The sequence below is a fragment of the Streptomyces sp. NPDC048604 genome (genome assembly GCF_043199435.1).
Lineage (GTDB): Bacteria > Actinomycetota > Actinomycetes > Streptomycetales > Streptomycetaceae > Streptomyces.
Map to the genome: position 1 here is coordinate 272846 of NZ_JBICVX010000006.1, position 55061 is coordinate 327906.

At 69.5% G+C, this 55061-nt stretch carries 52 protein-coding genes and 4 pseudogenes (1 of these 56 cut by a window edge); 25 read left to right on the top strand and 31 right to left on the bottom strand.

Annotated elements, in window-relative coordinates:
- Together ACGFMM_RS15185 and ACGFMM_RS15190 are read right to left on the bottom strand one after the other, a co-directional pair.
- A protein-coding gene (locus ACGFMM_RS15185; protein WP_393646703.1) for a molybdopterin-dependent oxidoreductase crosses the window boundary here: on the bottom strand, positions 1 to 2023 show its 5' portion. 773 nt of this gene lie to the left of the window's left edge; 2023 of the gene's 2796 nt are visible here — the first part of the coding sequence; its start codon is at positions 2021 to 2023; its stop codon lies off the left edge, out of view.
- Positions 2020 to 2844 (bottom strand): FAD binding domain-containing protein, encoded by an 825-nt coding sequence (locus ACGFMM_RS15190; protein WP_393646705.1) that lies wholly within the window; start codon positions 2842 to 2844, stop codon positions 2020 to 2022. The genes ACGFMM_RS15185 and ACGFMM_RS15190 overlap by 4 nt, the downstream gene beginning before the upstream one ends.
- A 241-nt stretch (positions 2845 to 3085) precedes the next feature.
- Here ACGFMM_RS15190 and ACGFMM_RS15195 point away from each other — a divergent pair, with 241 nt between their 5' ends.
- From ACGFMM_RS15195 to ACGFMM_RS15205, 3 genes are all read left to right on the top strand, one after another.
- Positions 3086 to 3271, top strand: a complete 186-nt coding sequence (locus tag ACGFMM_RS15195) for a KOW motif-containing protein (protein ID WP_393646707.1) — start codon at positions 3086 to 3088, stop codon at positions 3269 to 3271.
- A 324-nt stretch (positions 3272 to 3595) separates the two neighbouring features.
- Entirely contained in the window at positions 3596 to 4282 is a 687-nt protein-coding gene (locus ACGFMM_RS15200; RefSeq protein ID WP_393646708.1) for a hypothetical protein, read from the top strand.
- Positions 4283 to 4388: 106 nt separating this feature from the next.
- The gene (locus ACGFMM_RS15205; protein ID WP_393646710.1) at positions 4389 to 4724 is read left to right on the top strand and encodes a hypothetical protein; all 336 of its coding nucleotides are present in this window, start codon (positions 4389 to 4391) and stop codon (positions 4722 to 4724) included.
- Between the two features lie 89 nt (positions 4725 to 4813).
- Here ACGFMM_RS15205 and ACGFMM_RS15210 read toward each other — a convergent pair whose 3' ends face one another.
- Both ACGFMM_RS15210 and ACGFMM_RS15215 read right to left on the bottom strand, forming a co-directional pair.
- Complete coding sequence (locus ACGFMM_RS15210; RefSeq protein ID WP_393646712.1) at positions 4814 to 5698, bottom strand: pyridoxamine 5'-phosphate oxidase family protein; 885 nt, start codon at positions 5696 to 5698, stop codon at positions 4814 to 4816.
- On the bottom strand, positions 5695 to 7110 hold the full coding sequence (locus ACGFMM_RS15215; RefSeq protein WP_393646713.1) for a globin domain-containing protein: 1416 nt from the start codon (positions 7108 to 7110) through the stop codon (positions 5695 to 5697). Before ACGFMM_RS15215 ends, ACGFMM_RS15210 begins: the two co-directional genes overlap by 4 nt.
- 620 nt (positions 7111 to 7730) lie before the next feature.
- On the opposite strand from ACGFMM_RS15215, the gene ACGFMM_RS15220 reads away from it, so the two are divergent.
- On the top strand, positions 7731 to 8951 hold the full coding sequence (locus ACGFMM_RS15220; protein ID WP_393646715.1) for an alpha/beta hydrolase family protein: 1221 nt from the start codon (positions 7731 to 7733) through the stop codon (positions 8949 to 8951).
- A gap of 88 nt (positions 8952 to 9039) precedes the next feature.
- Here the strand turns inward: ACGFMM_RS15220 and ACGFMM_RS15225 are convergent, their stop codons facing one another.
- Complete coding sequence (locus ACGFMM_RS15225; RefSeq protein WP_393646717.1) at positions 9040 to 10506, bottom strand: PepSY-associated TM helix domain-containing protein; 1467 nt, start codon at positions 10504 to 10506, stop codon at positions 9040 to 9042.
- 111 nt (positions 10507 to 10617) lie between these two features.
- Positions 10618 to 11247 (bottom strand): hypothetical protein, encoded by a 630-nt coding sequence (locus ACGFMM_RS15230; protein ID WP_393646719.1) that lies wholly within the window; start codon positions 11245 to 11247, stop codon positions 10618 to 10620.
- A gap of 331 nt (positions 11248 to 11578) precedes the next feature.
- Between ACGFMM_RS15230 and ACGFMM_RS15235 the strand changes: the two genes are divergently transcribed.
- Entirely contained in the window at positions 11579 to 11806 is a 228-nt protein-coding gene (locus ACGFMM_RS15235) for a hypothetical protein (RefSeq protein ID WP_393646721.1), read from the top strand.
- Positions 11807 to 11879: 73 nt separating this feature from the next.
- On the opposite strand, the gene ACGFMM_RS15240 is transcribed toward ACGFMM_RS15235, so the two are convergent.
- The gene (locus ACGFMM_RS15240) at positions 11880 to 12482 is read right to left on the bottom strand and encodes a sigma-70 family RNA polymerase sigma factor (RefSeq protein WP_393646949.1); all 603 of its coding nucleotides are present in this window, start codon (positions 12480 to 12482) and stop codon (positions 11880 to 11882) included.
- Between ACGFMM_RS15240 and ACGFMM_RS15245 the strand changes: the two genes are divergently transcribed.
- Positions 12429 to 12809 (top strand): DUF3592 domain-containing protein, encoded by a 381-nt coding sequence (locus ACGFMM_RS15245; RefSeq protein ID WP_393646950.1) that lies wholly within the window; start codon positions 12429 to 12431, stop codon positions 12807 to 12809. The genes ACGFMM_RS15240 and ACGFMM_RS15245 overlap by 54 nt on opposite strands.
- 39 nt (positions 12810 to 12848) lie before the next feature.
- On the opposite strand, the gene ACGFMM_RS15250 is transcribed toward ACGFMM_RS15245, so the two are convergent.
- Positions 12849 to 13241: a winged helix-turn-helix transcriptional regulator gene (locus ACGFMM_RS15250; protein WP_393646723.1), complete on the bottom strand. Its 393-nt coding sequence runs from the start codon at positions 13239 to 13241 to the stop codon at positions 12849 to 12851.
- Between the two features lie 97 nt (positions 13242 to 13338).
- Here ACGFMM_RS15250 and ACGFMM_RS15255 point away from each other — a divergent pair, with 97 nt between their 5' ends.
- Both ACGFMM_RS15255 and ACGFMM_RS15260 read left to right on the top strand, forming a co-directional pair.
- The gene (locus tag ACGFMM_RS15255; RefSeq protein WP_393646725.1) at positions 13339 to 13746 is read left to right on the top strand and encodes a RidA family protein; all 408 of its coding nucleotides are present in this window, start codon (positions 13339 to 13341) and stop codon (positions 13744 to 13746) included.
- Between the two features lie 92 nt (positions 13747 to 13838).
- On the top strand, positions 13839 to 14261 hold the full coding sequence (locus ACGFMM_RS15260) for a DUF6924 domain-containing protein (RefSeq protein ID WP_393646727.1): 423 nt from the start codon (positions 13839 to 13841) through the stop codon (positions 14259 to 14261).
- Positions 14262 to 14396: 135 nt separating this feature from the next.
- Here the strand turns inward: ACGFMM_RS15260 and ACGFMM_RS15265 are convergent, their stop codons facing one another.
- From ACGFMM_RS15265 to ACGFMM_RS15280, 4 genes are all read right to left on the bottom strand, one after another.
- Complete coding sequence (locus ACGFMM_RS15265; protein ID WP_393646729.1) at positions 14397 to 15215, bottom strand: SDR family NAD(P)-dependent oxidoreductase; 819 nt, start codon at positions 15213 to 15215, stop codon at positions 14397 to 14399.
- A 170-nt stretch (positions 15216 to 15385) separates the two neighbouring features.
- On the bottom strand, positions 15386 to 16990 hold the full coding sequence (locus tag ACGFMM_RS15270) for a GMC oxidoreductase (RefSeq protein WP_393646731.1): 1605 nt from the start codon (positions 16988 to 16990) through the stop codon (positions 15386 to 15388).
- Positions 16991 to 17144: 154 nt separating this feature from the next.
- Complete coding sequence (locus tag ACGFMM_RS15275; protein WP_393646733.1) at positions 17145 to 18062, bottom strand: cyclase family protein; 918 nt, start codon at positions 18060 to 18062, stop codon at positions 17145 to 17147.
- A 32-nt stretch (positions 18063 to 18094) separates the two neighbouring features.
- Positions 18095 to 19624 carry a gluconokinase, GntK/IdnK-type gene (locus tag ACGFMM_RS15280; protein WP_393646735.1) on the bottom strand — a complete coding sequence of 510 codons (1530 nt, stop codon included), beginning with the start codon at positions 19622 to 19624 and terminating at the stop codon, positions 18095 to 18097.
- A gap of 441 nt (positions 19625 to 20065) precedes the next feature.
- On the opposite strand from ACGFMM_RS15280, the gene ACGFMM_RS15285 reads away from it, so the two are divergent.
- Together ACGFMM_RS15285 and ACGFMM_RS15290 are read left to right on the top strand one after the other, a co-directional pair.
- On the top strand, positions 20066 to 20917 hold the full coding sequence (locus ACGFMM_RS15285) for a universal stress protein (protein WP_393646737.1): 852 nt from the start codon (positions 20066 to 20068) through the stop codon (positions 20915 to 20917).
- A 77-nt stretch (positions 20918 to 20994) separates the two neighbouring features.
- On the top strand, positions 20995 to 21837 hold the full coding sequence (locus ACGFMM_RS15290) for a hypothetical protein (RefSeq protein WP_393646739.1): 843 nt from the start codon (positions 20995 to 20997) through the stop codon (positions 21835 to 21837).
- A 63-nt stretch (positions 21838 to 21900) separates the two neighbouring features.
- On the opposite strand, the gene ACGFMM_RS15295 is transcribed toward ACGFMM_RS15290, so the two are convergent.
- A complete protein-coding gene (locus ACGFMM_RS15295; protein ID WP_393646741.1) occupies positions 21901 to 24246 on the bottom strand; it encodes a SpoIIE family protein phosphatase in 2346 nt (781 codons plus the stop codon).
- Between the two features lie 361 nt (positions 24247 to 24607).
- Between ACGFMM_RS15295 and ACGFMM_RS15300 the strand changes: the two genes are divergently transcribed.
- The 3 genes from ACGFMM_RS15300 to ACGFMM_RS15310 all read left to right on the top strand — a co-directional run bounded on the left by ACGFMM_RS15300 (position 24608) and on the right by ACGFMM_RS15310 (position 25827).
- Positions 24608 to 24940 carry a hypothetical protein gene (locus tag ACGFMM_RS15300; protein WP_393646743.1) on the top strand — a complete coding sequence of 111 codons (333 nt, stop codon included), beginning with the start codon at positions 24608 to 24610 and terminating at the stop codon, positions 24938 to 24940.
- 332 nt (positions 24941 to 25272) lie between these two features.
- Positions 25273 to 25629, top strand: coding sequence for a PRC-barrel domain-containing protein (locus ACGFMM_RS15305; RefSeq protein WP_393646745.1), 357 nt, complete (start codon positions 25273 to 25275; stop codon positions 25627 to 25629).
- 27 nt (positions 25630 to 25656) lie between these two features.
- Positions 25657 to 25827: a hypothetical protein gene (locus ACGFMM_RS15310; protein ID WP_393646746.1), complete on the top strand. Its 171-nt coding sequence runs from the start codon at positions 25657 to 25659 to the stop codon at positions 25825 to 25827.
- Between the two features lie 264 nt (positions 25828 to 26091).
- On the opposite strand, the gene ACGFMM_RS15315 is transcribed toward ACGFMM_RS15310, so the two are convergent.
- On the bottom strand, positions 26092 to 27225 hold the full coding sequence (locus tag ACGFMM_RS15315; RefSeq protein ID WP_393646748.1) for a hypothetical protein: 1134 nt from the start codon (positions 27223 to 27225) through the stop codon (positions 26092 to 26094).
- Positions 27226 to 27738: 513 nt separating this feature from the next.
- Here ACGFMM_RS15315 and ACGFMM_RS15320 point away from each other — a divergent pair.
- Entirely contained in the window at positions 27739 to 29070 is a 1332-nt protein-coding gene (locus ACGFMM_RS15320) for a tetratricopeptide repeat protein (protein WP_393646750.1), read from the top strand.
- Positions 29071 to 29111: 41 nt separating this feature from the next.
- A pseudogene (locus ACGFMM_RS15325) lies at positions 29112 to 29942 on the top strand (IS5 family transposase).
- 16 nt (positions 29943 to 29958) lie between these two features.
- On the opposite strand, the gene ACGFMM_RS15330 reads toward ACGFMM_RS15325, so the two are convergent.
- From ACGFMM_RS15330 to ACGFMM_RS15340, 3 genes are all read right to left on the bottom strand, one after another.
- On the bottom strand, positions 29959 to 30417 hold the full coding sequence (locus tag ACGFMM_RS15330; protein ID WP_393646752.1) for an SUKH-3 domain-containing protein: 459 nt from the start codon (positions 30415 to 30417) through the stop codon (positions 29959 to 29961).
- Positions 30418 to 31088: 671 nt separating this feature from the next.
- Entirely contained in the window at positions 31089 to 32708 is a 1620-nt protein-coding gene (locus tag ACGFMM_RS15335) for a cation acetate symporter (RefSeq protein WP_393646754.1), read from the bottom strand.
- The gene (locus ACGFMM_RS15340) at positions 32705 to 33307 is read right to left on the bottom strand and encodes a DUF485 domain-containing protein (RefSeq protein ID WP_393646756.1); all 603 of its coding nucleotides are present in this window, start codon (positions 33305 to 33307) and stop codon (positions 32705 to 32707) included. Before ACGFMM_RS15340 ends, ACGFMM_RS15335 begins: the two co-directional genes overlap by 4 nt.
- Before the next feature lie 999 nt (positions 33308 to 34306).
- Between ACGFMM_RS15340 and ACGFMM_RS15345 the strand changes: the two genes are divergently transcribed.
- Positions 34307 to 35002, top strand: coding sequence for a hypothetical protein (locus ACGFMM_RS15345; RefSeq protein WP_393646758.1), 696 nt, complete (start codon positions 34307 to 34309; stop codon positions 35000 to 35002).
- Between the two features lie 34 nt (positions 35003 to 35036).
- On the opposite strand, the pseudogene ACGFMM_RS15350 reads toward ACGFMM_RS15345, so the two are convergent.
- Both ACGFMM_RS15350 and ACGFMM_RS15355 read right to left on the bottom strand, forming a co-directional pair.
- A pseudogene (locus ACGFMM_RS15350) lies at positions 35037 to 35129 on the bottom strand (IS630 family transposase); the annotation flags it as partial.
- Between the two features lie 359 nt (positions 35130 to 35488).
- Positions 35489 to 36397 carry an oxidoreductase gene (locus tag ACGFMM_RS15355; protein ID WP_393646760.1) on the bottom strand — a complete coding sequence of 303 codons (909 nt, stop codon included), beginning with the start codon at positions 36395 to 36397 and terminating at the stop codon, positions 35489 to 35491.
- 67 nt (positions 36398 to 36464) lie between these two features.
- Here ACGFMM_RS15355 and ACGFMM_RS15360 point away from each other — a divergent pair, with 67 nt between their 5' ends.
- Entirely contained in the window at positions 36465 to 37463 is a 999-nt protein-coding gene (locus ACGFMM_RS15360; RefSeq protein WP_393646762.1) for an ArsR/SmtB family transcription factor, read from the top strand.
- 145 nt (positions 37464 to 37608) lie between these two features.
- On the opposite strand, the gene ACGFMM_RS15365 is transcribed toward ACGFMM_RS15360, so the two are convergent.
- From ACGFMM_RS15365 to ACGFMM_RS15380, 4 genes and pseudogenes are all read right to left on the bottom strand, one after another.
- On the bottom strand, positions 37609 to 38100 hold the full coding sequence (locus ACGFMM_RS15365) for an SRPBCC domain-containing protein (RefSeq protein WP_393646764.1): 492 nt from the start codon (positions 38098 to 38100) through the stop codon (positions 37609 to 37611).
- A 62-nt stretch (positions 38101 to 38162) separates the two neighbouring features.
- Positions 38163 to 38760, bottom strand: a pseudogene (locus ACGFMM_RS15370) (IS701 family transposase); the annotation flags it as partial.
- Positions 38754 to 39632: pseudogene (locus ACGFMM_RS15375) on the bottom strand (IS630 family transposase); the annotation flags it as partial. The pseudogenes ACGFMM_RS15375 and ACGFMM_RS15370, both read right to left, overlap by 7 nt.
- Positions 39633 to 39763: 131 nt before the next feature.
- On the bottom strand, positions 39764 to 42034 hold the full coding sequence (locus tag ACGFMM_RS15380) for an MMPL family transporter (RefSeq protein WP_393646766.1): 2271 nt from the start codon (positions 42032 to 42034) through the stop codon (positions 39764 to 39766).
- Positions 42035 to 42209: 175 nt separating this feature from the next.
- Here ACGFMM_RS15380 and ACGFMM_RS15385 point away from each other — a divergent pair, with 175 nt between their 5' ends.
- The 3 genes from ACGFMM_RS15385 (at position 42210) to ACGFMM_RS15395 (ending at position 44660) form a co-directional block, all read left to right on the top strand.
- A complete protein-coding gene (locus ACGFMM_RS15385) occupies positions 42210 to 43382 on the top strand; it encodes a sensor histidine kinase (RefSeq protein ID WP_393646767.1) in 1173 nt (390 codons plus the stop codon).
- Entirely contained in the window at positions 43357 to 44019 is a 663-nt protein-coding gene (locus ACGFMM_RS15390) for a response regulator (protein WP_393646769.1), read from the top strand. Before ACGFMM_RS15385 ends, ACGFMM_RS15390 begins: the two co-directional genes overlap by 26 nt.
- A gap of 308 nt (positions 44020 to 44327) precedes the next feature.
- Positions 44328 to 44660, top strand: a complete 333-nt coding sequence (locus tag ACGFMM_RS15395; RefSeq protein WP_393646951.1) for a transposase family protein — start codon at positions 44328 to 44330, stop codon at positions 44658 to 44660.
- Here the strand turns inward: ACGFMM_RS15395 and ACGFMM_RS15400 are convergent.
- The 3 genes from ACGFMM_RS15400 to ACGFMM_RS15410 all read right to left on the bottom strand — a co-directional run bounded on the left by ACGFMM_RS15400 (position 44578) and on the right by ACGFMM_RS15410 (position 46749).
- Positions 44578 to 45114 carry a hypothetical protein gene (locus ACGFMM_RS15400; RefSeq protein ID WP_393646770.1) on the bottom strand — a complete coding sequence of 179 codons (537 nt, stop codon included), beginning with the start codon at positions 45112 to 45114 and terminating at the stop codon, positions 44578 to 44580. The two genes, ACGFMM_RS15395 and ACGFMM_RS15400, sit on opposite strands and share 83 nt — an antisense overlap.
- 138 nt (positions 45115 to 45252) lie before the next feature.
- Entirely contained in the window at positions 45253 to 45756 is a 504-nt protein-coding gene (locus ACGFMM_RS15405) for an N-acetyltransferase (protein WP_393646772.1), read from the bottom strand.
- A gap of 153 nt (positions 45757 to 45909) precedes the next feature.
- The gene (locus ACGFMM_RS15410; protein ID WP_393646774.1) at positions 45910 to 46749 is read right to left on the bottom strand and encodes an NAD(P)H-binding protein; all 840 of its coding nucleotides are present in this window, start codon (positions 46747 to 46749) and stop codon (positions 45910 to 45912) included.
- Between the two features lie 80 nt (positions 46750 to 46829).
- Here ACGFMM_RS15410 and ACGFMM_RS15415 point away from each other — a divergent pair, with 80 nt between their 5' ends.
- Positions 46830 to 47762, top strand: a complete 933-nt coding sequence (locus tag ACGFMM_RS15415; RefSeq protein ID WP_393646776.1) for an AraC family transcriptional regulator — start codon at positions 46830 to 46832, stop codon at positions 47760 to 47762.
- A gap of 65 nt (positions 47763 to 47827) precedes the next feature.
- On the opposite strand, the gene ACGFMM_RS15420 is transcribed toward ACGFMM_RS15415, so the two are convergent.
- From ACGFMM_RS15420 to ACGFMM_RS15435, 4 genes are all read right to left on the bottom strand, one after another.
- Complete coding sequence (locus ACGFMM_RS15420) at positions 47828 to 48109, bottom strand: hypothetical protein (protein ID WP_393646778.1); 282 nt, start codon at positions 48107 to 48109, stop codon at positions 47828 to 47830.
- Between the two features lie 268 nt (positions 48110 to 48377).
- A complete protein-coding gene (locus ACGFMM_RS15425) occupies positions 48378 to 48635 on the bottom strand; it encodes a hypothetical protein (RefSeq protein ID WP_393646780.1) in 258 nt (85 codons plus the stop codon).
- Between the two features lie 153 nt (positions 48636 to 48788).
- Positions 48789 to 49184: an ArsR/SmtB family transcription factor gene (locus tag ACGFMM_RS15430; RefSeq protein ID WP_393646782.1), complete on the bottom strand. Its 396-nt coding sequence runs from the start codon at positions 49182 to 49184 to the stop codon at positions 48789 to 48791.
- A 190-nt stretch (positions 49185 to 49374) separates the two neighbouring features.
- Positions 49375 to 49749: a hypothetical protein gene (locus ACGFMM_RS15435; protein WP_393646784.1), complete on the bottom strand. Its 375-nt coding sequence runs from the start codon at positions 49747 to 49749 to the stop codon at positions 49375 to 49377.
- Positions 49750 to 50283: 534 nt separating this feature from the next.
- On the opposite strand from ACGFMM_RS15435, the gene ACGFMM_RS15440 reads away from it, so the two are divergent.
- Positions 50284 to 50742, top strand: coding sequence for a hypothetical protein (locus tag ACGFMM_RS15440; protein WP_393646786.1), 459 nt, complete (start codon positions 50284 to 50286; stop codon positions 50740 to 50742).
- Between the two features lie 703 nt (positions 50743 to 51445).
- Here ACGFMM_RS15440 and ACGFMM_RS15445 read toward each other — a convergent pair.
- Positions 51446 to 52036 carry a hypothetical protein gene (locus tag ACGFMM_RS15445; RefSeq protein ID WP_393646788.1) on the bottom strand — a complete coding sequence of 197 codons (591 nt, stop codon included), beginning with the start codon at positions 52034 to 52036 and terminating at the stop codon, positions 51446 to 51448.
- Positions 52037 to 52728: 692 nt separating this feature from the next.
- Here ACGFMM_RS15445 and ACGFMM_RS15450 point away from each other — a divergent pair.
- From ACGFMM_RS15450 to ACGFMM_RS15460, 3 genes are read left to right on the top strand one after another with little or no spacing between them, the layout of a single operon-like run.
- Entirely contained in the window at positions 52729 to 53268 is a 540-nt protein-coding gene (locus ACGFMM_RS15450; RefSeq protein ID WP_393646790.1) for an ArsR/SmtB family transcription factor, read from the top strand.
- The gene (locus ACGFMM_RS15455) at positions 53265 to 54668 is read left to right on the top strand and encodes an MFS transporter (RefSeq protein WP_393646792.1); all 1404 of its coding nucleotides are present in this window, start codon (positions 53265 to 53267) and stop codon (positions 54666 to 54668) included. Before ACGFMM_RS15450 ends, ACGFMM_RS15455 begins: the two co-directional genes overlap by 4 nt.
- Positions 54669 to 54694: 26 nt before the next feature.
- Positions 54695 to 54982 (top strand): transposase, encoded by a 288-nt coding sequence (locus tag ACGFMM_RS15460; RefSeq protein ID WP_393646952.1) that lies wholly within the window; start codon positions 54695 to 54697, stop codon positions 54980 to 54982.
- Positions 54983 to 55061 lie beyond the last annotated feature (79 nt).

Genomic DNA, 55061 nt, shown 5'->3' on the forward strand with positions numbered 1-55061 from the left:
GGTCCACGGTGGTGTGGAGGGCGCCCGCGGTGATCTGCTTGTGGACGGTGGTGGTGCCGTTGCCGAACTCGGCCGTGCCGACGGCGATGTCGTACGTGCCGTCGGCGAGGAGGCTGACGGTGGCGTCCGCGTAGTGGCCGTTCGGCGGGGCGGTGGCGATCATCGCCATGGCGCTGCCCTGACCGGTGAGCCAGCCCTCGGGGACGTCTTCGGTGCTGCGGTCCTCCGCGATGGCGCTGCGGACGACGCTCAGGCACTGGTCGAGGCCGTACGAGGCGATGTAGAGGTCGTCGTCGTGGCCGATCGGGGTGACCATGTGGTCGCCCGGGCCGATGACGTTCTTCTCCCGGAAGGCCAGCGGGTCCATGCCGAGGCGCCGGGCGACCTCGTCCATGGCGGACTCGACGGCGAAGGTGGTCTGGCCGAGTCCGTAGCCCCGGAAGGCTCCTGAGGGGACGGTGTTGGTGTAGACGGCGTAGGCGTCGACCTTCTTGTGAGGGGCCCGGTAGATGGCGAACGACTCGCCGACGCTGTGGAACATGACGCCGGGTCCGTGGTTGCCGTAGGCGCCGGTGTTGCTGACCACGCGCATCTGGATCGCGGTCAGGGTGCCGTCCGCACGGGCGCCCAGCTTGATGCGGATCGTGAACGGGTGGCGGGTGGTGGCGCCGTAGAACTGCTCGGCGCGGGTGAACTCGAGCTTCACCGGCCGGCGCAGCTTGAGCGCGGCGAGGGTGACGATGTCCTCGGCCAGCATCTCCTGCTTGCCCCCGAAGCCGCCGCCCACCCGGCCTGCGACGACGCGGACCTCGTCCTCCGGAAGGCCGTACAGAGCGCACAGCGCACGGCGGGTCAGGAACGGGGTCTGTGTGCTGGAACGCACGGTCAGCCGCTCCCCGCCGCCGTCCTCCTTCGGCTCGAAGTAGGCGACGCAGCCGTGGGTCTCGAGGCTGGCGTGCTGGACGCGCTGGGTCCGGAAGGTCTCCTCGTGGACGACCGCCGCCTCGGCGAATCCGTCGTCCACGGAGCCGGTCTCGCCGTGCACCTCGCCGGCCACGTTGTTCTCGACGCGGGCGATCCGCTCCCGCGGGCCCTTGCCGGCGTGGACGACGGGTGCGCCGGAGCGCATGGCCTCCTCTGGATCGGTGACGTACGGGAGTTGCTCGTACGTCACCTCGATCCGCCGGCACCCTTCCTCGGCCGCCTGCTCGCTGTCGGCGACGACCGCGGCCACGCGCTGGCCGACGTACCGGACGACGTCGTCCAGGACACGGGTGTCGTCGGGGTCCTCGGTCGGGTGCTCGTGCCTTGCGCTGGAATAGAGCGTGGCGGGGGCGTCCTCGTGCGTGAGGACAGCCTGCACGCCGGGCACCCGCAGGGCGGCGGAGGTGTCGATGGCGACGACGCGGGCGTGCGGGTGGGGGGAGCGCAGCAGCTTCATGTGGAGGAGCCCGGGGACGTCGACGTCGAAGGTGTAGCGGGCCGTGCCCGTCACGACCTGAGGACCGGCCGGGGCGCCGAGGTTCTTGCCCACCGCCTTCCCGGCGCAGGGCCGCTCGGTGTGCCGGACGCCGCGGACGGCGTCCTCGATGGCGCGATATCCGGTGCAGCGGCAGATGTTGCCCTTGAAGGCGCGCGGCAGATCGTCCAGCTTGCCGTCGTCGTGAACGGAGCCCTTCTCCTCCTCGAGGGCGGCCGTCGTCATCAGGAACCCGGCGGTGCAGAACCCGCACTGGAAGCCCTGGGCGTCCAGGAACCTCTGCTGTACGGGGTGGAGTTCGCCGTCCTTGGCGGCCAGACCCTCCACGGTGGTGACCGACCGCCCCTGCGCGCGAACGGCGGGATAGAGACAGCTGTGCACCGGCTCGCCGTCCACGTGGACCGTGCAGGCCCCGCAGTCCCCGGCGTCGCACCCCTTCTTCACCCCGAACCAGCCGCGCTCGCGCAGATACGTGCGCAGGCACTGCCCGGCGCGGGGCTCGGCGTCGAAGGGCCGGTCGTTGACCCGGATGATGAAGCTCATCGCACACCGTCCAAGGTGAGTTCCCGACGTATCTGCTCGGCCAAGTGGAAGGCCATGTGCCTGCGCCATTCGGGCAGTCCGTGGATGTCGTCGAACCAGTCCGAGTCGCCCACGGCCGACTCGATGGCCCTGCGCAGCCGGAGCCGGTCCGGCGGCAGGGCGAACCAGAGGCGGAACGGCCGTGTGGTCGCGGCCGTGATGGTCACGGCCAGGGAACCGTCCAGCGGATCCAGCGTCCCGATGACGAGCGCCCCGGAGCGCCCGAGTCCGTAGAGCGAGACCTGCATGAAGGCGGTACGGCACGCCAGCGAGCGGGCGGGAATCGTCACCGAGCGCAGGAGCTCGCCCTCGGCGAGGTCCTTCCTGCCCGCTCCGGTGACGAAGTCGGCGGCCTTCACGCGGCGAAGCGAGCCGTCCTGGGCCTGGAGCAGGCACACGCCGTCGAGAGCGGCGGTGAGGGAGATCATCGGTCCGGCGGGCAGGGCGTTGCAGAGGTTCCCCCCGACGGTCGCCATGTTCCAGATCTTGAACGAGGCCAGGAAGGCCCGGCAGCACTGCTCGATCAGGGGCGCCGCCCCGGCGTCGAGCGTCCGCCCGAACCGGGACAGCTGAGCGATCGTGCACGTCGCCGCGATCTCCACCGAGCCGTCGGGCAGCGTCTGGAGCGGCTCCCAGCCCATCCGGCTCAGATCGACCAGCCGGCGCAGATGCGGCTGGGGCTCGGAGAAGAGGTACGTGCCCCCACCGAGCCAGGCGTCGCCCGGACGCCAGGCCTCGTGACGGCGCGCGTCACGCACGTCCAGAACCGTGTTCAGATCCATGTCCCCACCACCGTCGGCCAGTGCTTCCTGGCCCAGTGAAGCCGCGCCACCGGCCGAAAACGACTGGTCCGCCACACGGAAAGTCCCCGGCCGGACAGCTCCTGTCCTGGTGGATCAACCAGGAGGCAACTCCTCCCGATCGGATTGCCGGCTTTACGCTTGGCGTTTGACCGACGGACGCTGATTCGGCCTGTGAGGCCGCGTTTTGTGCCTTGTGGAAGCAACGGTGGGAGGGAGGGAAATGTCGCATCAGCCGGACGTTCAGGTGGGTGCTGTCGTGCGGGTTACCGGGGGTCCGTTCACGGACTTCACCGGTCCTGTGCTGGCTGTCGACCATACGCGGGGACGCGTGCAGTTGCCGGTGGACATCCTCGGCGAGGTGACACGCATCGACGTTCCGTTGTCGGAGGTTGCGCGAAGCGCCTGAGCTTCCGCCTGCGTCGCCCTGGACGGCTGGGCACGGCGCACGCGTGTGATCATGGACGCGCCGCATCCCTTCGCCCGCGAGGTGATCTTTTTGACGAAGGTGGCACTGCGTTCCTACGCACTGTTGCCTCGGCAGTACGACGAGCGGAAAGTGCTGGCCACCACGATCGATCCGTGGGGCCGGGCTCTCTGGCTGATCTGCCCTGATGCCTGTTTTCCCTCCAGGTGGGCCGGCCGGGACGTCCCGGCACCCTTGAATCTTCCTTTCGACGCCGTCGTCGTGATCAGTGACGGGGCCAGGGTCCTGGAACGAACCCTGCACGAAGTGGCCGTGGCCCCGGCCGCCCTCGACGCCCTTCCAGGCGGCGGGTTCGTCCTCTCCGGCAAGGAGGGACCGAACGCATTGTCCGGCCAGGTCTTCGGCCGGGACGGCCGCTCTCGGCGCCGGTTCCCGCTCGGCACCCGCCTCACGCACCTGGTCGCGGACCGCCGGACCGGCTTTTGGACCGGGTACGCCGACGAAGGGGTGTACAGCGGTGACCACGTCAGTGCGGGCGGACTGGTCCGCTGGGACAGCAGGGCCAACCGCGTACGATCCCTGCGCCCCCCGGAGCCCTACCACCATGTGGCGGACGTCAGCACCATCAACGTCTCCCACTCCACCGCGCACGCCGTGTACTGGCCAGGCGCCCCGCTCGTCGAAACGGAGCCCAGCGGGGTGCTCCGTATCCGCGCCCTGCCGGTCTCGGACCCGGCCGGCCTCGCGATCCGCGACAACCGGCTGTTGCTGCTCGGAGGCACCGAGCGGGGCATCGACACCGGTGCACAGGGGAGTGTCGTCCGCCACCTCCGGCTCACGGACGACGGAGCCGTCGTCGTCGGCCGCGGAGGCATCGTCTTCCCGAACGGTGACCCCGTCAGACGCTACGCCCGTCCCGTCTGCCGGGGCCGGAACGTCTTCCTGCACACCCTCCGGACGTTGCGACAGTGGTGGGTACTGACCTTGTCATAGCTGTCGGGCCCACGGCACCGACCTCGGCCAGCCGTCTGAACAACCGTGGGGGCAGGTAGCAAGCGCCGCTTGCCCCCACCACCGACCCTTCGAGGCAGGACCACCCATGGAGATATTCCTCGGACCAGCCTTCTTCGTCGCCCTCGGACTGCTCTACATGACCAATCCCCTGGGACTCGGCGACGCGGCATTCCGGCAGATGAACAAATACCCGAAGATCGACTGGTCGCCCCAAGGCGCGCGGCGTCAGGCTTTCGTGCTGGGCAGGACGACCTTCGCGATCGGCGCCGGCGCGCTGATCTGGGTCCTTCTCGTGAAATTCGAGGCAAGCCACCCGTTCAAGGTGGCCTTCCTGGCGATCTCCGTTCCGTCCGCACTCGCTCTCGTCCTGTTCACGATCATCGACACCAACAGACGTGCGGCGGCGGAACGCCGACCGTAGCCCGCCGCACCGCACTGACTGCCGGGGGAGGCCCGAACCGGGCCTGCGCGACCGCCCCGAACCGACCCGTTACGTCGTCCGCGTCGGCCTCATCGAACCCTGACCCGACGTGAGGGGACCTCTGCCGGAGCCGACGCCGGTCGGTCGGATTCCGAGCTGTGTCGCTGCGGCGAGGTGTTCGTCTCGAACCAGCCGCGGAACGCCGCCTCGTCCGCCTTGTCGGCCGAGCGTTTCTCGGCTCGCTCCAGAGCCTTCTCCGCCTCCGCGCGCCACGTCGCCGCGTCCGCGCGGGGCGGGGGCAGGAACGTGCCGCGCTCCGGGGCTTCCGCGGCGGCTCCGAAGAAGTCGCCGCCCTTGCGCCTGAAGTCGTCCGTTCCCCACGAGCGGCCGGAGCCGTTCCGGGGCGTCTTCTGCAGATGCGGAATGTGCTTGGCGCAGTGGATGTAGGCCTCCTCGACCAGGACCTCCACCCACACCTGGGAGCGGCGGCCGGGTACGGGGTCGACGGCGAGCCCGGGGTGGGCGCGGCGCATCGCGTCGTCGGCCACGATCCGCGCGCTGCCGTTGACATGGAGCCCGATGCGGTCCTGGAGGAAGTCCATCATCAGCAGGCCGACATGCGGGTTCTCCTCGATGTTGCCGAGGCTGGCCTGCACTCCGTTGCCCCGGTACTCGGGGTAGGCGAGCGTCCGGTCGTCGAGGACGTGGAGAAAGCCGGGCGGGCCGGCGCGGAACGTGTTGTCGCACTCGCCGTGCCGGTCGGCGGTCGCGAGAAAGAACATCTCCTGTCGCGCCGCGAACTCCCGCATCCGGGTGTTGAGTCGATCCAGGACCTGCTCGGCGTAGAACTTGTCGGCGCGCTCGGTGGTGCCCATGCGCTGCTGGACCAGGTGTTCGCCGTCGCTTCCCGGGCGAGTGGTGCGCAGCGGCGGTGCCGCCTGCCGGTGCCGCCCGGTCTGTCCGAATGTGCTCAATTCCTCGCCCCGACCAGTTCCTCGATGGAGTCGTGCCGTATGCGGTGGGAGGGGATGCCCATGCCCACCAGGGTGTCGACGCCGCGGCGGATCATGCCGGCCGGCCCGGACAGGTACGCGTCGTAGGTGTGCCACGGGCCGTACTCGCACACGGCATCGGGGAGCCGGCCGCTCAGTGTGCCGCCGGGCCCGTCGTCGACGACCGGACGGACCATGAGCCACGGGTGCGACTGCTGCATGCGGAGCATGGTCTCGATGTCGTACAGGTCGTGGTCGCGGCGAGCCCCGTAGAACACCTGGACGGAGCGACGGCGGCCGTGCTGGGCCACGTCCTCGACCAGGGCCTTGATGGGCGCGATGCCGGTGCCGCCGCCGAGGCAGAGAAGTCCGTTGTCGGTGCTGTGGTCCACGGTCATGGATCCGGTGGGGGCGCCGAGGCGGATCACGGCCCCCGGGCGGGCGCGGTGCACGAGGGCGTTGGAGACCCAGCCGGCCGGCACGGCCTTGACGTGGAAGGAGAGCAGCCCGTCGGAGCGGGGCGCGCTGGCGAAGGAGTAGTGCCGCCAGACACGCGGCCACCAGGGGGTCTCCAGGGCGGCGTACTGACCGGCGAGGAAGGGATACGGCTGGTCGGGGCGGACCGTCACGACCGCGACGTCCGGCGTACGCATCTCATGAGCCACAACTTCCGCCTGCCACCAGGCGGGTGCGCGCAGCTCGTCCTGCGCCGCCGCGTCGATCATGATCTGGGAGATCGCGGTGTAGGCGCCCACCCAGGCGGCCTCGGTCCGCGGATCCCAACTCTGCGGCGCGTAACGGGACAGGGCGCCGATCAGGCACTCGCCGACGGCCGGGTAGTGCTCGGGAAGCGTGCCGTACTTCCGGTGCCCGCGACCGAGGTGGGACAGGTACGTGGTCAGGGTGGGGGCGTCGTCCGCATGGGTCGCGGCGGTGAGCAGCGCCTTGAAGAGGCGGTCACGCTGGGTGTCCATCGCCGCGGGGAAGAGTGTCCGCAGATCGGGGTGCTTGAGGAAGAGCAGGGCGTAGAAGTGCGACGTGACCTTGTCGGCGATCGGCTCGATCTCGGCCATGGTGCGACGCAGGAGGGCGGCGTCCGACGTGTCCTCGGGGGCTGGTGCTGGTGCCGGTGCCGGCGCTGGTGCGGGGGCTGGTCTAGGGGCCGGTGCCGGCGTCGGGGCTGGAGGCTCGGGGGCCGTACGACTCCTGTCCGCACCGCTGCCCACCGGCCGTATCGGCGCGACGGGGCGGCTCGGCGCGGGGCGGCTCGGTATGCGGCCTTCCGCGTCCCTGTCCCCGCCACCGGGCCCGGGGCCCTGGCCGTGCTGGTGACGCTGCGGGCTTCGACCGAACCAGCCCGCGTTGCGACTCGTGCCGCCGGTGCTGTCATTCATCGGTCTGCCTCGCCTCGAACGTCTTTCGGTCGGTCTTTGTGTGCGTGATCCGGTGTGTCCCGATATCCCGCTCCCTATCGGAATCCCCGGCGATTTACCCCCGTCGCCTCAAATCTGGTTGCATGCACCGCACGTGGCATGTCAGAGACGTGCCCGGGTGTTCGAACGGGCTCGACCATACCTCGCCCGCGTGAATCCATGAACGGGATCTCCGGCCCGCACACTTACCGCGAGTTCTGGCAGGTCAGCGCCGTGCACGGGCCGCGAACTCGGACTTTGACACGAGTTACCGACGAGTTCGAGCGATACGACAAGCGGAACGCTGCTCGATGATGAGGAATTCGCTGACGGAAAACATGCGAGGAGACCGGAACTCCCCACAGTGCGCACGCGGATTCTTCACATTCCCTGCATGTGAGGTCCCCATACGAGGAGAGCCTCGTCACCGGACGACACCGCCGACCGCATCAACCCCAGGGTGTCAACCCGTGGTCCTATGCCGCCCGCGAGTGATCAAACGGTGGTCCGATGTGCGTGGGATGGGCGCATGAAAGCGTTTCCCTGTGCCCACGGACTGGCCGTCGCGGCACGGTTGACGATCCGTCACCAGGGGAGGGCCCATGACCACCACGCCGTTGCCGAGCCGGAAGGGCATGACGCGCCGCAGCATGCTGGGAGCCGCACTGGCCGTCGGGGCCACCGTGCCGCTCGGCGCCGCTGCCGGCCCCGCGTGGGCCGACCAGGCCGCGGCCGCGCCCACCGCGCCGCGGCTCATGCTGCCCGGGCCGACCGGGCCGCACCCGGTGGGAACGGTCCAGCTGCGCCTTGTCGACCGGTCGCGTCCGGACAACATTGCGGGCCCCGGGCACTTCCGCGAGCTGATGGCCACCGTCTGGTACCCCGCCCGGGACGTCCAGCGGTACCCGGTGGCGCCCTGGATGCCGGCCGGCGCACTTCAGGCGTTCCTCGCCGACGCCGGGTTCAGCGACCTGGTCCCCCTGGCGCCGCTCACCGCCGGCTACGTGGGCGCTCCGGTGCGGCGATCGGACCGACGGCTGCCCGTCGTCGTGTTCTCGCACGGCGCGCACAGCCACCAGGGCGACCACACGGTCATGGTCCAAGAGCTCGCCAGCCATGGATACGCGGCTGTGACCGTGGCCCACCAGTACGACACGTACACCGAGTACCCCGACGGCCGGATCGGCGTCCCGCTGCGCGACAGTCGGGCGCCGACGCTGCCCGGGGACTTCGCCGCCGACCTGCGCTTCGTCCTCGACTGCGTCGAGCAGCTTGCCGCCGGATGCAATCCCGACGTCGACCACAGGGAGCTGCCGGCCGGGCTGCTCGGCTCCCTCGACCCGCGGCGCATGGGCGCGTTCGGCTGGTCGAAGGGCGGGACGGCCGCCGCGTGCGCCATGCTCGCGGACGAGCGCATCCGGGCCGGGCTGAGCCTCGACGGGCCGATGGAGATGAACCCGCCGCTGGCCGGCGACCTGCACCGGCCGTTCATGATGATGTCCGCCGAGTTCACCCGGGCCACGAATCCCGCGCCCGCCGCATTCTGGTCGCACCTGCGGGGCTGGCGGCTGGATATCCAGGCCCAGGGCGCCGCCCACGTCTCGTACGGCGACAACGAGGCGCTGTTCCCGCAGGTGGCGAAGCTGCTCGGATGGAGCCGAGAGCAGCTCCAGGACGTGATCGGCACCCTCGATCCCGACCAGGCGGTGAAGATCCAGCAGGCCTACCCGCTCGCGTTCTTCGACGAGCACCTGCGCCACCGCCGGCGGCACCTGCTCGACGGGCCGTCCCCGGCGTTCCCGGCCGTGACGTTCCTCCCCTGAGCGAGCTGTCGGCGCTGGTCGGCGCACGCAGAGGGCTTCGACGGGGGAAGGGAGGGCGCGCGGACGGCGCGCCCTCCCTATATGTGCGTCAGACCGCCCGGCCACGGTGGACGAGGCCGACGGTCACGTCCACCACCAGGAAGGCGAGCAGCGTGCACCCGAAGACGGGCAGGGCCCAGCCCAGCGCGGCGACCGCCGGGATGCCGAGGATCAGCAGCGGCAGGGGCAGACCACGCCAGGTGCCGCGGGCGGGGGCCTTCCCCATCAGGGCCGAGCGGTCCTCGCGGGTCGGGCGGCGCATCCACCACATGCGGTAGCCCCAGAGGGTCACCAGGATCAGGCCGATCGCGATGGCGGCCAGCACGAGCTGGTTGACGATGCCGAAGAGCACGCCCATGTGGCCCTGGATGCCGAGCTTCGTCAGCTTGGCGAGGAGCGGGTAGTCCGCCCACCGGGTGTGCGCGGTGACCTCGCCCTTGGCGGCGTCCACGGCGACCTGGTCGTAGTGCACGGGCCAGACGTTGTCCTTCTGCGCAACGACCCAGGCACTGGAGGCGTCGGCGGGAGGCGTGAGCGCGACGGTGCCGCCCAGGCCCGCCTCGCGGGCGGCGGCGAGCGCCGCGTCGAAGGCGGTCGGATCGGGATCGGCGGAGTCCGCGGTACCGCCGTGCCCGCCGTGGCCCGCGTGCTCGCCGCCCTCCTCCTCGGCCGGCGGCTGCGCGCCCGGCAGCAGGGTGTCCAGCTCGGGCGCGTTCCCCTTGGCGGTGTCGAGCAGCCGCTCGAAGCGCTCGCCGGAGTACTGGGACCAGGTCAGACCGGTGGCGCTCAGGAAGAACAGGCCGAGGGCGAGCCAGACGCCGGTCGCGGCGTGGAAGCTGCGGGTCCGCCGTACGCCACGGGCAGCGCGGTCGGGCAGCAGGACGCCGCGCGCGGACTTCGCGCGCTGCCCCCGGCTGCGTCCGAGCCACAGGATCAGGCCGCCCGCGACGATTACCCACAGCCAGCTCGCGGCGACCTCGGAGTAGAGGCGGCCGGTCTCGCCCAGCTGCAGGTTCTTGTGGAGGTCGCCGAGCCAGGTGGTCAGCGGCGTCGAACCCCACGACGTGGTGAGTTCGCCCTGCACCTTCGCGGTGTACGGGTCGACGAACACGGTGCGCTGCTTGTCGCCCAGCTCGGGAACGGACAGCACCACGCGCGTGGTGTCCTCCGGCTCGGCCGGGGTGACGACGGAGGACAGGGCGCCCTCCGGGTGCGCGGCCCGCGCCGCGGCGATCTGCTCGGCCAGCGGACGGGGCTGGTCACCCACCTGCTCGACACGCAGCTGGTCGCCGTGGACGAGCTGGTCGAGCTGCGGGGCGAAGGCGTAGACGAGGCCGGTGAGCGCGGCGACGAGCAGGAACGGGGCGACGAACACCCCGGCGTAGAAGTGGAGCCGTACCAGCAGGGCGCGTATGCCCTGCCAGGAGCGTCCGGCAGGCGCCGGTTCCGCGCCGGAGGTTGCCGACTCCTCGGCGGAGTCCGTTCTCTGTGGGTCCTGATCGATGGTCGAAGACATGCGTGTTCCCCAAGGGTGTACGCGCCGCGTTCGAGCGCGCGCGTACGACGAAGCCGATGGATGGTGATGGGAGCCGCCGCGAGGGCGGGTGTCGTGATCGCGTACGAGCGATCAGGCGGACGTCACCAGGGGTGGGCCTCGTCGGGGGCGACAGCGGGCGAGGAGGACGCCGAGACGGACGTGGCCGGCCGTGAACGGCACCGGCGGCCTGCGCCAGGGTGTGACCGGGCAGGGCCCGAGGGCGGAGAAGGGGAGGCGGGGCAGGACCAGGGCGGCGAGCCGTCGCAGGACCCGTTCCCCGTAGACGACGCAGAGGGCGGTGCCGAGCGTCGCCAGTGCGTGCGCCGACGTCATCGACGCGGTCATGGCGTGCCCGGAGCCCGGCTGGGCCATCGCCGCCGCGTGCGTGCTCGCGTGAGCGTTGGCAGCGTGGCCGGCGTGGCCGGCCATGGAGGGATGGCCACCGCCGCCCGTCGGCGTCATCGACAGTCGGTGGAGGGCCAGGTGCAGGGCGAACTGGGTCGCACCCAGGACGAGCGCGGTCACGTCGAAGCGTCGTTGCCGGCTGCCGAAGAGGGCGGTGCCCAGTACGGTCAGACCGGCGAAGACGAGTGCGAGCCCGTCTGCCCCCGGCAGCGACCCGCCGGCGGCGACATGGCTGACCGACCCCAGAAACAGGCAGGCGGAAGCGCAGATCAGACCCTTCGAAGTCCGCCTCGTCCAGCCGTCCCGTCCGTGCACCGGCACAAGGTATCCAGCCACCGACAAGCCGTCGGCGACTCACATGAGGGCCTGACCTCACGTGGAGAGGGGCGTGGTCTTCTGTCGGACAGTCATCTTGCCTACGGCAAGAGGGTGTTGGGCTGTGGAAGCAGCGGGCGCCGGCGTTCCCGGCAGAAGGGTCGCCGCGCCGGAGTGGTCTGAATCACAGCACGGATCAATGGAGTGCATGGGTCGATTCGGGGCGGTTCCGGACAGTGCCCGGAAGGGGGCGGAGTCGATGCATCGACGGATGGGCAGCATCGAGGTGCCGGTACGACCACACAACCCGAAGCGGCGAGGTGGCACAAAGATGCCCGACAGGAATCCGGAACCAATCGCGACGTTCTGCGGAAAGTGTGACTGCGGGTGCCCGCAGCTCTTCGTGGACGGGGACGCGCCCGCGGACAAGCGCGTGCGCATCACCGACGACTTCGGTCAGCACGTGCAGATGAGCGAGGAGCAGTTCGCCGACCTCGTGGCCCAGGCCAAGGCCGGCGCACTGGACCGCCTGGCCCCCGCGGCCGCCGCCTCGGCCTGACGGGCAGAGCGGCGGAGGCAGGCCCGGGGAACACCGCGAACCACCTCCGCCACCCCCCCCGTGAGGCGGGAGCTCAGGCGAGCACGCGCGCCCGGGTGAACCTCGTGCGGGCCGTCGCGCCCTCGCCCGGGTCAGGTGCCGGCTGGGCGTCCTCCTCGTCGCGCAGCAGGGCGATCAGCGAGGTTCGGGCTCGTGCGACGCGGGAGCGGACCGTACCGACGGGACAGCCGATGGTCTCGGCGGCCTCGGCGTAGGGCAGGCCGAGGAGTTGGGTGAGGACGAAGGCCTCCTTCCGCTCGGCCGGGATGGTGGCCAGGAGCTCGGCCAGGGCGATGCCGTCCTCGAAGCCGGGGAGCCCCTGCGGCTGGTTGAGTTCGGCCTCCGTCTGCCAGTCGTCGCGGTCGGACAGGCGGGGCCGGGCAGCCGCGTGCCTCAGGCTGTCGACCACGGTCCGCCGGGCTATCGACAGCAGCCAGGTACGGGCCGAGGAACGCCCCTCGAACCGGGGCAGCGCGGCGAGCGCACGGAGGAAGACCTCCTGGGTGAGGTCGTCCGCCGCCTGGCGGTCCCCGATCTGGGAGGTGGAGTGGACACGGGGGCTGTGGTCGTGCTCGCGGGGATCATGGTGTTCGGCGGCCTGGTAGCCGCCCTCGCAGGCGCCCACGGCCTGCGCCAGGCGCGCCGCGTGAGCGCAACGGGCGTCCGTGTTCCGGCACTGGTCAAGCGACGCCCGGGACGGCCCGGCGATGAGCCGGCCACGCTGCTCCAGTTCGTGACGGAGGACGACCGGGTGATGGAAGTCGTCAGCCCCGTCCGCCCGAGCCGACGGCGACCGATCCACGACGGCGACAACATCCTGGTCACCTACGATCCCGCCGACCCACGCGACGTCGTCGTCCAGGGCCACGAAGGCTTCGGCCGCGAACGGGCCTTCGTCATCGGGGGCGTGGTGATCGCACTGCTCGCGATCACCCTCCTCGTCGTCGCGATCGCGGGTGGGTGACAGTTCCCGCACGTCGCCACTGGGCGAGGTCGGGCCGCCTCAGGTGCTGTCGAAACGGTGGCGGGCGGTTTCGATGTCGGTGATGTAGCGGTGGGTCCAGTCGCACATGCCGTCGACGGTCGCGCGCAGCGCCCGGCCCGGCTCCGTGAGGGCGTACTCGACGCGCGGCGGCACGGTGGGATGCACGGTCCGGTCGACCAGGCCGTTGCGCTCCAGCAGGCGCAGGTTCTGCGTGAGCATCTTGTGGCTGATGCCCTCGACCTCGCCCCGCAACTCGGTGAACCGCAGGGTCCGGTCGCCCAGCGCTTCGATGATCAGAAGGGCCCACTTGTTGGCGATGTCGGAGAAGATCTCGCGCGCCAGCGAATCCGCCCGCGTCACGTCGGCCTCGTCCTTGGCCGGGCCCGAGCCCTTGAGCTGCTTGGTCACCATGAGGTTCCCCAGTCACCGAAAAGTGCGTTCTTCCAGGTAGACGGCCACTCTCCTACGGTTTCCGAGTAACCACAAGAGAGCACGAGGAGCAGGAATCATGGCCATTACCCTGTTGAACCCCGACGGGCTGCCCGCCGTCGACGCCTACCGTCAGGTCGCGATCGCATCCGGTTCGAGGATGGTCTTCATCGCCGGACAGGTCGCGGTGGACGCCGACGGGAATCCGGTCGGCGAGGGCGACCTCGCCGCTCAGGTGGAGCAGTGCTACCTCAACATCGCCACCGCCCTTGCCGCGGCCGGCGGGACCTTCCGCGATGTGGCGAAGCTGACCGTCTACGTCGTCGACTGGAAGCCCGACATGATGCCCCTGCTCATGGACGGGGTCTCCCGGGCGATCGGGAAACTGGGGCTGGCACCGGTGCCGCCGGCCACGCTGATCGGAGTGGCGGCGCTGGACGTTCCCGAGCACTTGGTCGAGATCGAGGCCACCGCGGTCCTCGATTGACGGGTTCCGTAACGTCAACCACGGAGTGCCGCGGGTGCGGTGGGTGCCTGGTCCGGGCAGTCGATGTCAGCGTCAGGTGAGAGGATCACGAGATGCCTCTGCCCCAGCCCGATGATCTGACCTCGCTGGTCCTGCGCACCGACTTCGGTGACGAAGGGGCCTGGGACGCGGTTCGAGCCGCACTCGACGCGGCTGACGAGTACGTCCATGCCACGTATGTCAGCGAGCTTCGCTTCGCCGGTGTGGAGGTCCAGGCCTTGATGGCCGAAGAGGCCGCTGCGGACGAAGACGACCGGATCATCTACATGTTCGTGGCGGACGCGGCCACAATGAAGGACCCGGGGCACCCACTCCTGGCCGTGGACCTCGCGGACGAGCCCGGGCGAACGTTCAGGGTCCCGGCTCGGTGGTTTCCTGACATCTCGGCCAACCTCAGCATCGCCAACATGGACTTCGCGGAGTACGCCGACGCCGCTGACGGATCAGGTACCTTCCGCGGCTTTGACCAGGGCTGACGCCTTCTCACCGAATCCCCGCTCGACGATCCGGTGTCGCCGGGTGGCTGGGAGCGGACAGGGGCGCTGTGCGGGGGCCGAGGCGGGGTGGCCGGTCGGTGGAGCGTGACAGGTCATTTCGGCCGTGACTGTCGGTCAGACCCGCGGGGCGCGTGGCTCCATCCGGAACTCGAAGCCGAGGGTGCCCGGGTCGAGTGCGGTCGCGCCGCCGTCGACCGTGAGCACCGCACCGTTCACGTACGAGGCGGCGGGCGACAGCAGCCAGGCGATGGCCTCCGCGACCTCCTGCGGCTCACCGGGCCGCCCGGCCGGCAGGACCCGGGTCACCTCCTCGTACGCCGCTTCCAGACCGTTCCCTTCCAGGCCCGCCTCGTCGGCGAACCGGTTCATTCGGCGGTCAGCCATATCGGTGCGCACCCAGCTCGGGCACACGGTGTTGGCGCGCAACCCCGCGCCCCCGTAGTCGACCGCGAGCGAGCGGCACAGCTGGAGCAGCGCCGCTTTGGAGGTGGCGTAGGCGGCGTTGCCGACGCCATTGCGCAGGGCGGACACCGAGGCCACCGCGACCACCGCGCCGCGGGCCTCGAGCAGGTGCGGGAGCGCGGCGCGCAGCAGCAGGAACGGACCGGTGAGGTTGGTCCGCATGACCTCGTCCCAGTCCTCCAGAGTCACCTCTCCCACCCCGCCGCCCCGCCCGATGCCGGCGTTGAGCACCAGACCGTCGAGCCGCCCGTACGTGCCGACCACCGTCTCGACGAGCGAGGTCACCGCGGCGGGGTCTCCGATGTCCGACGGTACGGGCAGGGCGCCGGTCTTCTCGGCGACCAGCCGCAGCGGCTCGGGGCGGCGCCCGGACACCGCCACCTTGTGTCCCGCCCGGGTCAGTGAATGCGCGGTCGCCGCCCCGATCCCCGTTCCGCCCCCGGTCACCAGGTACACGCGCTCGTCCGCCATCTCCGCCGCCTCTTCCGTGTCTCGCCCGCCGCCCCCGTCCCGGTGATCTTAGGCGTGTGACGCTCCGGGGCCGGGCAGGCGAACCATCGCCAGCGGCTTGGCCCTTGGTGCGTCCTGGATCGCTTTGGCTTGGCCTCGGGGTCCGAGACGTGGTTGACGACCAGCCGGGCTCAGCCCAGCCGCTCCAGAAGATGGTCGCCGACCCGCAGCGCATTGGCGATCGCCGTCAAGGACGGATTGACCGCGCCGATGCTCGGGAAGAAGCTCGTGTCGACGACGTAGAGGTTGTCGAGGTCGTGGGCCTTGCAGTTGACGTCCAGCGCAGAGGTGGCCGGGTCGGTGCCGAATCGTACGGTGCCTGCCTGGTGCGCCGTCGCTCCGATCGGCATGCCCTTGTGCAGGTAGATGCTGTGGGACAGCAGGTGGTGCTCGTGCATACCCAGGTGGCCGAGCATGCCCTGCAGCTTGTGCCGGAGCCGCTTCAGGCCTTCGACGTTGTTCTTCTCGTCGAGAGCGAGGCGGATGCGGGCGGCACCGTCGAGGGTGACCCGGTTGTCTGCAAGTGGCAGGTCCTCGCCGCACAGCCAGAAGTCGACGGCGTGGTGCGCCAGTACCTCGAACGGCATGTCGGGCGTCACCGCACCGGCCCACCGCGGGGCCTCGCCGTGGATCTGCTCGGCGTCCGACTTGCCCAGCATCTGGATGCCGCCGAGCGGGTAGTCCCAGTCGTCCGCCCCGAGGTACCAGTCGTGCAGGGCCAGGGTCTTCTGGAACTGAGTGTCGTTGGGCTCCTTCGACACCGCCATCAGGGCCAGGTTGTTGTGGCGCATGTAGAAGCGGCCGACCACGTCGGAGCTGTTCGCCAATCCGCTGGGATGGTGTTCGTTCGCCGAGGCCAGCAGTAGCGCCGCCGAGTTGACGGCCCCGCAGGAGACGACCACCACATCCGCCGTGAACCGGACCTCCGAACCGTCGGGCAGCCGGCCGACGACCGCACTGACGCTTCGTCCCCTCGCATCGGTCTCCAGGCGGACCACCTGCGTGTTCGTGACCATCTCGATGTTGGGGTGTCGCAGGGCCGGCTCGACGCAGATCACCTCGGCGTCGGACTTGCCACGCACCAGACACGGAAAGCCGTCCACCCGGTTGCAGCGGATGCAGACACTGGAGTGGGTGGCCCGCCCCCCGTCCTCCTGGCTGAGATTGACACCGATCGGCAGGTGGAAGGGGTGCAGACCACGCTTCTCGAGGTCGTCGCTCAACTGCTGGATGCGCGGCTCGTGTTCCACGGGCGGATGGGCGTACGGGGCACTCGCCGCGCCCTCGGTCGGATCCTCGCCGTGCCGTCCGTGCACGAGGTAAAGGTGTTCGGCCTGCGTGTAGTACGGCTCCAGCTCCTCGTACCGGATCGGCCAGGCGGGGGAGAGGCCGCCGTGATGACGGAGCTCGCCGAAGTCCTCGGGCCGCAGCCGGAAGAGGGCGGCACCGTAGAACTTGGTGTTTCCGCCGACGTAGTAGTTGACCTCGGGTGGGAACTCACTGCCGTCCTTGTCCAGCCAGAACTCCGGCGCCCGGTACTTGCCCTTGACGAACACGGCCGTCGAGTCCCAGTTGTCCCGCTCGCGCGGCAGGTAGTCGCCACGTTCGACGAGGAGTACGCGCTTGCCGGACGGGGCGAGCCGATGGGCGAGGGTACCGCCGCCGGCGCCGGTGCCGATGATGACGACGTCGTAGTGAGGGGCGTCGCCCACGGTGACCACCGTCCTTGTGATCATGGCCTTGAACTGGCCGCGGACCCCTTCAACCCGCTGTGCGGGCCCCCGCTGCGCTGGCTCCCGCTGTGCGGGGCCGAGCGTCCCACCCGTTCGAACGTAGCCGCCCTCCCCCTGAACGGCGACCGGAGCGGCGGTCGCCGGCCGGCCCCGTCGGTCACAGCACCGCGATCGGGTTCACGGGCGACCCAGTGGCTCCGGGCAGCCGTAGCGGGGCGACCGCACACAGGAAACTCCATCGCCCGGTCTGCGCGCAGACCGGGACCAGGTCCTCGAACTGCAGGTAGTCCATCAGATGGATGCCCATGGCATGGATGGCCAGGACGTGCACCGGGAAGGAGACGCCCCGCACCGTGCTGGGCGCGGTGTCGTTGTTGCCGTCGCCGCCCAGGACAGCGACCTTCCGTTCGGCCAGGAACCCCAGGGCGGTCGGGTGGAGGCCGGCCCGAGCCGTCGCCGCGTTCCACGGGCCGAGTTCCGTACGACGGAGGCGGTGTCCCACCCGGACGAACAGCAGGTCTCCCGGTCCGACGCGGACTCCTTGCGCGGCCTCGGCGGCCGTCAGATCGTTCGACGTCACGTGGTCGCCCGGTTCCAGCCAGGGCACGCCACGCAGCCGCGGGATGTCCAGCAGCACGCCCCGACCGACGATGCCGTCCGCGGCCAGGTCCACGGAGAGCGCACGGGCACCCTCGGGCGTCACGCTGCTCGCGGGCACCCCGCCGTACAGCTCCCCGTCGAGCACCACGTGGCAGAGCGCGTCGAGATGGCTGTCCGCGTCCCCGTGCACGTTCATGGCGAAGCGGTCGGTGGCGAAGTGCAGCCCCTCCGCGCGGAGGTCGTCCGGAGCAGGCCCGGTCATCCGGTGCACCGCGGGCTCGGGGTCGTCGGGGCCCGGCACGGTCTCGATCGGAGCGGCCAGCGACACCGTACGTCCGAGGCGGACTTCCGCGACAGCCGCCACCACCCGCTCGGGCGTCACAAGGCCGAGGGCGCCACGCCGACCGTCACCCGTCGACTGCGCGGACTCGCGCCGCAGTCGCTCGTAGAGCGCCCGGAAGTCGTGCGAGCTCATACCGGGCACGGCCGACAGCGGTGTCGGCGGGGTCACGGCGGCCCCCACGGGGTGAGGCCCCACCGGAGCACGTGCGAGGCGCCTCCCTCCAGGACGGTGAGATCCGTGCCGCTCCGAAATGCGTCCGGCGGACAGGACATGGCCTCCACGGCGACACCGCGGCGCCGCCGTTCGGGTTCGGCCAGCGTGTCACCCGTGTACACCTGTACGTACCGCGTGCCTTCGCCGAGCCACAGATCGACACCCCGCAGCCCCGAGGGATGTGCCAGCCGCACCACGGCCCGGCCGTCGGAGGCGCGGTCGAGTCCGGTGAAGGCGGTGTCCAGGCGCAGACCGCCGACGGGGCGGGCCGCGCGGAAGTCGTACGGGGTGCCCTCGACGGGCCTCCGGCCGATCGGCAGACCTCGTTCGTCGGTACGCAACAGATACCGGGCGGGAACGGTCAGCACGGCACTGTCGACGAGGTCGGTGCCTACCGTGAGATAGGGGTGCTGCCCCACCCCGTAAGGAGCGGGCTCCGTACCGGTGTTGGTCGCGTGGACGGTGGTCCTGAGCCCTTCCGGGCCCAGGCGGTACTCGACGCGGACCTCCACGAGGAACGGATACCCGGGCTGTGGACAGAGCGTCGTGCCGAGCATCACCGCGTCATCGGTGTGGGCGACCGGTTTCCACAGGGTCCAGCGGAGCAGCCCGTGGATCGCGTTGTTCTTCTCGACCTCCGTCAGGGGGAGTTGCAGGCTCCTGCCCCCGAAGTCGTAGCGCCCGCCGCCTACGCGGTTCGGCCAGGGGATGAGCAGTTGTCCTCGCCCGCCCGTGATGGCGGACCCTGCGGAGAAGCCGTCGAGCAGAGGCCGGCCGTGCACGACGTAGTCGCGCAGGGCGCCGCCCAGCTGGACGACAACCGCGCTCTGTGCTCCGTGAACCAACCGCCATGACTCGCCCGTGGGGCCGGGGGGCTCGGAAGGCCCGTTGCGCGCCACGGCGCGGACGGGTTGCTCCGTGTCCGATCCGGCCGGCTGTCTCCCGGAAGCGGACTCCCGGCGCATCAGCGAGAGAACCGCCGTGACGACGGCCTCGGGAGGCTGGTCGACCTCCACCACCAACGGGTGCTCGTCGGGTGCCGGCTCCTGGAGTTCCGCGAGCTGGCTCTCCAACAGGCCCGCCGGGAAGAAGTGACCGTGCCGAGAGGTCAACCGCGAGCCCAGCAGCTCGCGTGAGGCGTGCAGGTACACCAGCAGAACCTCCGGGCGGCCGGCCAGCAGAGTGTCCCGGTACGCACGCTTGAGCGCGGAGCAGGTCACGACGGCCTGGCGACGGCCGGCGATCGCCTCGTCCATCCACTCCCGGATCGCTTCGAGCCACGGTCCCCGGTCGCTGTCCGTGAGGGGATGACCGGCGGCCATCCTGGCGCGGTCGGCCTCTGAGTGGAACTCGTCCCCGTCCCGGAACGCCCAGCCGAGACGGTCGGCGAGGAGGCGCCCCACCGTCGTCTTGCCCGACCCGGCGACGCCGACCACGAGCACGAGTCGCGGCAGCTCCTCTGTCTCTGTTCCGTCTGCCACGGGTACGTGGGTCCCGGACGTCAGGCCCGCACCGGCCGGGGCGCGACGCGCAAGCTGAAGATCATGACGGCGGCGGCGCACACCATCCATCCGCCGCTGTGCGTGTCCGCTCGCCGACCGGGCGCAGTCGCGTGGGTCGTCATGGACAGGTTCCTCCGCTCGTCCGGTCCGGCCGCCGAGGCGTCGCTGCCCGGTGGGTCGTACACCTCCAATCTGACCCCCGGCGCCATCCGGCGCATGTCGGCCGAGCCGCACCGGCGCCGGCACCACCTCATGGGGCGTCATCCGCCGGATGGGGTACTTCGTCAGCGTCGCCGAACGCTGCGCACACCATGGGGTTCAGCGACTCGGTAGCTTCCTGACCAGGTGTCCTCGTTCAAGGATGCCCATCGGCGCCCCTGCGAGGGCATGCCGACGATGGCCCTAGGCGAGGAGAGCGGCATGTCCCGACCCGTCACTGTGGGAGTGGACGGCTCCGAAGGAAGCGTGGCGGCGCTGGACTGGGCCGCCGACGAGGCCGCCCTGCGCGGCGACGGCCTGCGACTGGTGTACGCCACCCGGTGGGCGGAGCATCAGTTGGGAGCGATGAAGGTGTCGCACGAAGACCGTGCCGGCGAGGCGGAAGGCGTGCTGGCGGAGACCGAGCGGCGTGTCGGATCCCGGCAGCCGGGCCTTGCCATGAGCGCTGACGAGGTCGAAGACGCGCCCGTCAGCGTGCTGCTCGCCGCCGCCGCCGAGGCGGAGCTGCTCGTCGTCGGCTCTCATGGGTTGGGGAGCGTCCGCGGGTTCATCGTCGGTTCGGTAGGGCAGGAGGTCATCGCCGAAGCAGAGCGTCCGGTGGTTCTCGTACGCCCCGGATACGAGAAGGACAGCTCTGGTACGTCCGAGGGGAACAGCCGACGGAAGGTGGTCCTCGGTCTGGATGTGAACGAAGCCGAGGACGAGCTCCTGGACTTCGCGTTCGACTTCGCCACGCGGCACCGCGTCCCGCTGGAAATCGTGCACACGTGGCACGAGTCCTTCGTCCACCACACCAGCGCAGCCGCGAAGGACGAGAAGGCGGCAGCACTCGCCGGCGCGGTGCGACCGTTCCGGGACAGGTTTCCGTCGACGGAGGTGGCGGAGGTGTCCGCTCCGGGACGGGCGGCCGAGCATCTCATCGAGGCCGCGTCGGATGCGCGTCTCGTGGTCGTCGGTCGACGCAGGGCAGCGAGGGGCGCTCACATCGGATCGATCACCCACGCCGTCATCCACCACGCCTCCTGTCCTGTCGCAGTCGTACCGCACGCCTGACAGATGGGGACACCGGACATTCAGGGAGTCCACGTTTCACTGTCCGCGGGGCACCGGAGCTGGAACAGGTGCGTGTCGTGAAACCGCCTGAGCACCGCGCCGAAGGCGCAGGACCGTTCACCACCCGGCGCACCTGGCACCGCGCGGAAGGGCAGACGGTGGTATGGGAGTCACGGCTCGCGCGCAAGCGCGGGGCCCTGTCCGTCCGCGGCCCCGGAGGCACGGTCGCGATGTCCCCGACTGCCGACGTCGAGGCCCTCGATCGCCTCCGGAGGCTCAATTCCGTCGCATCGGGTGCGTTCTTCCTCGGCGGAATGCTCTTCGCTCTCGGCGCCGGGGTCGCCCAGTTCGGCTCGGGCGACCCGATCGAGAGCGCCTCGATCTACTTCGCGGGCGGGCTGTTCTTCAACATCGGCGGCTACACCGCGCTCTTGCAGGTGCTGAACGCGCCTCGCCACTCCCAAGGGGGCGGCCCACTGGCAACGCCCGGCTGGCGGTGGTGGGGGTACGAGCCGATGCGTCTGGACTGGCTCAGCACGTTCGTGCTGTTCGCCGGGACGCTGGTGTTCGGAGTCAACCTGCTGGATTCCTTCCTGCAGGGGCTCACCGTCCAGCAGGTCAACCGGCTGATCTGGACTCCCGACGTGGTCGGGTGCGTGCTGTTCCTGGTTTCGGGTCATCTCGCGTTCGCCGAGATCTGCCATCGCTCCCGGCCCTGCATCCGCTCGCGCAGCCTCGGCTGGTGGGTGGTCGCGGTGAATCAGTTCGGGTCGGTGCTCTTCATGGTCTCCGCGTTGGCCGCCTTCACCCGGCCCAGCACCCAGAGCCTGGTCAACACCGACATCGCCAACTGGGGGACGCTGTTCGGCGCGCTGTGCTTCTCGCTCGGTGGGGTACTGCAGGCCTTCGAACGTCCCTAGAACGCGTCATCCCGGCGTCGTGACGTCTGTCAGGTCGATGCCTGTGCGCAACGCAAGAGCTCGTCAGGACGGGTGGGGAAGTTCCTGTTCCGTCCAGATGGTCTTGCCGTTGTCGCTGAAACGGACCCCCCAGTTCTGCGCGAGTTCGGCGCAGATGAACAGGCCGCGGCCGCCCTCGTCGCCGGTTTTGGCGTGGCGAAGGTGCGGTGAGACGGGGCTGGAGTCGCTGACCTCGAAGGTGAGCGTGCGGACGCTCTTGATCAGGCGGAGCGTGAAGGGAGGGGTGCCATAGCGCACGGCGTTGGTGGCCAGTTCGCTGACGATGAGTTCGGTGGTGAACGAGAGCGCGTCGAGGTTCCATTCGGCCAGCTGACGCCGTGTGCGGGCGCGGGCGCCGGCGACGGCTGCGGGGTCTGCGGGAAGGTCCCAGGTGGCAACGAGGCTGGGATCGAGTGTGTGGGTCCGTACGAGGAGGAGCACCGCGTCGGTGCCGGGGGAGGAGGCCGGGACGGTGCGTACGGCCTCGTCGCGCAGGGCGTCCAGCGGGCGTCCGCTGTCGGCGAGGACCTGCCGCAGACGGTCCTGGCCTGCTTTCCTGTCGGCATCGGCATCGGCATCGGCCTCGGCTTCAGCCACGGACAGGAACGCGTCGGTGTGGAGGGCGATGATGCTTCCCTCGGGCAGGCCGAGACGAGTACTGGCGAAAGGTGCCCCGTCGCCGCCCAGTGGGGGAGCGGCGGGAATATCGGCTGCCTCGGTGGTCCCGTCGGGATACGCGAGTACCGGTTGCGGGCCACCGGCGAGGGCGAGGGTACAGCTCCGGGTCAGCGGGTCGTAGACCCCGTAGAGACAGTCGGCGGTCAGCGTCTGGCTCCGCAGGGGATCACCGGGCGGCAGGTCGGCGCGTTCGGCGGCGAGTCGGGCCACCGTGTCGTCGAGGCGGGCGAGCAGCTCGTCCGGTTCCAGGTCGAGTGAGGCCAGGGTGTGGATGGCGGTGCGCAGCTGGCCCATCGCCATGGCGGCGTGGATACCGGTACCGGAGACGCTGCCGACGGTGAGGGCGATCCGCGCGCCGGAGAGCGGGAAGACGTCGAACCAGCCGCCGCCGGCAACAGCCGCCTGGTGGTAGTAGGCGCTCTCCGCGGTGGTGTGCGACGCCGGGCGCTGGGGCAGCAGACGCCGCTGCAGGGTCAGCGCGATGGTGTGTTCTCGCGTGTAGCGGCGTGCGTTGTCGATGTGCAGTGTGGTTCGCGCGGCGACCTCCAGGGCGAGGTCGAGGTCCTCGTCCACGAACAGGTCGCGATCGGGGGAACGGTAGAGGCTCAGCGTTCCGTAGACACCGTTCCGCAGGGTCAAGGGGGTGACGACGGCGGAATGCGCGCCCGATGGGTGCATGGGCACCGAGCTCCGCGGATCGGGGTCAGGGGTGTCATCCGGGCGGTAGGTGACCAGATGGGGGCGCAGGTCGGTCAGGGACTGGAGCCACGCTGCCGGAAAGCGGAACGGGCCCGTTCCGGCGGCTTGCGAGTCCCGTCGGTCCGTCGAGGCGAAGGCCATGCGCCGCAGGGGTACGTGGGGCCCGACCGGCGCTGACGGAGGCTCGTCGCCCTGGACGACCGGGTCCAGCAGGTCGACCAGCGCGGCGTCGGCGAAGGCGGGTACGAGGATGTCGACGAGTTCCGCGCAAGTGGCGTCCAGCTCCAGCGTGTGCCCCAGGCGTTCGCGCACGGTGTCGAGGATCCGAGCGCGGGCGAGGGCGTGCTCGCGGACGGTGACGTCCACCGCCGCTGTGGAGAGACCCAGTACCTGGCCCTCGGCATCATGGAGCCGGAACACGGAGGCGGAGTACACATGCTCGTGATCCGGGTCGTTGGGCGGACGCGCGCGCACGAGCCTGTCCAGCGCGGGTTCGCCGGTGGCGAGCACGTCGCGCGTGATTGCCATGAACTCGTCGGGGTCGGACAGCCGGAAGACATCACTGAGCCGGCGACCGAGCATGTCCGTGTGGTCGAACCCGTTCATCCCCGACCCTGCGGTGTTCACCCGCAGGACGCGCAGCTCGGGATCCAGCACCTGCATCCCGATGGGCGACTGGGTGAACATCGCCGCCAGCAGCGCCTGCTCCCGCGCTTCCGCGTCCTCCCCAGTGCGGAGCAGGTCCACACTCCAGCCCGAGCAGCCGTCGCGCAACGTCACGGGCCGCATCACGAGTTTCGGGGCCGCCGCCGTGCTGCCGGAACGACCACCCGCGTCGGCACGGGCCGGGGTCCACGCTCGGAGCAACAGCTCCATGGCGGGACGGTCGAGTGCCTCGGACGCTCGGAGGCCGAACAATGACCTGGCCTCCTGGCTCCACTCCACCACGACACCAGCTGCGTCGATCACGAGCAGCGCGTCGTCCGGAGCCATGGGCAGATCGCCTCCATGCGTCACTCTCCGACGGCGGGCAGATCAGCCGGGCATGCCGGGACGCCTGCGTCCGGTCAGGTCACCTCCAGAGTGCCTCCCGCTGAAGGACGCCGCACCTCGGCGCGGCACAAGGTGGCAGGCGACCCTGCTGGAGCGGGCCGGCCGGATCTGCAGTGAACCGGAAGTCCAGCTCGTCGTGGTTCTGCTGTCGCCAGTCCGTTGTCGGCGGCGTCCGTCGGGTCATCTCTCTTGTGACGAGATGGCATAGGGGGCATCCGGGTGGATCCGCCCTATGTCTGCAACTGGCCTCAGTCCCCGTGCCGTCGTCCTCTGCAGTTGCACGACGACCCGGGAGGCACTCATGAATCGGTTCCAGACGCTGGCAACGGCTCCGGCCGCGCAGGTGGACCTCGACCCGTACCGCTTTCCTGGCGCGTTGATCGACGACCGTCACGAGGAGGCGTCGACGGCCCGCGGCACCCTTGCGTTCGGCGACTACCCGTTGCCGGCGCCTGGACCCTCGAGTCGCCCGTCCATTCGTCTGGAGCCGGCCGACCGCCGCCGGCTGGAGCTGCACACTGCTCTCACCAAGGCGGGTATCGCGCCCCTGCCCGGTGACCTCGACGCCATCGAGGCCCTGTGCACGTTGGACGACACCACCCACGTCGCGCTCCGGCGGTGGCTCGCCTGCTGACCGGTGTGGTCTTCGGGTTGAGCTGCAGGCGCGCCGGAAGTCCCGGGGTGAGGGCGCAGTGGGATTCTTCTGGTGCGTGCGGAGGCGCGTGCAGTGACGGGCGGGCCTACGGGAGCCGGGGTTACCGTGAAATGACGGCGCAGTCGCCCCGCCGGCGGCCTGGTACTCACACAGAAGCGGCCGCGACGGGCTACGGCAGCGCACCCGTAGACGGGCGGATCCACATGGCCGCACGGCCATGGCTCGCGCTACCAAGCCGACAACATCACGCAGGCCACGGAGATCCTCGTCGCGGCGCTGCCCCCACCGACGACCGAAACGGAGGAGCCGGCATGATCCAGGCGGCGGACATCCGCGAGTGGCGCTCTCAGGGCGTGGTGGACCCGCGTGGCCGCAGGATCGGGGAGCTGGAGGCCGTCTACGTCGACACCCGCACCGACGAACCGGCCATGGCCACGGTCCGTGTCGGACTGCCCACGCGCCGCCGCCTGGTGTTCGTCCCCCTGGACGGGGCGATCGTGGGGCCGGGGTACGTGAAGGTCGCCCATGACAAGGCGCTGGTGAAACGGTGTCCCTCGATCGGCACCGACGACGTCCTGCCCGCCGAGGACGAGGAAGCGGTCTTCCGTCACTACGGCCTCGCCTACGAGCCCGGGGCCAACGGCGAACGACGACTGGCCCGACGCTGAGCCCACGACCGCCGAGGAGGCGGCCCCATGACACTCTTCCTCGCCCTGATCATCGTCGCGATCGTTCTGGGCCTCATCGGCGCCGTCGCCGACGGACTCCTCTTCCTGCTCTTCATCGGCATCGCGGTGTTCGTGGCAGACCTCGTCTACATGGCACTCCGCACCCGCCACTCCGTCCGCCACCGCCCGGCCCGGTGACCCCGGGGAGAGGCGGCGCGGTGACCCTGCGGGCTGCTTGATGAGCGAGCTGTGTTGGCCCTACGGACGATATCGCGACGCTGGAGTGACGCTCGTTCAGATGAGAGGTCAGGCGCGCCGCCGGGCTGGGCAGGCCACTTGACGAGCGGCGCGGGTGGGCGAATAGATCGCCGCGCGAGCGTACGGACTGGTTCCGATCCTGGCCGCTCCCGTTCGCCACCCTTGATGCGATGCGATGCGATGCGATGCGCCGTGCGGGCCTGCTTACCAGGTGACACGCACGGAAGCGTCGGGGCCGGACGCGAAGGTGAGGCGGCTGACCGCCATGGTTCCATCGCTCCAGTGGAGGGGCGGTGTGTGCGACCCTGCTTCCCACACGCCGCTGGATCCGGCGTCCAGGTTCGGCGCGCCTCGGTTCATGGGCGTGCGTGCGGGGTCTATGTGCCAGATGAGCAGACCGTCGCCGGGGAAGGAACGGTCGTACTTCCGAGGCCCGTCGGCTCTGCGGCGTTCGAGGAGGAAGTACTCCGACGCGCCGTGACTCTGATGCCAGAGGATGACGGCCCCGTCCGGACGCTCTGCGGAGATCTCGGCGACGTCCACGCTTCCGTGAGCCTGCAGTTCGACCTGCCGGGGCTCGCACCAGCCGAGTTGGAGCTTGTGCCAGGCGTCCAAGTGAACGGTCGCCTGGTCGTTCGAGTAGAAGGGGTACGCGCCCATCAGCGTGAGTAGGTAGTTCATGCTGCCTGGGTTGTACATGTCGATGGTGCCGAGTGAATGAGCGACCTCGTGCGCTATTTGGTAGAAGGGCGTGAAGGGGCCGGCGAAGGCAATCTGCACTGCGAGGGTCACGGTCACCTCGGAGAGAGGGTCGCCTCCGAAGAGCTCGGTCGTCGCGTACACGGGCTCGTTGGGCCGGCTCGCCGGGAAGCGCTGGCGGATGTTCTCGATGACGAGCACCACGAGCTCGTCACTGCTGACCAGCAGGTCGAATGCGTCTCCGTCGATTCCGATGAACGCCCACGGCGAGTAGTCGATGATCTTCTGAGCCACCCTCTGTATGTGCGTCGAATCGTCGGGGTTCCCGAACGGCCCCATGGGGAACGGGCCGTCTATCGCCACTCTGAAGAGGGAGAACCGACCGATCGAGCATTCCTCGACATAGCCTGCGAGCCCGGCGGGATTGACCGGGGAGTCCGTCGAGAACGGAGGATCGGGGTGTCCGAAGGACAACTGGTCGTAGTAGGAGGGCGGATGCACCGAGGCCAGTCGTGGAAAGTCGCCCTGCGCATTGTCGTCGTACTCCAGGAGGAGAACGAGGAGCGGACGCGATCCGAGGGCTTTCCTGCCCAGCACCCGCATGGATGCGTGGCCGAAGTCAGTGAGTGTGGGTGCCATGAGAACCAGCCCGGGTCCGTGAATCATTCGACGGGCACAAGAGGCTCGGTGGCCGTCCCGGGGACGTGCCCACCCGGCTCTACCAGCCAATATCGCACACGGGTGTATCCCTCGCACTCCAGCGGGCGTTGCGTGAGGCGAGTGTTGCGCGAGGCGGGCGGTGCCGGCCATGCGGTGCCCGGATCCGTCAGAAACTCGACCCGCACCGCCGACTCGGACTGACGCCGCGGTCTTCGAGCAGACGTCCTGATAGCTGATGCCGGGAGCGCGGGCACCGAGTTCGAGCGCGTGGGTGGGGTTCGACACGGCGGTCTCTGCCGCTGGGCGCCGGCGACGTCCGCCTCGAGGCCGGTGCTGGGGGCGTCGTTCCAGCAGTAGATTCCGTCAGTCGTAGCGCTGGGGTGCAGGGTCGTTGAGGGTCACAATTCGCGCAGGGCGCTCGGTGGTGCAGGGGGTGGCGTCGAGCGAGCGCCCCTCGGCGGCATGTCAGTGTCTACTTCTACGCTTCCAGCCGTGAAGATAGATGATCTTGCATGGCAGGTGAGCAACTACGGCGGTCTTTCCTCGCGGAAAGTGGATCTCCTGCTGGAGCACGGTCACCTGGACCTGGTGATCCGGGCAGCAGAGGAGCGCGGCGAGTGGTTCTGCGCAGAGGGCGCGGCGGAGGAACTGTGCCGGTCGGGCGAGTTCGCGCGGGCGCTGGAGGTGATGGAGCCGTTCGTCGCGACCGGGTGGCGTACAGCCCTGTGGGCGAAGGCGGACATCCTGCTGCGGGCGGGCCGTTCGGATGAGGCCCTGGATCTGGTCCGCCCGGACGAGGAGGGCCGAGCCTCACAGATCGTGTGCCGTGACTTCGCCGAACTGCTCGCCAAGGCAGGGCGCGTCGACGAGGCCATCGACCTGCTCGTGCCGCACATCGGCGAGTCGTGGCTCTGGTCGGTCCTGGTGGAGATCACCGAAGGTCGGGACCGAGACGAGCGGGTGCTGGAGTTGATCGCCCCGCACGCGGAACCCGTGCGGGGAGCCCGCGACGTGGGCTGGTGGGATTGCTCCCGCTCGGGCGCGCAGGAGCTCCAGGCCAAGGTGCTGGAACGCGGGGGCCGCGTCGACGAGGCGATCCGAATCCTTGGCGAAGACATGGCCGAGGATCGCTACCTCACCCAGAACATCCTCACCGCCTACGCCGAACTGCTGGCGCGCCACGGTCGGCTGGACGAGCTGCGCGAGCTGGCCACCGGGCAGGACGCACACACCGTCCTCCACCTCTACGCCGACGCCCTCCGGGACCGCGGCCGGGCTGAGGAAGCCGAGGTTGTGATGCGTGATGCCATCGCCGCCGACGACTGGGTCGGGTACCGGGCCTGGCTTTCCTCGGCCTTGTTGCGAGACGGCCGGCTGGACAGCGCGATCACCGTGGCCGAACCCGGATTCAGCTGGTACGACTGCTCCAACCTCCTGGCCCCGCTCGTCTACCCGCTTCTCGACCGGCCCGTGGAACTGCTCCACCTCCTGGAGCACCCCCTTACCGTGCCCCACCACGGCCACGAAGAGTTCCAGCACTGGTGGCGGGCCTTCGCTCTCGCCGGTCTCGGCCGTGCCGAGGATGCGATTGCCGTGGTCGAAGCCCACCCAGATCCGTGGACCGACCCTGGCATCGTCAGGGCCGGCCTCCTCATCACCGCCGGCAAACTGTTCGACGTCCTGGTCCAGCAAGGGCTGGCGGCCGAGGCCATAGCCGACCACCCCACAATGGCCGAGCAGCGAGCCAAACAGCGCGCTGCCGAGGCAAAGACCGAATCCGTCCCTCCCCGGGGGGACGGCTACTCCCTGGAGCCACCCTTCTAGGCAGTGTCTTCAAACGATCTTGCCTGGTAGATCATGGTGTCGTGATTCGTCGCCATGAACTGTCCGATGCCGAGTGGGAGTTCGTACGGCCGTTGCTGCCTGAGTCATTGCGGAGGGCGGAAGCGGCTGGACGACCGCAGGTGCTGGACGGGATCGTGTGGAAGTTCCGGACCGGGACGGCCTGGCGGGACGTGCCCGAGCGTTACGGGCCATGGGCCACGCTCCACACCCGTTTCCGCAGGTGGGCGGCGGACGGGACGATCGACCGGATGCTGCGGGCCGCCCAGGCGAAAGCGGACGCGGCAGGTGACATCGACTGGCTGGTGTCCGTCGATTCCACGGTCGTCCTCGCCCACCAGCATGCGGCCGGGCCCGGAAAATGGGCTCCGCGACCCGGCACTCGGCCGGTCCCGGGGCGGTCTGACCAGCAAGAATCACCTGGCCTGCGACGGGCGGGGCCGCCCGCCCGCCTTCCTCATCACCGGTGGGAGCACCAACGACTGCACCCGGTTCACCACCGTGATGGAGGCGATCCGGGTGCCCCGGATCGGACCCGGGCGGCCCCGGGTCCGTCCTGATCACGTCCTGGGCGACAAGGGCTACAGCTCGAAGGCGATCCGCGCCTGGCTCCGCCGCCGGGGCATCGCCCATACGATTCCCGAACGGCGCGATCAGGTCCGCAACCGGCTCCGGCGAGGCCGCCACGGAGGCCGCTCGTCGGCCTTCGACCGCAATGTCTACAAGCACCGCAACGTCGTGGAACGCTGCTTCAACCGCCTGAAGCAGTGGCGCGGCATCGCCACCCGATGCGGCAAGACCGCCGATTCGTACAAAGCAGCCTCGTCCTCGCATCACTCCTGATGTGGGCGTGACATTTGACGACAGAACCTAGAAGAATCTCATGTCCCAGTCGCCCGAGATCAGGGCCCGCACGGCTTCCTCGAAGCCGTGCGCGACACGCTGAACTCCGGCGTCGCCACCGAGGGCGATGTCACCGTTCTCTGCGAGAAGAACCATCTCCTCGGTCGAGAGGGCGATGCCCACCGGCAAGGCGGACATGCCGAGGCGCTTCTCGAAGTACCGCACGTTCGGCGCGAACGCCTCTGCGGCCTCTTCGACCGAGATTGTCAGCGAGGTCTCGTTCCCGGTGACGTGCGACGGCCAGAAGACCGTCGTCTCGCCGTACTTCCCGAGGAACGCCACGAGCTCGTCGGTGACGTCGAAACCCGCCTCCTGGTAGACCAGGCAGGCCCCCTCGATGTCCATTGGACCGCACTCGACACGCGAGGCACCGGCGAACGCCCTTCCGAGCGATTCCTCCCTTGCCCTGCTCCGCTCGTCACTCATCCGGTGTGCACCTTTCTGACCATTCCGCGCATGTCTGGCAGTTCTTGCACATGGTGAATCTCTTGCCCTTGGTGCTGCCGGTCACGATATCGAGGTTCTTCAGATCGACTCCGTCGTCAGGGGCGCCCGCGACGAGAGCAGTGCGAGGTGGGTCAACTTCTGCGGCCTGACCAGACACGCCCTGAGCTTCGTCGGGCTGGAACCACGGCTACTTGGCCAGGCTAATAAGGTCATCGATGCTTGTGACGCCCACGAGTGCGAGTGCAGAGACGGAGAGTCCCACCATCGTCGTCCAATACGTCGCGTTGGTGCTTTTCCCGGCCGCTACGTCACTACGCAAATGCTGAGCGGCCTCCGTGAGCGCGTAGAAGGGGGCCAAGAAGAGAGCAAGGCCGATCGCGATCTCCGGCAGTGAGGGTTTCTCGCCCTCGCGTAAACCCATTAACGTCAGATCACGGGCCGAGTATCCAGGCTGACTGCTGCGCACTCAAGCCGACCTGGTATGCGTACCGCCTCCCGGAACAGACCGGACCCGTCGCCAACTCACGCACTCTCGCCAAGTGAAGCGCTCAGTCACACTGCGGCACCAGGACACTCGAGGCACCTCGGGACAGCAGAAAGGGCGCCCGGCCTGGATTCAGGCCGGACGCCCTTTCGTCGGGGCGTGCGCGTCAGGACGCGGAGGCGGTGTTCGCCTCGGTTGTGCCGGCCAGGATCGTCGCCTCCACCGCTTCGTACCGCATGAGCTGGTCGGCCGGGTCACGCTGGTAGAGCACCGTGCCGAGCCAGCCCGCGAGGAAGCCCAGCGGGGCCGAGAGGATGCCCGACGTGGTGAACGGGAACCAGTTGAAGTCCTGGTCCGGGAAGATCGCCTGGGGCGATCCGGACACCAGGTTGCTGCCGGTCATGAGGATGATCGCGGAGGCGCTGCCCACGATGAGGGTGCAGAGCAGTCCCGTACGGGAGTAGCGGCGCCAGAAAAGGCTGTAGATGAGGGCCGGTGCGACCGCGGACGCGCCGATGCAGAACGACAGGGTGAGCAGTGCCTGAAGGTTCAGATGCCGTGCACCGGCGGCGATCGTGATCGCCACGAGCCCGACGCCCGCCGCGGCGGTCCGGGCGATGGCCATCTCTGTGGAGTCCTTCAGTTGCGCCTTGCGGCGCAGCCCGTGCGTGATGAGGTCGTGCGCCAGGGTGTTGGCGCAGGCGAGGGTGATCCCGGCGACCGAGGCCAGCAGGGTGAGGAAGATGGCTGTCGCCACGGCTGTGAACAGCAGAGTCTCGATGGTCGTCTGGTCCGTGCCCATGACGGCCTGGCTGACCATGAGGAACGCTGTCTTGCCCTGCGGGTCGCCGGCGACGATCCCCTTGTGGCCGACGATCGCGGCCGCGCCGAAGCCGATGACGGCGATCAGCAGACAGGTCACGACGACGGTCGACACGGCCCAGGACATCGAGCGCCGCACGGCTGCCGCGCTGCGCGCGGTGAACATGCGCATGGTGATCTGCGGCAGTACCGCGGCGCCGAGCACGACTGTCAACTGAGTGCTGATCATGTCGAGTTCGTTGCCTCCGAACTGCAGACCGGAGGCGAGATAGGCGTCTCCCACCCCGCTGCCGCGCTTGGCGGCGTCCAGCAGGGAGGGCAGGCTGAAGTCGAAGCGGTTGAGGATGAGCGCGGCGATCGCGAGGGAGGCGCCGAGCAGGACGACGGTCTTGACGATCTGGATGAAGGCGGTGCCCTTCATGCCGCCGATCGCCGCGTACGCGATCATCAGCAGGCCCAGGAACACGATCGCGCCGGTCTTGAAGCCGTCGGCGTCGAAGCCGAGGACGACGGAGAGGAGATCGCCGGCACCCGCGAGCTGGAAGATGACCAGCGGCAGCAGTGCGGTCAGGGTGACCGCGGCCGTGGTGATCCGCACGGCGGGGCCGGGGAGACGCCGGGTGAAGACGTCGCCGATCGTGAACCGGCCGGCGTTACGCAGCGGTTCGGCGAGCAGGAACATCATCAGGACCAGCGAGAGCACGGTGCTCAGGGCGAGCGTGACGCCGTCGTAGCCGACAAGCGCGATGATGCCGATGGTGCCGAGCACGGTGCCGGCGGAGATGTAGTCGCCGGCGATCGCGAGGCCGCTCTGCACGGGGGAGAGCGAGCGGTAGCCGGTGTAGAACTCGCCCAGGTCGTCACGATCGGGGCCGGTCATCACGCACTGCAGCAGCGTGACGGTGATGACCGCGATGAACGCCATCAGCGACATGGTCTGGGCCTCGGAGCTGAAGCCGGTCATGCGCGTGCACCTCCGGTGGGCTGCTGCCAGACGGGACGTCCGGAGCGGCTCTGGCGTTCTTGCCTGGGCGCGGCTGCCGCGGCTGCCTGCTCGGCGCGTTCGCGGATCGCCGCGGCGAGTGGGTCGACGCGCTTGCGCGCGATCCGCTCGTACACCGCGATCGCAGCCAGCGCCACGGGCAGCTGGAGGAGCCCCAGGACCAGACCGGTGGTGAGACCACCGGTGATGTTGCCGGTCATCATCGAGGGGGCGTAGCCGGACAGGAAGAGGAAGATGACGAAGTAGCCGAGCGCGGTGAAGGTGGCGACGCGGCGGAGCCTGCGGTAGGCCGATCCGAGCCGGTGCAGATCATCACGATCGTCGGTGGCGGCGGGCGGTTGCGGCTGCGGGGACGTGTCCCAGGGCTGCTGCGTGGAGTCCCAACCCTGCGGAGAGGAGTCCCACGCTCGTGGGGACGAGTCCCAGGCTGCCTGTGGATCGGTGTCCCAGGACGGCGATCCACCCTCCCAGGCGTGCGACGCCGCCTCTTGGCGGTGCCGCCCGGCATTCCGGTGCTGGGGTACGGGCGGTGGGCCGGGGAAAGGCTGGTGGTACGACATCGATCTTGCTCCTTGCGGCCCCGGGGGACGGGCGGGTGGCGCTGGTGGTCCGCGTACGTTACTCATGGGTATCGCTCTTGCGTAAGGGGTTTCCGACCGCTCGGTATGTCGGTTCGGTGACGATCCTGTGCGCGCGGCGACCGAACCCGCGGTAACCCCCGTCGTGGATCAATCCGCAGGTCACGGGTGAGTCTCGGACCGCTCCTGGGGCTGGGCAGGCCGCTCGGCACGACCGGTCCGGCGAGTGCGCCGGGCGGGCCGACGAAGTGGTCGGGTGGATGCCCTCGGCTGCCCCCGGCCCGGGTCGGCCTGGCCTGCTGCCGATGGCAGGAACGCCTCCGCCCAGGTCCTCGCCTGCCTGCAGCACCGGCCGGCACCCCGCGACCTGATCGTGCCGGGCCTGGCGCTCGCATCGGTCGGCCTTGCGCTCCTGACCGGCGTCGAGGCCGGCGGCTCCTACGCCACCCACCGGCTGCCCGGCGTCCTCCTCATCGGCTTCGCCTTCGGCTTCGGTTTGGATGACCCATCGCCGAACTGCGGGATCAGTTCGCTGACGTCGGCCCCGTTGTCGCCGGCGCCACCCATTCGCCGCCGGTCAGCGGACGGCATCGTGGGTGCCGTCGCGGCGCATCAGATCCACATCGAGGCAGGCGGAGCCCCCAGGCCAGTTGGGCCGCTCCAGGCCAACTGGAATCGGCTACATCGAAAGCGCCGACAAGGACAAATTCGTCTTCATTCCCAACCCAGACCCCGACTGGTACAACAACCCCCACCCCTGACCAGCCCGAGAACACCCTGTCTCACTGCCCGAGCAGAACCCAGCGGCCGGACGAGCCTCTTCCACGGAACCGTCACCACCGCCACGATCCGGCTTTGGCTCCGGGCCCGAGCCGATCTGCTGACTCAGTCCCCGAGGCCTCCGAGATCCGCCGGACAGGACGTAGTGCTGTGACCGGGAAGGTTCACCGGAGCGCCGGCGCGGGCCCGTAGCCTGGCCGGATGCCCGATGACATCCTCGCCCTGTGGCCCCTCGCGCCCGCCTCCGAGACTGACTGGCTCGCTGGGCTTGCCCAGGGCGACGGCCTGACCGGCTACGAGGCACCCGGGCGGCCCGACGCCGCCTGGGTGCTCGGCGGCATGTACGAGCGCGGGGGAACCGCCGGGGATTCGGTCAACAACAGCCAGAGCCGGGACGAGCACCCCGGCCCGGGTTGGGTGCGGCTGCGCTGGGCGGAGCTGGCCGCCCGCATCGGTGATCCGGTAGTGCCACAGGGCCTGTACCCCTGTTTTCGCTGCTTCCCCTCCGCGCGGGGGGCGGGCATCCGGCCCGGCTCGATCGAGTGGCCCGCCGAGGGCAGTCTCGACAGGCCGACATGGGACCAGCTGATCCGGTTTCTGACCGTGCACAGCCCCCAGGGAACAGACACCCCCTGCCTTGCGTACTACAACCCGATCATCATTCAGGATTTCGAAAACGGGCACGTCCGCTCCGGCCGCCTGGGTGACGCCCAGGCCCTTTTCGACAACCCGGACATCCTGTACACCCCCTCCAACCTGTGGGCCGCGGACCGCTCCTGGGTAATCTGCACCGACTACGACCTCTGGGGCACCAAGGTCTGCGGCCCCCGCCCGCTCGTCGAGGCGCTGCTCGCAGACATCGAACTCGAAGCCGTCCGCCTGCCTTGGGCCAGCTAGGGCTATGACCGGGAACGTTCGCCCAGGGCGGTGATCAGGCCGCAGCCGCAGCTGGTAGTGGTCTGCCGCCCCAGCGGATGCCTTTCTCGCTTCGGATGCGGGCGCGTTCTCGTCGTTGAGCGGCGAGGGTGACTTCGACGTCGTCCAGGCTGCGCTCGTTGACGGTGACGCCGCTCGCAGGGAAGCTCCCTCGACCCGTAACTCTCGTAGAGCCGAGGGTTCAGCGACTCCCACTGTTCCTCTGGCAATATCGGCATGACTGCCGTCTTCGCGGCAAGGACGCCGGCCCGCGTCGGACCTGCCCCGAGCCGCTAGGAGCACGATCCGTGACCGGACCCTGGCCTGGTGCGGGGTCTTGTGACCGTAGGCCGCCTTCTTCAACCGTTGCCGCTCGGCGGCCGTCAGGGTTATGGGGCGGGCAGCAGGAACTGACAAGGCAGGCAGGCCGATCGGCAGAAGTGGATCACAGCGCGATGTGGGTCTTGCTCATGCCGTCTCGTCGTGGAGGGGCTCCAGGACGGCGAGTTCTTCCTCCGACAGGTGCAGTGAGCTCACGGCCACGTTCTCGGCGAGGTGGTCGAGGTCTCCGGTGCCAGGGATGGCTAGGACGTGAGGGCCCTGGTGGAGTGTCCACGCCAGTCGGATCTGGGCCGCGCTCACGCCGTGGGCGTGGGCGATGGCGTGCACCTCCGGGCTTTGGTCGGTGGTCGCGCCGGCGGTGCGTCCGGTGCCGGCGATCGAGTAGAACGGCACGAACGCGATGCGTTGTTCACCGCAGAGGTCCAGGAACTCCTTCTGCTCGGGAGATGCGCCGATGCCGTACATGTTCTGGACACAGACCACCGGTGCGATGGTCTGGGCCTCGGCGAGGTGGTGGGGGCGGACGTTGGACACGCCCAGGTGACGGATGAGTCCGGCCTCACGCAGTTCGGCGAGCGCGCCGAAGCGTTCGGCGATGGAGTCGGTGCCGACGATGCGCAGGTTCACCACGTCGAGATGGTCGCGGCCGAGCTGGCGCAGGTTCTCCTCTACCTGGCCGCGCAGTTGCTCGGGGGTGGCGTGCGGCAGCCACTGGCCCGAGGGGTCGCGGCCCGGTCCGACCTTGGTGGTGATGACGAGGTCGTCCGGGTAGGGGGCCAGTGCCTGGTTGATCAGTTCGTTGGCGGAGCGCAACGGTGAGAAGTAGAACGCGGCGGTGTCGATGTGGTTCACGCCGAGTTCGACCGTCCGGCGCAGCACACTGATCGCCTGGTCGCGGTCGCGTGGGACGGCATTGGCTGCGAACGCCTCGCCATGCTGGGGCAGGCGCATCGCGCCGAAACCGATGCGGTTGACCGTCAGGTCGCCGAGCTTCCAGGTGCCCGATGCCGCTGCGGTGATCGTCTGTGAGGTCATGGCGGGATGATCTCCGCACGGTAGATTGGCCCGCCATTGATTCATGCATGTCTGAATCCATCGAGGAGTGGTTGCCCTGGCAGAGCTGGCGTTCTCGACGAGCGATCTGGCGCAGTTGCGGTTCGCCGTCTCCCCGATGTGGGAGGTCGCACCCAGCTTCCGTCTGCTGAGGTCCGGCACTACGCATCCGGTCCACCGGCCCTGGGCCGACCAGGTACGCCCGCGCATGGTGGCCGCCGGGCTGGACCGGGGCTGGCTCTGCGAGCTGATCCCGCCCACCGGCGGCTACGTCCCCGACTTCCTTAACCCGGCCCCCGCCGGACCGGCCCCCACTCCCGTGGCAGAGCGGGATGCGATCCGGGCCTCGCCCGGCGACCGGGTACGCCAGGACCTCGACCACCTGGCCCGCCATCAGGGGAACCTCGGCCCCCGGCTGCGGACCCTGCACAACGACCCACAGGGCCTCCTGGCCAAGGTCACACAAGAGCTCGAAATGTACTGGGAGCTGGCACTCGCCCCCTACTGGGCACGCATCCGGGCAGTCCTGGACGCAGACATCCTCTACCGGGCCCGCATGGCCGCCGAGCACGGCACCGGCCACCTCCTCAACAGCCTGCACCCGTCCTTGAGCTGGGACGGCAATGCGCTACGGATGGCCCGCCGAAAGCAGCCATTGACCCGCACGACGGCAGGAACAGGACTGCTGCTGATCCCCTCGGCCTTCACCGGTCCGGGACTGCGCACCCGGACAACGCTGCCGGATCCACCCCAACTCGCCTATCCGGCACGCGGTATCGGCACGCTTTGGAAGCCGCGCCCGGTAACCCGAGCCGACTCTCTCTCCGCCGTACTGGGCCGCTCGCGGACCCTGCTGCTGACCGAGTTGGAGATGCCGGCCTCCACCACACAGCTGGCCCATCGCACCGGACTCTCCCCCGCCGGGGTATCCCAATATCTCACCGCGCTACGCAACGCGGGCCTGGTCAGCGCCCACCGCGCCGGCCGCTCCGTCCTCTACGCCCGCACCACCGCAGCCGAAACCCTCCTCCAAGCCGCCTCCGCCTGACCTCACGTCAACCCCCGAAGGATCTTCGGAGCCGACCACTTGGCGCCGGGTTCCGTTCCGACGCCGTAGATCGCGATCTTGCTGTTCAGGGGCGGTGCGAAGACAGGTGCGGCCACCGTCAGGGCTCCTCCCCGCGGCAAGGATCTCAGGATGACGACACCAGCTCCTCCAGCTTGTTGAGACTCTGAGTCCAGCCCTCCTCGTGGAGAGCTTGGCGCCCTTCAGTGGCGAAGTCACCCTGGCTGATGACCAACTCGGCCCGTGTACCGCCGATATCGCGAAGCGACAGCGTCACCACCGTCTCCCGATCCTCGGGATCGGGATCCTCCCATCGGAAGGTGTAGGACACGCGTTCCAGAGGGTCGACCTCAACGAATTCCCCCACCAGGTAGAACAGATCGCCCTCCGGAGGTTGCATGGCGATCCGATACCTACCGCCTGGCCGAAGGTCGCTTTCCACACTTGGGATGGTGAACCCGTCAGGACCCCACCACTTGGCCAGTTCCTGCGGTTCGGTCAACGCTCGGAATACGACCGAGCGCGGTGCGCGGAGGACACGCTGCAGATGCAGCCTCAGCCCGCCATCGTGTGTCATCGCGAACCTCCTCCAACCGAAGGCGCCGAGATTGACCAGCATGCTTATCGTAAGTATCCCAGCCGTAGACCGCGATCTAGTGCTCCAGCAGTAGATCGTGATCTTCACGTTCGAGCGGCTTGCCGCCGGTAGTGGCTGGTCTCGGATCGGGCCTGGTGGCGGCGTCGCCAGTCGGACCAGCCGAGCCGGTGGACCGGGTCAAAGGCGGGCCGGATGACGAGGGTGATGAACAGCCGTTGGATCTCGTTGCAGGTGAGCGGTATGAGGACGTCTGGTGCGGGATCGCGGTCGTGTTCGTTCGCGCGGACGACGGCGAGGAAGGCGTGCGCGAGCATGGCCAGGGTGACCCAGCGGGACCAGGACGGGTAGCGGCGGACCTGGTGCTCGTCCAAGGCCGCCAGGCCCTTGCCGGACTGGAAAACTCCTCGACCCGCCACCTTGATCCAGCGACGCGCACCAGGGTGGTTAGCGGCATTGCGGCGGCCGGCGAGTAGTAGCGGTAGTAAGCGAGTTCGCCGGTGCTGCGGTTGCGGCGGATCAGCAACTGCCGGCTCCCGGGCCGGGGGCGGTGAGGTCGATGACGGCCCAGTCGTAGAAGCGGTGGCCCTTGGCTCCGCTCCCTGCGGACAGCTTCTGCCAGGCCCTCTTGGGCACCTTCCTGGCCAGCGTGTCCGCGCGGAACTTCCTGGCGCCTGTGGTGACTCGCACAGCTCGACCTTGTTCTTCGCCGCCCACCTGCGGATCTTCCAGTTGAGGTGGGCGGAGAGGTTGTCGAGGATCACGTAGATCGGGGCGCCGTCCGGGGCGGGCGGCGCGGATGGACCGCAGGGCGGTCCCGGTGTGGTCGATGCCCTTGCGGCGCCGGTTGATTACCCACAGCCTGTCGTCGCCGACCGAGTAGCAGCCGTGGAAGTAGGTGATGCCGTGGGTGCGGCGGTAGGTGGCCGGCAGGCGGTCGGGGCTGCCGTGTTCGGCCCAGCAGGAGCCGGCGGTGAGGCGGATGCCCAGCGGCCCGAACTCGTCGAAGGCGAACGTGCGGCCCGGGCGCTCGTTGAGCGCGTACTCGATCCGTTCCAGCTTGGCGTCGAATGCCAGGTCCGGGGATTCCTTCCAGGTCTTCGTCCGCTGGAAGGTGATGCCGCGGCAGGCCAGTAAGCACCGCAGGGCTTCTCGGCCGATTCGGACGGTCCGGGCCGTGTTCCTGCGCAGGTGATCGACCAACTTGCGGATCGGCCAGCGGGTGAAGGGCTTGCCCAGCACGGTGGGCCGGGTGGTGGCCGTCTGGATGACGAAGTCCTCGTCGTCACTGCTCAGCAGGCGGGGACGGCCTCCCGCCCACTGAGGGTTGAGGCATGCGAGCCCGATCTCGTTGAAGCGGTGGATCACATCCCGGACGGTGTCCACGTCCGCCTGAACCAGCCGGGCGATCACCGGGACCGTGCTGCCGCCGGCCGAGGCCAGCAGCATCATCGCCCGCAGAAACCGCACCGAGGCCGTACTGCCCGCCGGACGATCTGCTGGAGCCTGTGCCCTTCCTGCTCCGTCAGCCTCCGCACCTTGACCGGTGGTGCCATTCCGCCTCCCCTGTTGGTTGGAAGCGACGTCGCCTCCAACCAACACAACGAGCAACCCGGTGAACCTATGAGGTCACAGCACTAGGTGACGCGCTGAGGTGCCGGCCGCCAAGGGGCGGGCAGGAGTTGAGTCAACGGTCAGCCAGCCGTGGACGCAGGGCCTCACCCGAGGATTCCGCCTCGGTGTCGTCGGTGCCGACCGGGCCGCGGGGAAGCAGCCGGTCCAGCCACCCCGGCAGCCACCAGTTGGCCCGGCCGAGGAGTGTCATGGTCGCCGGTACCAGCACCATACGGACGACCGTTGCGTCGATGAGGATCGCGGTGGCCAGGCCGAGCCCGAACATCTTGGTGGAGGGGTCGTCGGCGACGGCGAAGGACAGGAAGACCGCCACCATGATGAGGGCGGCCGACGTGATGATCCGCGCGGTGCCCGCGACGCCCTCCACGATCGCCGTGCCGTTGTCGCCGGTGCGCACGTACTCCTCGCGCACCCGGGAGAGGAGGAACACCTCGTAGTCCATCGACAGGCCGAACAGGATGGCGAAGAGGAACATCGGGATGAACGACACGATCGGAACCGTCGCCTCCAGCCCGATGAGGGCGCCTCCCCAGCCCCACTGGAAGACCGCGACCATGATGCCGTAGGCCGCGCCGATGCTCAGCAGGTTCAGCAGCACCGCCTTGAGCGGTACGACGACCGAGCGGAAGACCAGCATCAGCAGCAGGAACGAGAGCGCCAGCACGGCGGCGACGAACAGCGGCAGGCGTTCGCTGGTGCGTCGGCCCACGTCGGACAGGCTCGCGGCGGCGCCGCCTACGTGCGCCCTGGCCGGGCCGTGCCCGATCGCCGCGGGCAGCACCTCGGTGCGCAGCCGGGAGAGGGTGTCGGCCGTGGCCTTGTCCTGAGGGCTGGTGGTCGGGAACACCACGAGGGTCGCGACGCCGGTGGCCCGGTCGATGCGCGCCGGCGTGACGGACGCGATGCCCGGATCCGCCGCGACCGTCGCGACGAGACGGTCCACCGCTCCCGGATCACCGGCGGGGTCCGCGGCGATGACGAGGGGACCGTTGGTGCCCGGGCCGAACCCCTCGGCGACGAGGTCGTAGGCGCGGCGCTCGGTACGGCTCTGCGGCAGTGAGCCGTCGTCGGGCAGACCGACGCGCAGGCCGAGTACGGGCAGCGTCGCCGTCAGCAGCAGCGCCGCCGCGCCGACCGCGTACGGCACCGGGTGCCGACCGACGTGCCCGATCCAGCGACGCCACCCGACGGCGGGGACGGCGCCTGCCACCGGGTCCCGCCGCCGTGCGAGTCGGCCCAGCTTCCTGGTCTGCAGAGCCCGGCCGATCCGGCCGGCCCGGCCCAGCCGCGGGCCCGCCGCGCCGAGGAAGGCCGGCAGCAGCGTCACCGACGCGAGCACCATCGTCAGGACGACGATCGACACTGCAACCCCGCCCACCGTCATGAACGGTACGTTCGCGACCGCCAGTCCGAGGATCGATACGACGACGGTGCCGCCGGCGAAGACCACCGGCCGCCCCGCCGTTGCCACCGCTCGTCCGGCCGCCTCGTGCGGATCGAGCCCGCGCGCGAGGTACTCCCGGTGCCTGGCGAGCACGAACAGCGCGTAGTCGATGCCCACTCCGAGCCCGACCATGCTGCCCAGGATCGGTGCGAAGGTGGGGACGTCGGTCACCCCCGCCAGTACCGTCATCGTGGCGATCCCGACGGTCAGTCCGAAGATCGCCATGCCGATCGGCAGCGCGGCGGCGACGAGCGAACCGAACGCCAGGAACAGGATCGTGGCCGCGGCGAGGAGGCCGATCAGCTCGCTCGTGCCGCCGTCGGGGTCGGAGAAGGCGTAGAAGAGGCTCCCGCCCATCTCGATGCGCAGGGGCAGTTCGGCGCGCAGCCGGTCGCCGAGATCGACGAGGGCGCCGAGGTCTTCGGCCGACAGCCGGCTCTGATCGGGGTACTGCACCCGGACGACCGCGATCCGCCCGTCGGCCGAGACGAGGCCGCCGCGCACGGCGGTGTCCCCGGCTGCGTCGAGCGCCCCGGCCGGGTCGCTCGTGCCGAGCACGTGCGGCAGCCGCTTCACCTCGGTCTGCAGCCGCGTGAGAGCGGTGCGCGCGCCGCCGTCGTCGAGGAACGTCGCACCGTCGTCGAGGGGGGTGACGACCACTTGGGCGGTCATTCCCTCCTGGCCGGTGCCGGCCCGCTCGATCAGTTGCGCGGCCCGTTGGGAGTCCAGTCCCGGAGCGGTCATCGAGTCCGCGGTCCGTCCGCCGAAGGCGACGGCGGCGAGGACGGCGAGCGTGGTGGCGATCAGCCATGCCGCGATCACCCGCCAGGGATGGCGGGCGGCGCTTGCGCCCAGGCGCAACAGGGCTTTCGAGAGCATCGGGTCCTCCAACCACCTCGTCGGCCGTCCTTGTACGGCCGCCGATGCCGAGGCTCCTCGCCACGGCGCTCCGCGGCATCGGCCCGCGGGCCGCGGATCCGTCGGCCCCGGGGCCGAGTGACACCCCGTACTTTCGGCCGATGCGCGGCACGGCGCGGCACCTAAGCTGAGAACCGTGCTGCGAGACGACCTGCGAACCCTGTGGACCGAACCCCGGCCGCCCGACGCGCCCGCCCGGGTGTGGCGGGACTGGGCGCTGCTCGCCGCGAGCCTGGGCGCTGTGGCGCTGGAGGCCACCCTGCGCGAGAACGTCGTGTGGCGGCCGGTGGCGGTGGTGTTCGCCGTGTGGCTGTGCCTGCTGCCCCTGTGGCGCCGGACCCGCCCGCTGGCGATGGTCACGCTGGGGTTCGGCTCGGTGATCCTGCTCCAGCTGGCCTCGCTGGTCGCCGCACCGCGCGAGCACGTCGGCCTGGACACCGGCATGGTCGTGCTCGTGCTGGTGTACGCGCTGCCCCGGTGGGGATCGGGACGGGAGATCGTGCTGGGCAGCGCGGTGATCCTCACGGCCTTCGCGCTGGGGGTGGTCGCGGACGACATCCCGGCCGCCGAACAGGTCGGGGGCTTCGTCTTCCTGTCGCTGCCCGGCTTGATCGGTGCCGCCGTGCGGTTCTGGGGGACCGCTCGCGAGCGACAGTTGGAGCAGGTGCGCTCCCGCGAGCGTGAGCAGCTCGCCCGGGAACTGCACGACACGGTGGCCCACCACGTTTCGGCCATGGTGATCAGCGCCCAGGCAGGCCGGGTGCTCGCGGGCACCGACCCGTCCGCCGCCGTCGAGGCGCTGGAGGGGGTCGAGGAGGAAGGGGCGCGCACGCTGGAGGAGATGCGCGCCATGGTCGCCGCGCTGCGCGACCGCGAGGCCGGCGCCGAGCTGGCGCCGCCCGCCGGTGTCGCGGATCTGGAGCGCCTGGTGCGCACCCCGGGTGGTCGCCTCAGGGTCGACCTGGGTCTCGACGGCGAACTGGACACGCTGCCCCCGGCCGTGGACGCGGCCGTGTACCGCATTGTGCAGGAGTCCGTGACCAACGCCATGCGCCATGCGGTCGACGCGACCGAGGTCGTCGTCCGGGTCACCGCGGAACGGCACACGGTACGGGTGAGCGTGCGCGACAACGGCCACCGTACCGGCCGAGGCCGTGCCGGATACGGACTCACGGGACTGCTCGAGCGCGCGACGCTGCTCGGCGGCACACTGCAAGCCGGCCCCGGCGCCGACCAGGGCTGGCATGTCGAAGCCGAGCTGCCGAGAGGGAGGACCGAGAGCGGTGCCCATTCGCGTCCTCGTCGCTGACGACCAGACGATCATCCGCACCGGGTTGCGGATCATGCTGAACGCCCAGCCCGGCATCGAGGTGGTCGGCGAGGCCGCCGACGGTGAGGAAGCGGTACGTCTGGCGCGCGAACTGCGCCCCGATGTCTGCCTGTTCGACATCCGCATGCCCGTGATCGACGGGCTCGAGGCCACCCGGCTGGTCGCCGGCCCGGGCGTCGCCGACCCGCTGGCCGTGGTCGTCATCACCACGTTCGACCTCGACGAGTACGTCTACGGCTCACTGCGTGCCGGCGCCCGCGGATTCCTCCTCAAGGACACGGGACCGGACCTTCTGGCGCAGGCCGTACGGTCGGCGTCCGACGGTGAGGCGCTCATCGCGCCCAGCGTCACCGTCCGTCTGCTCCAGGCATTCGCGGACCTGCCCGCCGGCCGGCCCGTGGCCCAGCCGGTCTCCCCCGTCACCGCCCGCGAGGAGCAGGTGCTCCTCGCCGTCGCTCGCGGGCTGACCAACACCGAGATCGCCGATGCACTGCACATCAGCCTCAGCACGGTGAAGACGCATCTGGCCAGCCTGATGGCCAAACTCGGCGCCCGCAACCGGGTCGAGATCGCGATGTGGGCCTACGAAACGCGCCGTATCCTCCCCGGAACCTGAGCCGGGTGCCGGGCCATGTCCCATGAGTCCCCGCCCGGACACCAGTGCGCCCGGTCGGCTCACGTCGCCTCCACGTGCATCACCCGCCCCGGAGCGTGACCACCAGCAGGCCGGAACCGGGACGGTGAGACACCCGATACGACAAGACTCCCGACAGCTACCTCGCCAGTCTCCACCTGCACGCCTCGATGATCTGGATCAAAGACCTTCACCAGGACCACCCGATGATCACGACTCGATACGCGCCCTAGCTGTATTGACCCGCAGCGTTGTTGACGCGGCTGATGGGCGGCTTGCCGTCGAGTGCGGTGTGGCAGCGGTGGTTGGCCCCCCTCGTCCATCTCCGTCACGGTGCCACTCACGATGTACCGACCTGCTGGTTCAGCGTGGACCGTTCAACCATCACCCGAGCCATCGGCGAGGTGCGGCCCCTGCTTGCCGAGCGGGGGTGCACCGTCAGTCGCGACGTGCGGCACTGCGGACCCTGGCTGAGGTCGTCGCACCTCGGTGCCACCGGGAGCACCGGCATCGTCGACGGCACTGAGAAGTCCATGGTGGTCACGGACAGCGAGGGGCGCGTGCTGTGGTGCAGCCCGACCGATCCGGGAAGCTGCGCAGAAAGTTTCGCGCCGCAGAGGTGATTCGGTCGCGAATGTGCTGCCGATCCGGAGGTTGACCCTTCGGCGAGTCGAGCGCTCTCGCCAGATCAACGATGGGCTGCAGCGCGTCGGGGTAGTCGAGTTCGGCTGCAGACTCCTGATAGATCAGCTTGGCTCCGTGTTCAGGATCGAGTCGGCATGCCACGATCTGGCCGGCCCACCACCGGGCTGCGGTCCATCGCGCCTTTGCAAGATTGCCCGAGGCCGGCGGCAGCAGACCCAACTCTTCCAGCACAAGATCGAACAGCGCGCGGGCCTGGGAGTACTCACCACGCGCGAGGCCGGCCAGCAAGGGAAGCGAGGGAGCCTCGACGTCGGCCATCAGGGCGTCCAGGCCCAGCTGGACCAGATAAGCGTCCGAGGGGTGCTGCCAGGGTTCCATGGACAAGTCTGCAGCGGCCATGCGGATCAGGCTGATCGCTACTACCGCGTCCACGCACTCGCCCCCTCATCATCCTTCCGTAGAGACAAGACCTGTCACCGAGAGCCGTGCGGTTGATCAGGTGGCAAGCAATCCGCGCTTGCGTAGTAGGCAGAAACTGACTCGGCCGAACATCTGGCGTTCGACAACCACTTACGCGTCGGGATGCTCCGGCAGGGCGAGCCATTCCGACCAGGAGATCTCGCGCCCGAGGAAGCGCGGCTGCTCGAACGGCCAGTCGGCGGCGATCCACTGCGGCACCAGCGCGTCGAAGGCCTGCTCGACCTTGCTGCCCACCAGCTCGTCCACCACCCACCAGGAGATCTCGCCGTCCGCGCCGGCCCTCTCCGGTGGGTCGATGTAGACACAGCCGAGCAGAGCTGTCTCCGCCGCGTCGAACAGCGCGTAGTTGAAGGACTGGTGTGCGGCGATCTCCTTCTCGTGCCGCAACAGGTCGGCCTGGTCGGCCTCGTACGTCATGGTGGCCGCGGGCCAGCCCCAGGCCGGGCCGAAGATGGTCCACAGCCGCTCGCGCGAACCCATCACAGCCGGATAGTCGAGCGGGGTGTCCGCCTCCCGGATCGGCCGCAGGTGATGGCCACCGCCCGGCAGCGGCACCAGGACGGGGTGGACGAAATCATCGGGAAGCCAGCTCATGGCGCCCGACCGTAGCAGCGCGCGGCCGACCGCTCCCCTGGATTTCCCCCCGTATACCGCCAGGCCCTGCTCTCATGCCGGGCAGGGCCCGGGATCACCGATCGAGACTCCCGTTCGATCGACAGACTCCGTGATCGGCATGGCAACGGCTTCTCAGTCGCGCCACGCCCCGGCACACGCTTTCACATAGTCAGTGAAGTCGCGCGGTTGTCGGCCGAGAGCGCGCTGCACTCCGTCGGAGAGGTGGCTGTCCATTCCGCGTCGGATCGGGCTCACCGCCTCCGCGTAGTCCTCCACCTCAGCGGCTGCCAATCCCTGCCCGGTGAGTTCCGCGGCGAACGCTGCGGGGGACAGCGGGACGTAACGGATGTCGCGGCCGGTGGCCTCGGAGATCTCGGCGACGGCTTGCGCGATGGTCAGGGCCCGGGGCCCGGAGAGTTCGTAGGTCTGCCCGTCGTGGCCGTCCTCGGTGAGTGCCGCGACCGCGACCGCAGCGATGTCGTCGGCATCGACGAAGGAGACGGCGCCGTCCCCGGCCGGCAGCCTCAGCTCACCGGCGAGGACCGCGTCCAGGAAGACGCCCTCGCTGAAGTTCTGTGCGAACCAGGCAGGCCGCAGAATCGTCCACGCGACACCGCTGTCGCGCACCGCGCTCTCCCCGTCCATGTGCGTGGCACCGGCGACATTGGCCTCGCCGGAGTATCCCGGCACATCCACGCCGCGCCCCGACAACAGCACGACGCGTTCAATGCCGCGCTCAACGGCTCGCTCCACGAAGGGGCGTGTGAGGAGTTGCCCGTCGAGCGGCACGAGGTACACCGTCTTCACACCGTCCAGCGCGGAATCCCAGGTGGTGCGGTCGAGCCAGTCGAATCGCGGTTCACCGACGCGCGATGCCACTCGGACGCGAGCGCCCCGCGTTCGCAGCAGGGTCAGGACGCGGCTCCCGGTCGTCCCCGTGGCGCCGGTCACCAGAATTGTTTGCTTGGTCATGGGGCCAGTGAAGTCATCCCTCGCAAGATGATCCATGGCTCGGGAACTCACTTCGATGTCTATGCGTCTACGCTAGCTCCGTGGATGTGCTCTCCGACCTGCTCGACGGCGTGAGGGCACGAGGTGCCCTGTTCCGGCGGACCGTCATGGACCAGCCGTGGTCCTTATGCTTCGCCAGCGGTTCACCGCTGACGCTGGCCACCATGCTGCGCGGCCGGGCGTGGATCATTCCCGCCGATGGCGAACCGGTGCCGGTCGGCACCGGAGACATCACGGTCATCCGCGGCCGGGCGCCATATACGGTCGCGGACGACCCGGCCACCCCGCCGCAGGTCGTGATCGACAGCACCGATTACTGCCTTCGCGACCCCCAAGACGACCCCGACGACGACCCCGACATCGACCCGGACGGCTCAGCCCTCCTTCTCAGCGGCGCCTACACCGGCCGGGGCGAGATCAGCGAGCGGCTGCTCCACGCGCTACCCGAAGTGCTGGTGGTCCGCAGCGCCGACGTTCACCCCCCACTTCTGCCTCTGATGGTCGAGGAGATCATCAGAGACAGCCCCGGCCGGCACGTGATGCGCGACCGGCTGCTCGACCTGATGCTCCTTTCCACGTTGCGGACCTGGTTCGATCAGTCCGAAGCGCACGCGCCCGCGTGGTATCGAGCGATGGACGACCCGGCAGTAGCCCACGCTTTACGACTGCTCCACGCCGATCCGGCCCACCCATGGACCGTGGCGAACCTGGCGGCCAGAACGGGACTGTCCCGCGCCGCGTTCGCCCGCCGCTTCACCGCACAGGTCGGCGAACCACCGATGACCTACCTCACCTCATGGCGCATCGACTTGGCTGCCGACCTGCTACGCGAAACAGATGCCACGGTCGGCTCGATCGCCCGGAGGGTCGGCTACGCCAACACCTTCGCACTGAGCGTCGCCTTCAAACGACTTCGCAGCATCACTCCGACCGAGCACCGCGCCACAGGGCAACCAATCTTGAGTCTCGGCTGAACGCCAACGTTCGCCAACTCAAGCGCTCACCTGCGGCTCGGCCGGCCGGTTCACGGCCGGCCGGTTCAGTTCACCTTCTCCATCGGCAGCCGCTTGCGCCGCACACGCAGTTCACGTGTCGTCAGCTCGACTCGCTGGTCCTTCTTCGGGTACCAGACGACGCCGATCCCGAACGGAACCCACAGCAGGACCCCGATCATCGGCAAGACCAGAGCGTCGCCCCATGATCGGAGCAGCCCGCCGTCCAGCAGGTACAGGGCCCCGAAGACCAGAACCCACTTCGCCGTCATCCGCCAGAACCCGGTGCCCTGCCGGTACAGGACCCGCCACTTCTTTGTCATTGACATGTCCGCACGCTATCCGCCGCCCCGCAGCGCACCAACAGAGCCCGCTGTCCGTCAAGGCCACTCTCAGACCCGGGCAAGCCTGCGGTGATGCCATGAGAGTCAGCAGAGGAGCGCGGTTGCGCGTGCAGCGGGAGAGTTGCTGCCGTACCTCTGCCCGGGACGGCGCGGCTTCGCCGCTGGGCAACCGGCCCGAGACATCAGCCAGCCGCCGGCCCAGCATCTGGGCCACACACCCCTGAAAGGCACTCCCGCTGTGTAGTTGCTGGTTTCAGGCAGGGTCGCCCTCAAGGCGAGCGAGCTCGCCCCGCCACCGCTCGATGTGGACCATGAGCTGCTCGCGGTCGCGTGCGGGCACCGCCCGCTTGGCGTCGCGGAGCGCCATCACCTTCCGCCACCACTCCTCTCGCTCCTCGGCCGTGGGTGCCGTGTCGGACAGGTGGACGAACAGGCCGGCGAGCCGGGTCGCCGTGTCGGCGAAGACGTCGTAGACCGTGGCGGTCGGGGTGTTCTCGTACGGGTCGTACATGCTGGCTCCTGTCGGTGTGCGGATCCCTGAAATCGGCCCGGGCCACCCCGGATCGCCGGATCATCACCAGCTCGGACCCGCCGCGCCCATCGGGTCGATGAGCAACTCACCAGCCTCCGTAACGGCCTCGGCCGGGACGAGGCCCACCCATGGTCATCTCGACCGCCCAGCCGTTCCGGATCTCGGAGGGGGGAATGCCGAGGACTCCGCCGGGTCCGAGCCGTCGGTGTGCCGGAGCTCGGCGAGGAGTTCGTTCTGTCCGGCCAGGAGTTCGGTGAGGATGCGACGTGCGGCGCGCAGGAGTTCCGCCACGTCGCCGCCGGCGAGGGCGTAGCTGACGGTGGAACCGTCACGCATGGAGATCACGATGCCGGACCGTCTCAGTACCGCGAGTTGCTGGGAGAGGTTCGACGGTTCGATCTCGATCTCCTTCAGGAGTTCGCGTACGGGTACGGGACCGTGTTGGAGCAGCTCCAGTACACGGATCCGGACGGGATGCCCGAGCATGCGAAAGAACTCCGCCTTGGCCTGATACAGCGGCATCTGCATGCGACCACACTCCCAACCCGCGGTTTGGCCATTCCAGGGCCTGCAGCTGGACCTGCCGGATCTTCGGTGCCCAGCTCCACCCATTCTCCCGCTTCCTGGCCCGCCCGCCCTGGCCTGATCACATTCAGATGTGCCGAGTTGAAGACTCTTTCAACTCAAGGGCAGGCGGAGCCAGGAAACAAGGGGACGGCTACACCTCCAGTTCCGCCTCGATGCTCTTGAGCTGGTGCCGGGCCATGGCCAGGTTCGCCCGGCCCTTGTCCAGGACGAGGTACAGGAACAGGCCGTTGCCCCCGCGGCCCCGGATCAGCCGCATCAGGTGGTACTGGCTGCCGAGGGTGATCAGCACATCCTCGATGTCGTCCTTGAGGCCCAGCATCTCCATCGTGCGGACCTTCGCCCGGATCACGTCGGTGTTCCCCGCCGCCGCCACCGTCAGATCGAGATCCTTGCTCCCGCCCAGCGTTCCGAGCGCCATGCCGCTCGTGTAGTCGACCAGCGCTGCCGCCACGCTCCCCTCGATCGAGGTCATCGCCTCCTTCAGAGCCGTCTCCACAGTCAGCATCCGTACCCACTCCCTCTGTTCTGGACGACGCCGGCCGGCCTCACACCCCGGCCGAGTGATGACCGCAGACGCTACCGACACGTTGCAAGGAGTTACGGAAACACCGGGAATATGGCAGGAATCAACCCCTCGTGTCCTAGGATTCGCCCCGCGAAGTCCCCGTCGACGCACCGCCCGAGATGAGAGCACCATGGCGTGCGGGGGCCAGGCCGAACGAGCCGAGTCGGGCCCTTGGAGCAGGCGGGTGGTGTGGCCGATGCGCATCGTCCACGGGTCGCCGATCGCCGGCGGCCGGCTCGAGGCCCGAACACCGCATTTGGCGGGCGTGGTCACATCATCGGCCCTGACTGGCTGGTGCCGACGCTCGCTGGTGCTCCCGGCCTGCGGGTTCCGCGGCGTGCGGGTGCGCTCTTGGCGCGGATGGATCGCGTGCTGCGGTCGTACGGGGCGGACGGGTGATTGCCGGTTGCCGGTGCGCGAGGAGGGCCTGACACCAGTGGGGTATCCCTCGCCACATCCCTCAGCAACCTCTCCGTGGACTTGGCAGAGGTGGGGCGGCCGGAGGAGGGTCTGATCGCCATTCGGGAGGCCATCGCCGTCCGTCGTACGCTCGCCGGGGCCTACCCCGCACTCTCGCAGCAGGTCTCCAACAGTCCCTGCAGATCAAGGCCTTGCCCGAGGATCTTGCGCCGTAGGGCGAGCGCCCCGCAGACCGGCACGGACGACGCCCCGAAGAAGAGGGCCGGAATCCCGCCCGAGCCCAACGCCGTTGAGCGTGAAGTGATCCTCAGGGCCCTCAATGCCGTCAACCCCGCTATCACCGCCGATGAGGACAAGGCGATCAGCAACGCCCGCAACCAGTGCTCCACCATCTCCGGCGGCGGCAACGCCACAGAGACCGCGAAGCAGCGGTTCTCCACCAGCGAGCACCAGGTCACCGATGCCGAGGCCATCACCATCAACGCCGCCCTCAAGGGCACGCTCTGCCCATGAGCGCGCCAAGTCCCAGAAGACCCTTCCGGGCTGCGCCTTGTGTACCGCAGACTCTGACCACCAGGGGGACGCGCCCTGGCCGAGGCAGCCGACCGTTCGCGACGCTGGGTACGAGGACGGCATGTCCCGAAGGCGGCGACACGCCATCTATGACGACTGCCGCTCACTCGCCGACCGGCCTGCCCGCGTCGTCGCCGCGGACGGGCCTCCGGTGCAAGGAGGTACCCCTATGGTCACCTCCGCCCCACTGGTAGGAAGACCCCGGGGCCTGGCGCACCTCACCCGGACCCGGGGGGTGGGATCTGAGGACGCTCTGGCGCTCGCTTCACCGAATCGCCAGGCTGGGTCCTCGCCCGCCGGCGTCAGCTCGGTGACCAGATCTGCGCGGCCGGCCTCCACGCCAACCTCACGCAACAGGCTGTTGTGAACTCCATTGGGGTGGAGCGGCCCAACTGGCCTTCGAGGTCGGTGGACAGCAAGGCCCGCGGGTCCTCGAGACATCTCGCCCTTCGACAGTGGCAGTTTGGGCTCTGGCTCGATTTCCGTGAAGCCGGCACGCCGAGTGACGGCTGACGCTCACGCCAACCTCCTGGGATTTGCCTAGTGAGCCGTGCGAGCCTTGGCGTGGATGCCGATGCCGATGCCGATGCCGCGCCCCGCCCTCCGGATGAGGTTCGGGCCGAGGAGAGGTGTCGCCAGGTGGTCAGGCGATGAAGTCGTGGAGGGCAGGCAGCGGATCGGTCGTCTCGACAGATCCGATGTAGACCACGGCCTCCTCGAACTGGAAGTAGGAGAGCCCTTCGTGGCGTGGGCCGATGACGAGAAGCTTGCTCCCGCGGCGCCAGGCGGCGTGCCGCCAGTCGCCGGGTCCCATGGCCAGGGTGCCGCCTTCGGACCTGAGGTCATGCTCTGGGGGACCAAGTCGCTGAGTGAATCCGGTGATAGCGGCGTCGATCTGCGCGTCGAACACCTCGCGTCCGGCGTTCTCGTGGCTGGACCAGCCGGGCAACATGCCCCAGAAGTCCTCAGCCCAGTCCTCGCCGCCAACCCAGTAGAAGTGGGCAAACGACAGGGCGAGGTGATCCCCGACGTAGGCGAGATGACCTTCGGCGGTGACGAGAGTGTCTTCCAACGGCAAGCCGTCGCCTTCGCACCAGCCCAGACGCTGCAATGCCACCTCGGGGACCGTTCGGTCGTCCCAAGGCAGTTCTGCCAGGCCGACGATCTGTTCCACCAAGAGGGGTGTGACGGGGCAGGCGGCGACGTGATCGGCGATCGAGTCCTCGTCTGTCATGGCAGAACGGTATCCAGGCGCTGTGACGACATCGACGCCCCACCCCCTGCAAACCTCCGGCCGGTCCGAAGTGTCATCCCAACCGATGACTGAGCGTGCCCGCATTGCAGAAGTTGAGCCAGAACCCGAGTTCGGGAGGCATCCGTCCCGCTGAGCCGATGGGTGCGCCAGGTTCTCGTGCAGCGAGGTGAAACTGACCTCGCGCGTACGGAGTTCAGCGACCGTGTTGATGAGGTCTTGGAGGCGTCGAGCTGCCGCTCGGGCTTCTGCCCGCCGGTGGAGACCCGCGCGTATCCGATCTTGATCTCGGTACGGACGAGGGGGTCGGCGACGAGGAGTTCGGGGTGGCCGGGCGGCCCCGGGAGGTCACTCACGACCCCGGACCATGTCAGAAGACGGTGGTCCGCAGTTCTTGAACCACCCAGGTTTTGAAGGGTTTTCAGACCTATGCGGGGCCGCCCGGCCCCCTGCCCCGCGATCTTCAGAAGACGAGGGTTTCTTGACGACTCAAGGACTCGGGCGGTGCGGCTGAGCTTCCGCGACAGGCGGAGCGAAGGTGCCCGGGTGCGGGTTGAACGAGGTCGAGAAGGAGAGTGCAGGAGCGAAGGCCTCGCCTGCTGCTGGACAGCCGATTCCGGAAGCCGAACAAAAATCCCTTGCCCAATGGTCAAGAAGTGTTGACCATTGGGGGCATGCCTACCGATGATCTTCCCGAGACGTTCCACGTCACCACTGACGAGCAGTTGCGCGCCGTTTCCAATCTCACGCGTCACCGGATCATGGCCATGCTCCGCTTCGAGCCCGCGACGATCACACAGATCGCCGAGCGAGTGGGCCTTGCGAAGGGGAGTTCGAGCTACCACGTACGGCTGCTGGAGCGGGCCGGCCTGGTGAAGGTGGTGCGAACGCGGAAGGTCCGGGGGGTCACCGAGCGGTACTACGCAATGGCCGCGCGGGCGATCGTGCTGCCGGATCCGGGCGAGGGAGGCCCGGATGTGCTGATGCGGCATGCGGTGGCGGACCTGGAGGCAGCGCCGGCGGACGGCGAGCGGCACGTGGGGATGACGCATCTGCGGCTCACCGAGGAGCAGTTCGCGGAGCTGGGGGCGCGGCTGGAGGCACTGGCGGACGAGTACCGGGAGCTGTCCGATCCGTCGCTGCCGGACGCCTCACTCGTCTTCGCACTGTTCCACCCGGCGCGGCGCGACCAGGCCGAGGGGGACGCCAAGTGACTTCGGACGTACGAAAGTTGCCGACCGGGTTCGGGCGGCTGTGGACTGCGCAGACGGTGTCCTCGCTCGGTGACGGGGTGACGCATGCCGCGCTGCCGCTGCTCGCGTTGACGTTGACGCGGGATCCGATGGCGCTCGCCGTCGTCACGGCCGCCGGAACGCTGCCGTGGCTGCTCTTCGGGGTGCTCGGTGGTGCGCTGGTGGACCGCTGGGACCGTCGGCGCACCATGTGGGTCACGGACGCGGCGCGTGCGGTGCTGCTCGCGATACCGGCGGCGGCGGCCGCTCTCGACGTGCTGAGCATTCCACTGCTCGCGGCCGTCGCCTTCCTCCTCGGCCTCGGCGGACTCTTCTTCGACACCGCCGCCACGGCCTACCTGCCGGACCTGCTCGGACGCGACCCCGCACTCCTGGAGCGTGCCAACTCCCGCCTGCGCGGTACCCAGACCGCCGCGTCCGGATTCGCCGGGCCGCCCGCGGGCAGTGCCCTGCTCGCGCTCGGGCGGGCGGTCCCGCTGCTCGCCGACGCGGTCTCGTTCGCGCTCTCCGCACTGCTCGTACGGTCGCTGCCCGCCGCACCCCGGCCCGTACCGCAGGCCCGTGAGTCGCTGCTGCGGCAGGCGCGGGCCGGTGCCTCGTACGTATTCCGGGATCAGCTGCTGCTCGGACTCGCGCTGCGTCCGGCGGTCGGGAACATCGCCTTCCTCGCCGTGGAGACCGTACTCGCCCTCTTCGCGCACGACCGTCTCGGCATCGACACCTTCGGCTTCGGCCTGCTCCTCACGGCGGAGGCCACCGGCGGCCTGCTCGGCGCGGGCATCGCCTCCTTCCTCGGCCGACGACTCGGCACCGGCACCGCACTGACCTGCACAGCCACAGTCGAGGGGCTCGCCATCCTGGGCCTTGCCGCCGCCCCGAACCCATACGTCGCCGGCCTCGCGCTCGCCGTCTGCGGCGCGGGCATGGGCGCCACGATGGTGCTCGGCCCCTCCCTCCGACAGGCGATCGTCCCCGCCCACCTGATGGGCCGGGTCGCCTCCACCTCCCGCATGCTCGCCATGTGCGCCGCCCCGTTCGGCGCCTTCCTCGGCGGCTGGCTGGCCACCGCCTACGACGTACGCACCCCGCTCTACACTGCCGCCGCCCTCCTCCTCACCATGACCACCGTCACCGCGACCATGACGAGCAACCGCCGGGTTGAGGCGGCGCTGCGTGCCGCCGCCCCGGCCGGTGATCCAGATCACCCGGAATCCCGGGATCCCCTGGCAGATCGCGCGGGCCAGGCGGTGGCGGGACTCCTGCACGGTGAGCTGCTGCTCCATCAAGCGGCGGTAGGTGTCATCGACCGGGTCGACCACGGCGAGCAGGTGCATGGTCTTATCGAGAACGGGCCGGCCTGAAGGAGGTCCTGGGCCGCTGCCCCGAACTGGACACGGCAGCCGGACACGTCCGCGACTTCGGCGAGATTCTCACCGACCGCCTCGGCTCCACGCTCCCCACCTGGATCGACGCAGTTGACGCCAGCCGGCTACCCGGTCTCACCGGCTTCGCGCTCCATCTGCTCCGAGATCTCGACGCCGTGACCGCCGGGCGTACTCTCGACTGGAGCTCCGGCAGCATCGAGGGCACCGTCAACCGCATCAAGAAGATCAAGCGGCAGCTCTACGGCCGAGCCGGATTCGGACTGCTCCGCAAGATGATCCTGCTCCAGTGACGCTCCGAGACGCCCCCAAGCCTGCACAGAACCGAGAAGTAGGACTTTGCCGCGGGTGTGTGAACCGGGGGTCCATCCA

Excerpts from the sequence above, each read along its gene's own strand:
- ACGFMM_RS15190 (WP_393646705.1), bottom strand. The coding sequence starts at position 2,844 with ATGGATCTGAACACGGTTCTGGACGTGCGTGACGCGCGCCGTCACGAG.
- ACGFMM_RS15195 (WP_393646707.1), top strand. The coding sequence starts at position 3,086 with ATGTCGCATCAGCCGGACGTTCAGGTGGGTGCTGTCGTGCGGGTTACC.
- ACGFMM_RS15205 (WP_393646710.1), top strand. The coding sequence starts at position 4,389 with ATGGAGATATTCCTCGGACCAGCCTTCTTCGTCGCCCTCGGACTGCTC.
- ACGFMM_RS15215 (WP_393646713.1), bottom strand. The coding sequence starts at position 7,110 with ATGAATGACAGCACCGGCGGCACGAGTCGCAACGCGGGCTGGTTCGGT.
- ACGFMM_RS15220 (WP_393646715.1), top strand. The coding sequence starts at position 7,731 with ATGACCACCACGCCGTTGCCGAGCCGGAAGGGCATGACGCGCCGCAGC.
- ACGFMM_RS15225 (WP_393646717.1), bottom strand. The coding sequence starts at position 10,506 with ATGTCTTCGACCATCGATCAGGACCCACAGAGAACGGACTCCGCCGAG.
- ACGFMM_RS15235 (WP_393646721.1), top strand. The coding sequence starts at position 11,579 with ATGCCCGACAGGAATCCGGAACCAATCGCGACGTTCTGCGGAAAGTGT.
- ACGFMM_RS15245 (WP_393646950.1), top strand. The coding sequence starts at position 12,429 with ATGGTGTTCGGCGGCCTGGTAGCCGCCCTCGCAGGCGCCCACGGCCTG.
- ACGFMM_RS15250 (WP_393646723.1), bottom strand. The coding sequence starts at position 13,241 with ATGGTGACCAAGCAGCTCAAGGGCTCGGGCCCGGCCAAGGACGAGGCC.
- ACGFMM_RS15255 (WP_393646725.1), top strand. The coding sequence starts at position 13,339 with ATGGCCATTACCCTGTTGAACCCCGACGGGCTGCCCGCCGTCGACGCC.
- ACGFMM_RS15260 (WP_393646727.1), top strand. The coding sequence starts at position 13,839 with ATGCCTCTGCCCCAGCCCGATGATCTGACCTCGCTGGTCCTGCGCACC.
- ACGFMM_RS15265 (WP_393646729.1), bottom strand. The coding sequence starts at position 15,215 with ATGGCGGACGAGCGCGTGTACCTGGTGACCGGGGGCGGAACGGGGATC.
- ACGFMM_RS15270 (WP_393646731.1), bottom strand. The coding sequence starts at position 16,990 with ATGATCACAAGGACGGTGGTCACCGTGGGCGACGCCCCTCACTACGAC.
- ACGFMM_RS15275 (WP_393646733.1), bottom strand. The coding sequence starts at position 18,062 with ATGAGCTCGCACGACTTCCGGGCGCTCTACGAGCGACTGCGGCGCGAG.
- ACGFMM_RS15285 (WP_393646737.1), top strand. The coding sequence starts at position 20,066 with ATGTCCCGACCCGTCACTGTGGGAGTGGACGGCTCCGAAGGAAGCGTG.
- ACGFMM_RS15295 (WP_393646741.1), bottom strand. The coding sequence starts at position 24,246 with ATGGCTCCGGACGACGCGCTGCTCGTGATCGACGCAGCTGGTGTCGTG.
- ACGFMM_RS15300 (WP_393646743.1), top strand. The coding sequence starts at position 24,608 with ATGAATCGGTTCCAGACGCTGGCAACGGCTCCGGCCGCGCAGGTGGAC.
- ACGFMM_RS15305 (WP_393646745.1), top strand. The coding sequence starts at position 25,273 with ATGATCCAGGCGGCGGACATCCGCGAGTGGCGCTCTCAGGGCGTGGTG.
- ACGFMM_RS15310 (WP_393646746.1), top strand. The coding sequence starts at position 25,657 with ATGACACTCTTCCTCGCCCTGATCATCGTCGCGATCGTTCTGGGCCTC.
- ACGFMM_RS15315 (WP_393646748.1), bottom strand. The coding sequence starts at position 27,225 with ATGGCACCCACACTCACTGACTTCGGCCACGCATCCATGCGGGTGCTG.
- ACGFMM_RS15330 (WP_393646752.1), bottom strand. The coding sequence starts at position 30,417 with ATGAGTGACGAGCGGAGCAGGGCAAGGGAGGAATCGCTCGGAAGGGCG.
- ACGFMM_RS15335 (WP_393646754.1), bottom strand. The coding sequence starts at position 32,708 with ATGACCGGCTTCAGCTCCGAGGCCCAGACCATGTCGCTGATGGCGTTC.
- ACGFMM_RS15340 (WP_393646756.1), bottom strand. The coding sequence starts at position 33,307 with ATGTCGTACCACCAGCCTTTCCCCGGCCCACCGCCCGTACCCCAGCAC.
- ACGFMM_RS15345 (WP_393646758.1), top strand. The coding sequence starts at position 34,307 with ATGCCCGATGACATCCTCGCCCTGTGGCCCCTCGCGCCCGCCTCCGAG.
- ACGFMM_RS15355 (WP_393646760.1), bottom strand. The coding sequence starts at position 36,397 with ATGACCTCACAGACGATCACCGCAGCGGCATCGGGCACCTGGAAGCTC.
- ACGFMM_RS15365 (WP_393646764.1), bottom strand. The coding sequence starts at position 38,100 with ATGCTGGTCAATCTCGGCGCCTTCGGTTGGAGGAGGTTCGCGATGACA.
- ACGFMM_RS15380 (WP_393646766.1), bottom strand. The coding sequence starts at position 42,034 with ATGCTCTCGAAAGCCCTGTTGCGCCTGGGCGCAAGCGCCGCCCGCCAT.
- ACGFMM_RS15405 (WP_393646772.1), bottom strand. The coding sequence starts at position 45,756 with ATGAGCTGGCTTCCCGATGATTTCGTCCACCCCGTCCTGGTGCCGCTG.
- ACGFMM_RS15410 (WP_393646774.1), bottom strand. The coding sequence starts at position 46,749 with ATGACCAAGCAAACAATTCTGGTGACCGGCGCCACGGGGACGACCGGG.
- ACGFMM_RS15420 (WP_393646778.1), bottom strand. The coding sequence starts at position 48,109 with ATGTCAATGACAAAGAAGTGGCGGGTCCTGTACCGGCAGGGCACCGGG.
- ACGFMM_RS15425 (WP_393646780.1), bottom strand. The coding sequence starts at position 48,635 with ATGTACGACCCGTACGAGAACACCCCGACCGCCACGGTCTACGACGTC.
- ACGFMM_RS15430 (WP_393646782.1), bottom strand. The coding sequence starts at position 49,184 with ATGCAGATGCCGCTGTATCAGGCCAAGGCGGAGTTCTTTCGCATGCTC.
- ACGFMM_RS15435 (WP_393646784.1), bottom strand. The coding sequence starts at position 49,749 with ATGCTGACTGTGGAGACGGCTCTGAAGGAGGCGATGACCTCGATCGAG.
- ACGFMM_RS15445 (WP_393646788.1), bottom strand. The coding sequence starts at position 52,036 with ATGACAGACGAGGACTCGATCGCCGATCACGTCGCCGCCTGCCCCGTC.
- ACGFMM_RS15450 (WP_393646790.1), top strand. The coding sequence starts at position 52,729 with ATGCCTACCGATGATCTTCCCGAGACGTTCCACGTCACCACTGACGAG.